The following is a 56613-nucleotide window of genomic DNA, read 5'->3' on the forward strand; positions in this document are numbered from 1 at the left end:
GACCGCGCGAACCGCGGTCTGGCATCCCGCTGACAGGCTCGACATGTGGCTCTGGAGGCATTGATACGCCTCGACGCCACCGGGCGTCACGCTCGCGCAATGCGCCATGAAATCCGAGCGGCATGCGGAGCGGATCGCGCTCTTCTGGGCCTCGGTCTGCGCGAACGCGCTTGTTGCAGTTGCGAAGAGTACTGCGGCGAGCAACGCGTGACGCGTTGATGCATGTCTCAACGTTTTGAACATTTGAGTGAATTCCTGCCCTGTCGGTAACGCCGATGATTTTTGAAATGCCGTACAAACGCAATCGTCGCGAGTGATGCCTCGCGAGCGGTATCTTGGCTGCTTTGGCCACTACCGCAAGTAGATAATGCCCGCGGAATTGCGACGTAACTACGTCGCTAGAGTCTGATCATGCGCTTGCCGCGGTTCTCGCCGGCCAGCAGTCCGATCAGCGCCTTCGGCGTGTTCTGCAATCCGTCGATGATGTCTTCCTGCACCTTCAGCCTGCCGGATTTCACCCAGGCCTGCAGATCAGCGAGGGCGCGCTGGCTCTCCTTCATGTAGTCCATCACGATGAAGCCCTGCATCACGAGCCGCTTCACCACGATCAGGCCGGGCACGCCGCGCGGGCCATGGGCCGAAGGCGTGCCGTCATATTGCGAGATCGCGCCGCAGCAGGCGATGCGGCCGTAATTGTTCATTTGTGGCAGGCAGGCTTCCAGAATGTCGCCCCCGACATTGTCGAAATAGACGTCGATGCCTTTGGGAGCTGCTGCGCGCAGCGCCTTGAACACCGCACCGTCCTTGTAGTCGACGGCCGCATCGAAGCCGAGCTCGGAGGTCAGCCAGTGGCACTTGTCGGCGCCGCCGGCGATGCCGACCACGCGGCATCCCTTGATCTTGGCGATCTGTCCGACGATCGATCCGACCGAGCCCGCGGCGGCCGAAACCACGACCGTCTCGCCCTCCTTGGGCTTGCCGACCTCGAGCAGGCCGAAATAGGCGGTGAGGCCGGCGATGCCGAACACGCTGAGCAGATGCGTCATCGGCTCGAGCTTCGGCATTTTCGTCAATTGCTTTGCCGGTACTGCTGCAAACTCCTGCCAGCCGGTATCGCCGAACACGATGTCGCCGGGCGCAAGCTCGGGCGCCTTCGAGCTGACCACCTCGGCAATGCCGCCGCCGGCCATCACGCTGTTGGCTTCGACCGCCGAACGGTAAGTCGCGCCGTGCATCCAGGCGCGGTTGGCGGCATCGAGCGAGATGTAGCGCACGCGCAACAGGGCTTCGCCGTCCTTCGGTTCCGGCAGTGTGCCATCGACCATCTTGAAGTGCTCGGGGCCGAGCTTTCCGCTCGGCTTCTCCACCAGAAGAATTTGGCGATTGATGCTCCCGGTCATGGCGGTCCCTCTCTGATTGTTTGATGTTTATTGCAGCACTTGCCGCAAACAAAACGTGCAAGCCGCATTCGTTGTGCGCTGCATGCAGGCTAGATCGCTACGTCCCGTTTCGCAACGGGAACATCCGGCAAGCCATCGCACGCAAAGCGTGTTGCGTCGCTGTCATATCTGCGACATCATGAAGCGGTCGGTGTCGTGGGGGTTCTTTCAATGTCGAACAGGTTTACGCAATACATCCTGGCCGCGATGGTGCTCGGCATCATCATGGGCTCGGCGATCTACAATTTCCTGCCCGACACGCGCGGCGACTGGGCCTCCTCCATCAACCTGATCGCCGTGATCTTCCTGCGCCTGATCAAGATGATCATCGCGCCGCTGGTGTTCGCGACCCTGGTCGGCGGCATCGCCCACATGGGGTCGGGCTCCAAGCTGGGCCGCATCTTCGCCAAGACCATGGGCTGGTTCATCAGCGCCTCCTTCGTCTCGCTGCTGCTCGGCCTCGTGATGGTCAATCTGCTTCAGCCCGGCGCGAACTTCCCCGGTACGCTGCCCGCGGCGGGACAATCGACCGGCCTGCCGGTCTCGGCCTTCTCGATCGAAAAATTCCTGACCCATCTGATCCCGACCTCGATCGCGGACGCGATGGCGCAGAACGAGATCCTTCAGATCGTGATCTTCGCCGTATTCTTCTCGGTGGCGATGGGCGCATTGCCCGAGCGCTCCAAGCAGCTCCTGTCGCTGATCGACGATGTCGGCCACATCATGCTGAAGGTGACCGGCTATGTGATGCTGTTTGCGCCGTTCGCGGTCTGGGCCGCCATCACTGCGACGGTCGCCAAGAACGGCCTGCTGGTGCTCTGGAAGCTCATCGTGTTCATGGGCGGCTTCTATCTGTCGCTGTTCATCCTCTGGGGCATCCTGGTGGTCGTCGGCTTCGTCGTGATCGGGCCGCGCTATAGCCATCTGCTGAAGCTGATCCGCGAGCCGCTGATGATCGCGTTCTCCACCGCGAGCTCGGAGGCGGCCTACCCGAAGACGCTCGAAGGCCTCAACCGCTTCGGCGCCTCCTCGCGCATCTCGAGCTTCGTGCTGCCGCTCGGCTATTCGTTCAATCTCGACGGCACGATGATGTATTGCACTTTCGCCAGCGTCTTCATCGCGCAGACCTACCACATCGACATGTCGCTCGGCACGCAGCTCGCGATGCTGGCGACCTTGATGATCACCTCCAAGGGCGTGGCCGGCGTGCCGCGCGCCTCGCTCGTGGTGATCGCCTCGACGCTGTCGCAGTTCGGCATTCCCGAGGCGGGGCTGTTGATGATCATGGGTATCGACACCTTCCTCGACATGGGCCGCAGCGCCACCAACGTGATCGGCAACACGCTGGCGACCTCGGTGGTGGCGAAGTGGGAAGGCGAGCTCGGGCCCGAGCATGCGATGGGGCCGGGCGATGCCGTACCTGAAGACATGGTGCCGGGTGAAGTGCCTGCGATGGCCGGTCATTGACGGGAGTGCGTCATGCGCCCTTTGACGGCGATTTCGAGCGGCCTTTTGCTGGCAGCGTGTCTGCTGGCGTCTGGTGCCTCCGCCCAGATCGGCGGCAACGAAGGGCTTAGCCCGACGCTGTCGGCCATCAAGAAAGCGCACGCCGTGCGGCTCGGCTATCGCGAGAGCTCGCCGCCGTTCTCGTTCCTCGACCCGTCGGGGCGGCCGATTGGTTACAGCCTTGAGCTCTGCGAGGCCATCGTCGAGGAGATCGGCGTCGAGGTCGACGACCCCAATCTCAGAATCGACTACGTCAAGGTCACCTCGGACGATCGCATCGACGCGGTGCTCCAGAACAAGATCGATCTGGAATGCGGCTCGACCACCGCGAATTCCGAGCGTGCCAAGCGCGTCGCGTTTTCGCCGCTGATGTTCGTTGCCGGCACCAAGCTGATGGTGCCGAAGGCCTCCAGCGTCCAGCAGCTGGCGGACCTGAAGGGCAGGACCGTCGTGGTGACGAAGGGCACCACCAACGAGCAGGCGGTCCAGGCGGCCGACAAGAAGCTGTCGCTGGGCCTGAACATTGTCGTCGGCGCCGACCACGAGCAGTCGTACCAGATGCTGGTCGACGGCAAGGCTGACGCGTTTGCGACCGACGACATCCTGCTCTCGGGCCTGATCGTTCGCCACAAGTCGCAGGACAAGTTCCGCGTAACAGGCGATTATCTGTCCTACGATCCCTATGGCATCATGTTCCGCAAGGGCGAGCCGCAGCTCTCCGCCGTGGTCGAGCGTACCTTCCGCAAGCTCGGCTCCAACCACGATCTCGTGCCGCTCTACAACAAATGGTTCATCGCACGCATGCCGACCGGCGAGAAAATGAACGTGCCGATCTCGCTGCAACTGGAAGAAGCGTTCAAGGCGATGGACGATTCCGCTAGCGCGAATAATTAGCTCGCTATCCCGTCATCCCCCCGCAATGGCTTAGCCATTGCGCGGGATGACGGTGATGGGTTGGTGCTCGGGGAAGCATCCCCAAACACCCGATCCAGCGCCGTATCGTACGTCGCCTGCACCAGCTCCGGATGCAGCTTGCTCAGCGCTTCCATCATCACGCCGGAATTGATCTCCAGCACCTTCCACGCGCCATCGACGCGCACCACGTCGATCGACGCGAAGCGGATGCCGATGGCGCGCGCAGCGTCGACCGCGAGCTTCACGCAAGCCGTGCGCACCGCGCCGTCCGCCAGCAACACCGGCTTGGCGCCGGCATCCAGATTATGCCGCCAATCCGAGCCACGCTGCTTGCTGTAGACGATGCGGGGCACATCATCGAGCAGGATCACACGGACCTCGTCCTCGATTGCGACATAAGGCGAGATCACGAGCCCGGTGCTCATCGAAAAGACCTCGTTCGCCGCGTGGTCGAGCTCTGCCGCCGTCGTCACCTTGAACACCGAGCGCCCCGACGTGCCCTCGTTCGGCTTCACCACCACGCCCTGCGGATGGTCGTGAAGCAGCTCGAGCATGGCCTCGCGCCAGCCGAGGCCGACAACCTTCTCGCCCAGCTTCGGGTTGAGGAAGAGGTGATGTGGAATGCAGGGCACGCCTTGCAGCGACAGCGCCTCCGCGGTGGCGGATTTGTCGTTGGCGAGCCGATGCGCGATCGCGCTGTTAAGGCCGATGTCGTAGCCGAAGGCGAAGCGGCGCTGGTCGTCCCGGCGCATCGCGATCAGCCAGCCTCCGGCGCGGACATCGACCTCGATGTCGTGCGCCGCGCAATAGCGCCTGATGGCCTGGACGAAGGTCCGTTCACTGCTTGCCATGTATTTCGATCGTTCCCTGGCGCCAAAAGCCGCAAAAATGCGGGAAATGGCGCCATAGTGGGGTGAAAGTCAGAGCTATTCTTAATGAAATTCTCGCGAGCGCGATGGAAATTAAGTGCTGCTTTCCGGTCCGAAAGGGAAAAGAAATTGCCCCGTGCGCGCGCCGGACAGCAGATCCGTTCATGATGTGATCATTTCCGCCGCAAATGCCTGATTGACCGGCATCAATTGCATCCGGAACGAGGTTGATTATTGGTCTCAATGGCGTAGATCACACACGCGAAATCCTCCGCCATGGCAAATGGTGTCCGCCCGTTTTCAGGGCCGGGCAACGCTTTTGCCCGAAAACCGCAAGACATTCGGAATATCGAAAATCATGAGCGCGTTTTACCGAGAGAAGGTTCTTTCCGTCCAGCACTGGACCGACACACTGTTCAGCTTCCGCGCCACGCGCGACACCGGCTTCCGCTTCCAGAACGGCCAGTTCGCCATGATCGGGCTCGAGGTCGATGGCCGCCCGCTGCTGCGCGCCTACAGCATGGCCAGCGCCAATCACGAGGAAGAGCTCGAGTTCTTCTCGATCAAGGTGCAGGACGGCCCGCTCACCTCGCGCCTGCAGAAGATCAAGGAAGGCGACACCATCCTGGTCGGCCGCAAGGCGACCGGCACGCTGATCACCGACAACCTCATCCCCGGCAAGCGGCTGATGCTGCTCTCGACCGGCACCGGCCTTGCGCCCTTCGCCAGCCTGATCAAGGACCCCGAGGTCTATGAGCAGTTCGAGAGCATCGTGCTCGTGCACGGCTGCCGCCAGGTCTCCGAGCTCGCCTATGGCGAGAAGCTGGTCGCGAATTTGCGCGAGGACGAGCTGTTCGGCGAGCTGCTCGCCGACAAGCTGATCTATTATCCGACCGTGACCCGCGAGCCGTTCCGCAATCGTGGCCGGATCACCGACCTCATCAACTCCGAGCAGATCTTCAACGATATCGGGCAGTCGCCCCTCAACATCGAGACCGACCGCATCATGATGTGCGGCAGCCCGGCGATGCTGGAAGAGCTGAAGGCGATGTTCGAGAGCCGTGACTTCGTCGAAGGAAGCGGCAACAAGCCCGGCCATTTCGTGATCGAGAAGGCGTTCGTCGAGCGTTGATCGGCGCTCGCTCTCGGTGTCGTCCTGGCTTTCACCAGGACGACGGCGATGGCTACAGCCTCCTGGCCGGCCAGCTGCTCCTTCCATCCCCGCCTCTGCTGCAGTGCAATAGCCCAACCTCTCGGTGGATTGATTTTTCTCGGGCGAATTCGCTAGCCTGAAACAAGCGCTGCGTCATATCCGTATGACAGGCGCGGGCGTATCGTTCCGCCTGATGCTGGCGAGAGGGTGGGAATCGTGGCCGACAACAACAAGACGCAGGAATTGCCCAAACGTTTGCCGCTGGCGGAAGAGGGGATCATGGAGACCCTTCTGCTGCCATTCTCGCCGCGCTTCATCGTCCTGACGATCTGCGCCGTCATCACCGCACTCCTGATCGGCATCGCCATCGCCGACCGCAGGATCTTCGACATCCTGCTGGTCCCGATCTGCATCTTCGGCGCGCTGACGCTGCTCGGCGTCCGCGACCTGATGCAGAAGAGCCACGCGGTGCTGCGCAACTACCCGATCTCCGCGCATATCCGTTTCCTCCTGGAGGAAATCCGCCCGGAGATGCGGCAGTACTTCTTCGAGAGCGAGAAGGACGGCATGCCGTTCTCGCGCGACACCCGCGCGGTGGTCTATCAGCGCGCCAAGATGCAACTCGACAAGCGTCCGTTCGGCACCCAGGAGGATGTCTATCGCGAGGGCTATGAGTGGATGCATCACTCGGTTGCGCCGAAGGCGCATGCCGAGGAGAAGTTTCGCGTCACCATCGGCGGGCCGGACTGCGCAAGGCCCTATTCGGCCTCGGTGTTCAACATCTCGGCGATGAGCTTTGGCGCGCTCAGCCCCAACGCCGTGCGCGCACTCAATGCCGGCGCCAGGAAGGGCGCTTTCGCCCATGACACCGGCGAGGGCGGCTTCAGCCCCTATCACGCGGAGATGGGCGGTGACGTCATCTGGGAGATCGGCTCCGGCTATTTCGGCTGCCGCCATCGCGACGGCAGCTTCGATCCGGAGGCGTTCGCGCGGGTTGCGAGCCAGGACCAGATCAAGATGGTCGAGCTCAAGATCAGCCAGGGCGCCAAGCCCGGCCATGGCGGTGTGCTGCCGGCGGCAAAGGTCTCGGAAGAAATTTCCAAGATCCGCGGAGTCGCGATGGGCGAGGATTGCATTTCGCCGGCCTCGCATCGCGCCTTCTCGACTCCCACCGGCATGATGCAGTTCGTCGCCGAGATGCGACGGCTTTCAGGCGGCAAGCCGGCCGGCTTCAAGCTCTGCATCGGCCACCCCTGGGAATTCCTGGCCATATGCAAGGCGATGCTGGAGACCGGCATCTATCCCGATTTCATCGTGGTCGACGGCAATGAAGGCGGCACCGGTGCGGCGCCGCTGGAATTCATGGACCATTTGGGCATGCCGATGCGCGAGGGCGTCAATTTCGTCCACAACGCGCTGATCGGCATCAACGCGCGCGACCGCATCAAGATCGGCGCATCGGGCAAGATCGCGACCGCCTTCGACATGGCCCGCGCGATGGCGATCGGCGCCGACTGGTGCAATTCGGCGCGGGGCTTCATGTTCTCGCTCGGCTGCATCCAGTCGCTGAGCTGCCACACCGACCGCTGTCCGACCGGTGTCGCGACCCAGGATCCGACCCGGGCACGCGCGCTCTACGTGCCGCTCAAGATCGACCGCGTGGCCAACTATCACCACGCCACGCTGCACTCGCTGACCGAGCTGATCGCTGCCGCCGGCCTCGAACATCCGCAGGAGCTGCGCCCGATCCACTTCAGTCAGAGGACGTCGACGACCAAGGTGCAATCCTTTGCCCAGCTCTATCCGGCGCTGCGGCCGGGCGAGCTGCTCGAAGGCACCGAGGATCCGCGGTTCCGCGATGCCTGGCGGCTGGCCCAGGCGGCGTCGTTCCAGCCACTGCCGTGAGGGTTTCCGTGCCATACCAGGGGTGGCGGTGGCCTAAATTTGCTGGCATCGGGGTTGCGTTTTACCCTTGTGTCAGCTTAGGATGTAAAATGTTCCGATGGACGAAGAACGACGCAACAAGGCCAGGCACCGCGTATTGAAGGGGGGAACCATTGAGTTCGGCGGCGGCGCGATCGACTGCACCGTCCGCAATTTCTCCGACACCGGCGCGGCCCTCGACGTCACCAGCCCGGTCGGGATTCCCGAGCGCTTCACCCTGAACATCAAGGCCGAGGGCGCGCATTTGCCCTGCACGGTGGTGTGGCGCAAGGAGAAGCGGATCGGGGTGCGGTTCGGGTGAGGCTTTGCGCTTGCTGCGCGCGGCAAATTACCCCGTCTCCACCTCACCCCGCCGGCTCGCCAGAATCTTGTCGATCCGTCGGCCGTCGAGATCGACCACCTCGATGTGCCAGCCGGCGAAGTCGAAGGCGTCGCCGACATGGGGCAGCACGGTGAATTGCTGCAGCACGAGGCCGGCTACCGTGTTGTAGCGGTGGTGCGGCGGCAGCTCGACGCTCAAGAGCTCGCCGAACTCGTCGACCGGCATCCAGCCCGAGACCAGCAGCGAGCCGTCCGCGCGCCTGACATAGGCCGGCTCCGGTGGGCCTTCCTCGGAATGGAAGGCGCCGACGATCGATTCCAGAATATCAGCCGCCGTCACCACGCCTTCGAAGGCGCCGTATTCGTCATGGACGAGACCGAGATGCACGGGCGCGGCCTTCAAAATCGCGAGCACGTCGCGCGCGTCGGCGGATGCCGGAATGATCGGCGTCTCGCGCACCAGCGCGCGCAGGTCGGGCGTGCGCTCGCGCATATAGGCAACCAGCAGATCCTTGGCCTGGAGCACGCCGATCGGCTTGTCGCGATCGCCGTCGCACACCGGAAAGCGCGAATGCGGGCTCCTGGTGATCAGCGCCTGGATCGCCGCCTGATCATCGTTCAGATCGATCTCGTCGACCTCCGTGCGCGGCGTCATCACCGCGCCGACCGGGCGGTCGCCGAGCCGCATCACGCCCGCGATCATTTCCTTCTCGCCGGGCTCGAGCACGCCGGCGCTTTCGGCCTCGTTGACGAGATGATGGATCTCGTCCTCCGACACTTTCTCTTCCGCCTTGCCGCCACGACCGAGCAGGGTGAGGATCAGCTTGCCGGAGACGTCGAGCAGAAACACCAGCGGCAGCGAGACCCGCGCCAGCACGTGCATCGCGGGCGCAACCTTCACTGCGATGCTCTCGGGGTCGCGCAGCGCCACCTGCTTCGGCACCAGCTCGCCGACGATCAGCGTCGCGTAGGTGATGATGGTGACGACGATGCCGACACCGACAATGTCGGCAATGCCCGAGGACACGCCGAGTTCGACCAGCCATTGCGTCAGCCGCTGCCCGAGCGTCGCGCCGGAGAAGGCGCCGGAGAGCACGCCAACCAGCGTGATGCCGATCTGCACGGTCGAAAGGAACTTGCCGGGATCGGCGGCCAATGTCAGCGCGCGCTCGGCACCGCGTACGCCTTTGGCGGCCAGCACCGACAGCCGCGCCGGGCGCGATGAGACCACGGCCAGCTCCGACATGGAGAGCAGGCCATTGATGACGATCAGGACGACGACGATGATGAGTTCGACGGAGAGCATTGACCTTCCAAGGTAAGGGAGTGTGGCGGCTCGACCGCGCTGATATAGGTATTCTGGGGGAAAATGCCGGCATTCTGTCGCATCAGGCGCCGCCGTTCGCGCGCCCCCCGTCCATCTGACACTCCGCGGAACTACGGAACCGTGCTTAACGGGCTCTTAGCCGCCGCCCGTTAGATTTTCTGACAATTTGCAGAAATCTGTTCGAGGACCTGAGGATGCGGATAGGGAAGCTTTTCGCGCTGTCGATGCTGACGGTGACGGTTTTTGCGGTCATCCTTGGCGCCGAGGTGCTGATACCCCAGGCCCGCATCTTCACCGACCGATCCGACGCGATCAAGCGGGTCGATGCGTTCGGCACGATCCTCATGGTCAGCCAACACGTCGCCGGCCTTCGTGCCCCCTACATCTCTCCCATCTTTCAGGAGGGAGCTGCGACGCAGGCTCAGACCGACGCCACGACCAAGGCTGCGAAAGCGGCCGAAGCCTCCTTCGAGAGCGCAAGGCGCGCCCTTCTGATGCTGGATGACGGGGCTCCGATGGCCGAAAACCTCGACCGCACAGCGCGGCGGCTGAAGGACATCACCACCGCTGCAGACCGCGCGATGAGCGTTCCTCTCGCTGCGCGCGACAGCGCTGCGATCAAGGGCTTCCTTCCCGCCGTTGCCGAGGTCATCGCCGGTATCGAACCGATCATGAACCGGCTGGAGGGAAGGGTCGTGGATGCCGATTCCTCGCTGGCGGCGCTGTTGAGCCTGGCGAGGACGGCGCAGGATCTTCGCGTCTCGGCCGGCAATCGCGCCGCGACGTTGGCCCCGGCGTTGACCGCACATCGACCGCTGGTGACGGCTGAGTTCTCTCTGATGGATCGCATGCAGGGGCGTGTCGAGGCCGATCGCGAGCGGATCGCGGCCGGCATCGACCAGCTCGGCAATCCGCCGCGCATCGCCGCCGCGTTCAAGGCGGCGAGCGAGTCCTATTTTGGAAGAGCTGCGCCAGTAGTTGAAAAGGAGATGCCCGCTGCGCGCGCCGACGGCAAGTACGGCACCACCAACGATGAGTTTGCCAACGTGATCGTGCCCGCCATCCAGATGTTCTTCGGAGTGCGCGACGCCGCCCTGGCGGAAGCGGCCGAGCGCGCCTCGGCTGCCCGCAGCGGTGCGCTGGCGATGCTCGCGCTCGCGGCCGTTGCCGTGCTCGCATTGCTCGGCACGCTGGCCGGTGTGACCATGATGCTGCGTCGCCGCGTTGTGACGCCGCTGGCGAAGCTGGCGGGCGTGATCGGCACGCTCGCCGCCGGACAACACGAGGTCGAGATTCCGACCACCGGCCGCGACGACGAGATTGGTCAGGTCGCCGGCTCGTTGCGGCATTTCAAGGATTCGCTGCTCGCTCAAAAATCTGCAGATGCGGCCGCTGCGGTCGAGGCCGAGGCGAAGCTCAAGCGCAGCCAGCGCATGGACCAGATCGCGCGCGATTTCGAGGCCATGATCGGCGACGTCATCAACACGGTCGCGTCGGCCTCCTCGGAGCTGGAGATTTCAGCGGGAACGCTGACGAGCGCCGCCGATCAATCGGAAAAGGTCACCGCCACCGTCGCGGCGGCCTCCGAGCAGGCCTCCACCAACGTGCAGACCGTTGCGGCAGCCGCGGAGGAGATGGCCTCGTCGGTCGACGAGATCGGCCGGCAGGTTCAGGACTCCGCGCGCGTCGCCGGGGAAGCCGTGCAGCAGGCCGAGCGGACCAACGATCATGTCGGCGAGCTCGCCAAGGCGGCGGGGCGGATCGGTGACGTCGTCGAGCTGATCAGCCAGATCGCGGGCCAGACCAACCTTCTCGCCCTCAACGCCACCATCGAGGCGGCGCGGGCCGGGGAGGCCGGACGCGGCTTCGCGGTGGTCGCCTCCGAGGTCAAGGCGCTGGCCGAACAGACGGCCAAGGCCACCGGCGAGATCAGCCAGCAGATCTCAGGCATCCAGGCCGCGACCGAGGAGTCCGTCGGCGCCATCAAGGCGATCAGCGACACGATTACGAGGATGTCGGAGATCGCATCCGCGATCGCCTCGGCGGTCGAGGAGCAGGGCGCGGCGACACGCGAGATTTCCCGCAACGTGCAGCAGGCTGCGCGCGGCACCCAGCAGGTTTCCGCCAGCATCGTCGACGTGCAGCACGGCGCAAACCAGACCGGATCGGCATCCGCCAACGTCCTCGCGGCAGCCAGATCGCTGTCCGGCGAAAGCACCCGTCTCAAGAGCGAGGTCGGAAAGTTCCTGGACGCGATCCGAGCCGCGTAAGAGGCGTGCTCAGAACTCCCCGTGCAGCCGCCCCGAGAACACCGAGACCGGCCCCCGATCGGCATTGTAGGCGGGATTGACGATGAGCTGGTAGTCGGCGGTGAGCGTCAGCGCCTTGTTCAGCGCATAGGCGTAGTAAATTTCCAGCACGCGCTCGTTCCGGTAGTTGAGCGCGCCGTCGCCGATCAGCGGACCGAGACCGCCGGCGGCGAGGAAGTCACGATGGTCCTGCGAGAGGCCGTTGACGGCGCCGGCGATGGCGACGACGTCGTCGGGCCGGCCCCATTTGGTGCCCTTCACCGAGACGCCGCCGGACAGGCTGCGGTCGATATCGGTGAAGGCCATGATCTCGTTGCGGCCGTCGTTCCAGCTCCAGCGGCCGAACACCCCGATGTCGTCGGTAACAGCCTGTTCGAGGTTGAGCGCATAGCCGTATTTGAGGCGGCCGCGCCGGGTCTGGGTGATGTCGACGCCGAACGCGGGGTTGTCCAGGGTCTCGCGATAGCTGCCCGAGAAGTCGCTGTTGACGAAGCCGAGCGTGCGCAGCTTGCCGGGCTGGCCGAACAGCGAATAGCGCGTCTCAAGCTCCACGACATATTCGCCGCGACGGCCGATGTTCATGTCGAAATTATTCGAGTTGGACACGGCGTCCATCAGGAAGTAGCCCGCGCGCAACGCCCATTGCTTCTGGTTCAATTCGGCGGTGGCGCCATAGCCCAGGCCGAGCTTGTCGGCGGCATAATCGAAAGCGCCGGACGCCCAGATCGACCAGTTCATGAAGTCTTTGCGCGGATCGTGCGCGTAGGCATTGCCATCGAACACGTCGACCACGGAGAATTTGCCGACCTGCAAGGTTAGTCGCGAGATGTCGGCCTTGCCGGCGAGTTGAAGCTGACCGCTGGCAAGCTCTTCCTGCTCGCCGCCGAAGCCGAAGGTCTGGCGCACGAACAGACGCGAGGCATTGAAGTGCGGATAGGGGAAGCCGGATTTCTGCGCTTCGCCGTTGGGAAAGCCCCCCGCGCCCGTGGTGTTGTTGAAGCCGAATCCCTGCAATAGCTCCGGATTGAAATAGACCTCGCCGCCGTCCCACAGCCGTGCATTGAGATAGAGCGAGTTGCTCCATGTCTCCTGCAAATCCGGCGACGTCGTCAGGCTGTTCGGCCCGGTATAGGGCGCGCTGAAGGATGGATGTCCCTGCGGCAGGAAGGTCGACTGGCCGTGGATTTCCCAACGGCTCGATTCGGTGTCGGTAATATCGGATTTCGGATTGTAGCTCGGCATGCCCGGCCAATCGATCTTGCGATTGAGGCCGATCCGCAGGCTCTGGAAATCCATCGACGACGAATATTGCCCGCCTGATGCGAACGTGACGTTGGCGTGCTCGAACTTGCTGTAGAGATATTCGAGCCGCGCGCTCCAGTGCGACGCGAAGGCGTATTCGACGCCGCCGCCCGCGATCCAGCCGAACCGGGTGTTCAGCACCTTCTCTTCATTGCCGCCCGTCGGCGTCGAGAGAAAGCGCTCGCCGGCGAAGGCCGCGCCGCCGGTCGCGTAGAACAGCCAATTGCCAGTGCTGTAACCGAGACGGGCGCGCAGGCTCGCGACATAGTCCCAGCGCTCTTCCGCGCTCGACAGCGCCGTCGCAGCCGACGACACGACATGGTTGGAGGGCAGGTAATTCGGAAAGGAGATGTCGCCCTCCAGGCCGAGCAGCAGGCCAGAATTCAGGCGCCAATTATAGCCGGCTTGCACGCCCCCGGTCGCGCCGGTGAAGACGTTGTTGTCGGTTGCGATCGTGGGATCGGTCAGCGTCGCCGACGAGGTGCCGCGGGTGACGCCGACATGCGCGCCGATATAGAAGCCGGTCCAGTCATAGACAGCCTTCAGCGCTGGCGCCTTCAGGGGCAGGTCAGCCGCACGGCAGGCCGCGGGAAAAGCCAGCACGCCGGCGGTGATGGCCGCCGCCGTCCGCCGCAACTGGTGTCGATGACTTCTCAACGTCAAAACGCACGCTCCCAAGCACGCGCCCAAAGACGCGAATGTAACCCAGTCGCCGCGACATCCCTGCCAATTCGCGGCGATCCTGTCATCAGGGTCTTGGTTGTGCACGCAATCGAACGAGATGAAACTCGTTTCGACGCGATTTCATCCCCCGCCCCGCGCTCACACAGAGCTTATTGCTAATAATTCGCAATAGCAACTCGTCCAAAATGTCGCGGCGGATGGTTCGCATCCTTCTGTGACGGGATTGCAACGCATTCCCGACGCAAAAAAAGGTGACCCGCCCGGGGGGACAACCGGGCGGGTCGGGGGCACGACACGGGGTGGATGAGGCGCCCGTGCCGGACGCAGGATCCACGTAAGATCGGCCTCAGAACCTCAGATCAGTAGCAGGTACGAACGCGGCCGATGTACTGGCCGAAGGCGTTGTACTGGGCCACCCAGCCGCAGCGGTGATAGCCGTAGTAATAGGGCTCGTTGCTGGCGGCGATCGCGGTGCCGACGATGGCGGCGGTGGCGATGCCGGCTCCAACACCCCAGCCCCAGCCGAGCGGCTTGGCTTGAGCGGTCGAGGTCGTGGAAGCGACGCCAGCGGTGATGGTGAGGGTTGCGAGAGCGACGGCGGCAATCCTGGTCTTGATCGACATGTGAAACTCCATCCGGGTTGAGGCGGTCCGTTGTGGTCCGCGTGCCCAATTGGACGGAGGCTTGGCCGATCCGGTTCGAAGATGCTCGGCCCGGCTCGGAAAACCGGCGCTTTCGCGAGTGATTTCAGATGGATGTCGGCTAGCCGAGCGGGCCCTTGGCGAGCCTGCTCACGTCGAATTTATCGACCTCAGCCAGCAGCTCGCAAAAGGCGCGCGCGCCCTGGTCGAGCAGCTGCTCGCCTTTCTCGGGCACCGCCAGCGTGGCGTTGCCGACGGCGCCACTCGCGTTGAGATCCTGCGCCTGCCAGGCAAAGGGCGCGGGCCGCTGGGTCGAGAGCCAGCGATATTGTTGCTCCATCGCGATGCTGCTCGCGGCAAAATCCGCGATCGCGTCAGCACGCACCTGGTCGGGATAGCGCGCCAGCATGATCGAGGTCTCGACCGCGCCACCGTGAATGCCATGGCGCACTTCATCCGATGGGAACAGCTTGTCGGCAGCCGACAGCCGCGACCACGATGTCGTCACCACGAACAGTTTTTGATGCGCGCGAAGATCCTGCGCCACCAGCATCATCGCCGCGCTGTTGCCGCCATGGCTGGTGATGATGACGAGCTTTCTGACGCCACGTCGCGCGATGTCCTCGCCGATCCCGGTCCAGCGCCTCAGCGCCACTTCATTCGGCAGCGTCTGCGTGCCAGGATAGTCGATATGCTCGGTGGAGATGCCGACGCGTTCGATCGGCAGGAACGTCACCGGCAACGTCGCCGGCAGCAGCTCGCGCACGCGCGCCAGATAGGCTTCGGCGATCAGCACGTCGGTCTGGAGAGGCAGATGCGGGCCGTGCTGCTCGGTTGCCGCCAGCGGCAGCACCGCGATCCAACGCGAAATGTCCGCATGGCTCGCATCGGCCCAGCGGATCTCGGTCCAGTCGCGCGAAGGCGTCATCAAGGTTTCTTTGCCCGAATTTGTCACGTAGTTTGGGTTATCAGGGGACGCGGGCCCGGCCGGTTCGCGTCCCCTGATATATTGCGGTTTTATCGCGTTGTTGTCACATCGGCTAGAAGCGATCCACGGAGTGCATTCATGAGCCCATCCCATCTGCGGCGAGCATTGACGGCGGGCTTGCTGGCCTCTGTCTTATCGATCCTGCCGGCGCGCAGCGAGACCCTGGACAAGGTCAGCTTCGGCACCAACTGGGTCGCCGAGGCCGAGCATGGCGGCTTCTTCCAGGCGGTCGCCGACGGCACCTACCAGAAATACGGGCTCGACGTCACCATCGTGCCCGGCGGCCCGAACGAGAACAATCGGATGCTGCTGATCGCCGGCAAGATCGATTTCTTCATGGCGGCGAACACGCTGATGTCGTTCGACGCGGTGGCCAACAACGTCCCCGTCGTTACCATCGCCGCGATGTTCCAGAAGGACCCGCAGGTGCTGCTGTCGCAGCCGGATGCGAAGGTCACCAAGCTCGAGGATCTCAAGCCGCTGACGCTGTTCGTCTCCAAGGAGGGCATGAGCAGCTATTTCCAGTGGCTCAAGTCCGAATACGGGTTCAGCGAGAAGAACGTCCGGCCCTATAATTTCAATCCGCAGCCCTTCATCGCGAACCCCAAGAGTGCCATGCAGGGCTACGTCACTTCCGAGCCCTTCGCCGTCGAGAAGGCTGCTGGCTTCAGGCCCAACGCCATCCTGCTCGCCGATGCCGGCTTCAACACCTATTCGACCTTGATCGAGACCCGGCGCGACATCGTCGAAAAGAAGCCTGACATGGTGCAGCGCTTCGTCGATGCCTCGATCGTCGGCTGGTACAATTACATCTACCGCGACAATTCCGCCGGCAATGCCATGATCAAGAAGCTCAATCCTGAAATGACCGACGATCTGCTGGCCTATTCCGTCGCCAAGATGAAGGAATATGGCATCGTCGATTCCGGCGACGCCCTTAAGAGCGGCATCGGCGCGATGAGCGACGAGCGTTACACCTCATTCTTCAACAAGATGGTGAAGGCCGGCGTGGTGAAGGGCGATCTCGACTTCCGCAAGTCCTACACACTGCGCTTCGTCAACAAGGGCGTCGGCGTCGAGCTGCGCCCGAACAAGCCGTAGCGCAAGCGTTGATGTCGTCAGCCAAACCTTCGTCGACGATCAAGGCCAGCCTGACGGCACTTGCCGTCCACCTGCGCGGCGTGACGAAGGTCTACGACAACGGCGTCATGGCGCTGGGTCCGCTCGATCTCGCGGTGCCCAAAGGCGAGTTCATCTCGCTGCTCGGCCCCTCCGGTTGCGGCAAGTCGACGGCGCTGCGACTGATTGCGGGGCTCAGCCCGGCATCATCGGGCGCGGTGCGGGTGTCGCGCCACGAGGGTGATGTCCAAATTGGACATGGCATCGGCTTCGTGTTCCAGGAGCCGACCCTGATGCCCTGGACCAGCGTGCGCGAGAACGTGCGGCTGCCGCTGAAGCTCGGCGGCATCGCCAAGGCCGAAGGGCGGGCACGCGCCGATGCGGCACTGGCGAGCGTTGGGCTTGCCGATTTCGCCGATGCGTTTCCGCGCGAATTGTCCGGCGGCATGAAGATGCGGGTGTCGCTCGCCCGCGCGCTGGTCACCGATCCTGATATCCTGCTGATGGATGAGCCGTTCGCCGCGCTCGACGAGATCACGCGCTTCCGCCTCAACAACGATCTGCTCGCGCTGTGGCGCAGCCTCGGCAAGACCGTCATCTTCGTCACCCATTCGGTGTTCGAATCCGTCTATCTGTCGCAGCGCGTCGTGGTCATGACGGCGCGGCCCGGCCGCATTCAGGCCGACATCCGCATCGACACCGTCGAGCCGCGCGGCGAGGAGTTCCGGACGTCCACCGCGTACTCTGACTATTGCCGGCGCGTCTCGGCCGCGCTCGCGCCGTCCTATTCAGGGCGGTCGACACTATGAACGCGCAAGCTGCCGTCGCCGCAAAGCCGTCGGGCGCGCAAAGCGCGGTGCGCTTCGTGCTGCCCGTCATCGTGTTTGCGGCCGGCCTTGCCGCCTGGGAACTCGTGGTTCGCATCAAGGAGATTCCGCCTTATGTGCTACCGGCGCCGTCGGCGATAGTCCTGACGCTGATCAAGGACTGGGCGGTGTTGTCACGATCGCTCGCCACCACGCTGCTGACGACGCTTGAAGGGTTCGTCGCCGCTGGGATCGGCGGTATCGCGCTGGCGCTGTTGTTCAACCAGTCGAAATGGGTGGAATATTCGCTGTTCCCCTATGCCGTCGTGCTGCAGGTGACGCCCGTCATCGCGATCGCGCCATTGCTGCTGATCTATCTGGAGCAGCAGACCGCCGTTGTCGTCTGCGCCTTCATCGTCGCCTTTTTTCCGGTGCTGTCCAACACCACGCTCGGGCTCAATTCGGTCGACCGCAATCTCGCCGGGCTGTTCCAGCTCTATGGCGCCTCGAAGCCGCAGACCCTGCGCTTCCTGAAGCTGCCTGCGGCGCTGCCCCATATCCTCGGCGGCCTGCGCATCGCCGGCGGCCTGTCGCTGATCGGCGCCGTCGTCGCCGAGATCGCGGCGGGAACGGCGGGGGCCGGCTCGGGCCTTGCCTACAGGATCGCGGAATCGGGCTATCGCTTGAACATACCCCGCATGTTCGCGGCGCTGCTGTTGTTGTCGCTGGCCGGGATTGTCATCTATGGGGTGCTGGCGCTAGTTTCCCACCTCGTCTTACGGCGCTGGCATGAGAGCGCGCTTGGAAAGGAAACCTGATGTCTACCGGTTCGATTTCGTCCGACAAGATCGACCTTCTGATCTATGGGCCGGCGCGGCCGATCCTCGAGAACGGGTTTTCCGATCATTTCGTCGTGCACAAGGCCGAGACGCGCGGTGACCTCGAGCGGCTGACGCCGGCGATCCGCGACAAGATCCGCGGCGTCGCGGTGACCTATCACACCGTCCGCGCCGACAAGGATTCGCTGTCGCAATTGCCCAAGATCGAGATGGTGGCGAGCTTCGGCGTTGGCTACGACCATATCGACGCGAAATACGCCGCCGAGCACAACATCATCGTCACCAACACGCCTGACGTGCTGACCGAGGAGGTCGCCGACGTCGCGATGGGCCTTCTGATCGCTACGTTGCGCGAATTCATCAAGGCCGATCGCTATGTGCGCTCGGGCCTTTGGCAGACGCAGAACTATCCGCTCAGCGTCGGCTCGCTGCGCGACCGCAAGGTGGGCATCGTCGGCATGGGCCGGATCGGCCAGGCCATCGCGCGCCGGCTCGATGCCTCGCTGGTGCCTGTTGTCTATCACTCGCGCAATCCGTCCAAGGACGTCTCCTACAAGCACTACCCTGATCTGATCGAGATGGCCAAGGCGGTGGACACGCTTGTCGTGATCGTGCCCGGCGGCGCCTCGACCGAAAAGATGATCAATGCCGAGGTGCTGAAGGCGCTCGGCCCGCGCGGCGTGCTGGTCAACGTCGCCCGCGGTTCTGTCGTCGACGAGCAGGCGCTGGTCCAGGCGCTGAAGTCAGGCACCATCCTCGCTGCCGGGCTCGACGTGTTCGCGGCCGAGCCGAACGTGCCTGATGAACTCAAGGCCATGCAGAACGTCGTGCTGCTGCCGCATATCGGTTCGGCCTCGGTGGTGACGCGCAACGCCATGGACCAGCTCGTGGTCGACAACCTCAAATCATGGTTCTCCGGCAAGCCGCCGCTGACGCCGGTTGCCGAGACGCCGTTCAAGGGGCGCTGATGCAAGTTGTTCGGGCCGTTGCATTCGCCGTCGCGGCCCTGTTGGCCGCGACCGGCGTCGCACATGCGCAGGATACGACAACCCTGAAGAAGGAGATGGTCGGGCAGTGGGAGCTCTCCACCACCGAACGCAGCAAGACCTGCGTCGTCACGATGAAGGGCGATGCCGCCGCGCAAGGCTTCAGGCTCGAGCTGGAGCCGGCCTGCAAGGCCGCGCTGCCCTTCACCAAGGATATCGTCGCCTGGAGCATCAAGGGCCTCGATATCGTCCGCCTGCAGGATGCGTCAGGTGAATCCGTGATCGACTTCACCGAGGTCGAGGCCGGCATCTTCGAGGGCCTGCGCCAGGGCGAGGGCGTCTACATCCTGCAAGATCTCGCCGCCGCCCGCTCGATGGCCAAGTCGATGGACCAGATGATCGGCGACTGGGCGATGGTCCGGGGCAATGGCCAGCCGATCTGCGGGATAACGCTGACCAACACGGAGGCCGATCAGGACAATTTCCAGGTCTTCCTCAAGCCGAAATGCGATGCGGCCATCGCCCAGTTCAACCCGACGCAATGGCGGCTCGAGCGCGGGCAGATCATCCTGATGTCCAAATCGGGCGAGGTCTGGCAGTTCGAGGCCGACGACAATGCGCAATGGCGGCGGGTTCCAGACACGGCCGATCCCCTGATCATGCTGCGCCAATAGGCGCGGTCCGTTAACTTTTCTGCCCCGCAATTTTCCACTGGTCCAATTTTTTCCGAGGCCATGTCGACCCGGCCCCGGCCGGATCGTCATCTGGGTAGCGAGCTGATCGCGCGGCCGAACCGGCCGCGTCTCGCTTTACCAGGAGTTTTGCATGCGCTTCATGTACATCGTCACCTCCAGCCAGCCCATGAAAGGCCCCAGCCCCGCGCTGATGGAGGCCATGCAGAAAATATCCGAGCGGGAAATCAAGGCCGGCCGGATGCTCGACAATGGCGGCTTGATGCCGCTTGCATCAGGCGCCCGTGTGCGCATCGTCGACGGCGAGCTCAGCGTGATCGACGGTCCCTTCATCGAGGCCAAGGAAGTGGTCGGCGGCTACGCCATTTTCGAGCTGCGCGACAAGGCGGAGGCCCTGGCCATGGCCAAGGAATTCATGCAGCTCCACCTCGATCACATGCCGGGCTGGGACGGGACCTGCGAATTGCGGGCGTTCGCCACGCCTGATGTCGACGGCGCCTGCGAGGTGAACGCGAAGGCGGCTGCCCACGCCTGATGGACAGCATCGCGCGTCATGGTTGGCGGCGATGACGGCCGCCGACATCGATCAAGCCGTCCGTGCCACGATTCTCGCAACCTGGCGCGTGGCGCAGCCGCGGCTGATCGCGACGCTGTCGCGGATGCTGCGCGACGTGCCGCTTGCGGAAGAGCTGACCCAGGACGCGCTGGTGGCGGCGCTGGAGGCGTGGCCCATCACGGGCGTCCCGGACAATGCCGGCGCCTGGCTGATGACAGCAGCGAAGCGCCGTGCGCTCGATCATTTGCGTCGCGGCAGGATGCTGAGCGACAAGCACGCCATGCTGGCGCGGGACATGTTGCAGGAGCAGGACATCGTGCCCGATTTCGATGCCGCGCTCGACGACGACATCGGCGATGAATTGCTGCGGCTGATCTTCACGGCCTGTCATCCGATCCTGTCGCGCGAGGCGCGCGCGGCGCTGGCGCTGCGCATGATCTGCGGCCTCACCACTTCCGAGATCGCGCGCGCCTACCTCGTGCCCGAGGCGACCATCTCCCAGCGCATCGTTCGCGCCAAGCGGACCCTGTCGAATTCCGGTCTCGCTTATGAGACGCCATCCGGCGAGGCTCTGTCGGAGCGTCTCGCTTCGGTGCTCGAGGTCGTCTATCTGATCTTCAACGAGGGCTATCTCGCGGCGCGCGGCGAGCAATGGCTGCGTCCGCAGCTCTGCGACGAGGCGCTGCGCATCGGGCGCGTGCTCGCGGGTCTTGCACCCGACGAGCCGGAAGTGCACGGCCTCGTCGCCTTGATGGATTTGAATGCCTCGCGAGCCCGTGCCCGCACCGACGCGAGCGGCGATCCTGTTCTGCTGATGGATCAGGATCGCGCGCTCTGGGACTGGTTGCAGATCCGCCGCGGCCTGCGTTCGCTCGAACGCGCCGGCGAGCTCGGCGGCAGCGGCGGATTCTACGCGCTCCAGGCCGCGATCGCGGCGTGCCACGCCAGGGCGGAGACGGCGGAAGCGACCAACTGGCAGCGCATCGTGCAGCTTTACGCCGAGCTGGCACGGCTGGTGCGCTCGCCGATCATCGAGCTCAACCGTGNGGGCCGCAAGCCGGCCTCGACGTGCTGGATGCGGTCGCCGGCGACCCGGCGCTGGCGAGCTATCATCATCTGCCGGCGGTATGCGGCGACCTGCTGCAAAAGCTTGGACGGCTCGCAGAAGCGCGGCAGGCTTTTGCAGCCGCCGCGCATCTTGCGACCAACGGACGCGAGCGCGCGCTGATGCAGCGCCGCGCCGCGGCGCTCGGCGATCAGTCTCTCTAGAGCATGATCCGCGCAAGCGTGTGATCGCCAGGCGCCCCCCCGGGAACCGGTCGGTCGGCAGTCTGTTAGCAATGGAGACCGTCGGCTCAGGGAATCCTGCAATGGCCAAGCGCGTCCTTGCGATCGGCATCGAACCCGGCAGTGCGGATTACAGCACCTTTCCGCAGCTCACGCCGGCGCTCGTGCGCGACTATATCGAGGCGCAGCTCCTGCGCCTGCGCGGCCTCGGCTACGAGGTCACGAGCTGCCTGATCGATCTCGACGCGACCGCTGAAGCTGCCGTGACGGCGGCGCTGCGCGAGGAGCACTTCGACTGCGTCGTCATCGGCGCGGGCCTGCGCGAGCCGAAGGAGCGGCTGCTGCTGTTCGAGAAAGTGCTCAACCTGGTCCATCACCTGGCGCCGCAGGCTGCCATCTGCTTCAACACGACGCCCGCCGACACGGTGGAGGCCGTGCAGCGCTGGCTCGATCCTTAGCCGTCGCAATCGCCCCTTTCCGGCAGAGCCGGACGCGATCGTGCTCTCTTTCACCCTGGACAAAGGGTCGTCGATCTGAGGGGACCAATGGTCATCCATGGGCGTCGCGACAGGGGGCGCTTGGCGCAAGCGGCGGGGCGTGCCGGGTCCAAACAATATTCTGGCCCGGCATCGTCCCAGCCGTTATGACTGGCCAACAGATGGAGGATTCGGGATGCTTCGACGCCTTGGAATTGCGGTGTGTTTCTCGGTTGCCTTTGCCATCCCGGCCCATGATGCGCTGGCGCAGGACGCCGTCGGCGGCGCCATCATCGGCGGCGTGGGCGGAGCGATCTTGGGCGGCGCGCTTGGCGGTGGCCGCGGCGCGGCCATCGGTGCCGTCGTCGGCGCCGGCACGGGCGCTGCGATCGCCGCCGAAGGCGAACGCCGCCGCTCCGGCTATTATGCCTATCAGCGGCTGCTACATGCAGCGCCCCGACGGCCGCTACGTCCCGGTCGATCCGCGATACTGCTACTGAACCGGTCGGCACTGGCGCTTTCGTCTAGGACCTGCCCGGCGCTTCCGGCATGATCTGGCGCAGCGGCTCCGGCGAGATCGAGATCTGGCCGGTGAACGGACGGTCGTGCGCTGCGATCAGCAGCACCGAAGTCGCGACGCCGGTCGCGAACAGGCCCATCGCGATCGCCGATCCCAGGCGGTTGTCGCAATGCACGAAACCGATCACCAGCAATTCGCACAGAGCCTGGAGATAAAGGCACCACCATTTCACCGCATTCACCGAAGCGAGACTGACGACGATGCGCTGCCTGCGCGCGTCCAGCGCCTGCTCCAGCGCAGCGAGGATCTCGCGCTGCGTGGTCTCCTGCGCGCGACCTTGCGGCGCCATCGTGACGACCATCTGCAGGGCCTCGGCGAGCGGCGCCGGCGTCGCCTTCAGCGAGGCTTCCTGGTGCGCCATCATCGGCCATTCCTGCGCGACGGCCTGTTCGACATAGTCGTGCACCAGTCCGCGTAGTTTCGCGTCCTGCTCCGCCGGCAGGCCGGCCGCAAGCAGTATGGCGCTTCGAAGCGCGCTGGCCTCGCGGCTCACCGCGGCGCCGCCGCGATCGCTGTCACCCCAGACCTGCGCCGCGGTGAAGGCGACGAACAGGCCGAAGATGATGCCGAGCACCGGCAGCATGCCGGGCGAGATCGCCTTCAGCGATGCCGCGCGCTCCTTCGTCGCAACCAGCGCGACCGCGACGAACGCCATTGCTGCCAGAAGATAGGTGAAGCTGAAGATCACCAGCGCCATCAAGGGCACCGGCAAATTGTGTAGCCAATCGCTCATGCCGTTCCTGCTACGCGATTCGTGGGCGAAAATCAGCCGCAACCCCTCGCGGCCTGGCGTGTCCCGCTTACGCCGGATGATAATGTGATCGTGCACTCGCTGCGCGGATGCGGCGATTGACAGTCGGGGCCTCGGTAGAAGAAGATTTATCCTGCAATCAGTCGGCGAGGCTCCATGCGAAAGCTACGATTTGCCGTTTCGGGCGCGGCGCTTGCTATGTTCGGGCTCGCGGCTTCGATCTGCAGCCATTCGGTCTATGCGCAGGACGAAGCCGCAATCATCTGGCCGACACGGCAATGGCAAACGTCTACGCCGGAAGAGCAGGGCATGGATTCGGCGGCGCTTGCCAAATTGCTTGATTTCGGCGCAACCCGCAGCCTCGACAGCCTCCTGTTGGTCCGGCACGGACGAATCGTGCTGGACGCCTATTACGCCCCGTATGCCGCCGACATTCCGCACCGGATAAACTCCGCTACCAAGGCGGTGGTCGGCACCCTGGTTGCGATCGCCCGCAAGGACGGCCTCTTGGACAGCTTCGACCATCCGATGCTGGATTTTTTTGGCGATCGCGCCATCGCGAATGCTGATGACAGAAAGAAAGCCATAACGATTCAGAACCTGCTCGACATGACCTCCGGCCTCGACTGGAAGGAGCCGCTGGACGGGCGCCCCGATACGATGATCGAGATGAGCCGTGAGCAGGACTGGACCCAATTCGTCCTTGATCGCGCAATGTCGAGCACGCCGGGCGACATCTTCAATTACAACAGCGGGGGTACGCATGTACTGTCCGCCATCATTGCCAAGCTCGCGGGGATGAACACCGCAGACTATGCCAAGGCAAAGCTGTTCGGCCCACTCGGGATCAGCGTCTCGAACTGGTGGCGCGATCCCCAGGGCATTCCGATCGGCGGATTCGGTCTGGCATTACTGCCCCGCGACATGGCCAAGATCGGCTATCTTTATTTGCGCAACGGCCAGTGGGAGAACAAGTCGCTGCTTCCGCCCGGCTGGATCGACAAGGTCAACCATGCAACCGTGAACATGAATATGCCCCGGGCACCGGACCTGCGGTACTCCAACTTGTTCTGGGCGCTTCCCGAAAAGAATGTCTACATCGCGGACGGATATCATTGCCAGCTCATCATGGTCTTGCCGCGGCTGGACATCGTTGCGGTCACGACCGCCAGAGACTTTTGTCCGTTGGGCAGGCTGGCAGATTTGATTGCCGGTGCGGTGAAATCCGAAGCGGCATTGCCTCCGGACGCCGCCGGCGCAAATCTGCTCGCGGAGAAGATTCGCGAGCTATCGACCGAAACGGCGACGGAGGTCGGGGCTACGCCCGAGATCGCATCGGCAATATCGGGAAAGACCTACAAATTTCCGGCGAATGCGCTGGGTGTGAAATCGCTATCGCTGACCCTCATCGATCCAAATCCGCACTATGATCTCCAGGCATACGCGCGGGATCGAGGTCGACAGTTGCTCCAGTTTAGCGATCCGATTGGACTTGATGGTCTGTATCGCAAGGGACAGCTGACCGCCTCCGGAGTATTTGCGACCAAGGGGAAGTGGTTGAACGACAAGACGTTTGAGATCGAGCGCCAGGCGGTCGGAATGGATGAACTACAGAAATGGACCTTGTCGTTCGACGGTGACAGGCTCATTCTGCACGCCAAGGATCGGGAAGGCCGCGACGTTTCGGTCGACAGTGAGCCCGGCGGATAGTGAAGCCGTCGCGGTCCCGCAACGGGGCCTCAGATCAGCCGCATGCCCTTCAAGCTCGCATGCCCGTTCTTGCCGACGATGATGTGGTCGTGCACCGCAATCCCCAGCGGCTTGGCGATATCGATGATCGCCTTGGTCATCTGGATATCGGCCTGCGAGGGCGAAGGATCGCCCGAGGGGTGGTTGTGCACGAGGATCAGCGCTGTCGCCGACAGCTCCAGCGCGCGCTTGATCACCTCGCGCGGATAGACCGGAGTGTGGTCGACGGTGCCGGTCTGCTGCACCTCGTCGGCGATCAGCTGGTTGCGTTTGTCGAGGAACAGCAGGCGAAACTGCTCCTTGTCGGCGAAGGCCATGCTGGTGCGGCAATAGGCGATCACCTCGTTCCAGGACGACAGCGCGTTGCGACTGTTGACCTCGCCCTTGGCGACGCGATGCGCCGCCGCCGCGATCAGCTTGAGCTGGTTGACCGCGGCCTCCCCGACGCCGTCGACCTCGCGCAGGCGCGCCACCGGGGCATGCACCACCTCGGCGAATGAGCCGAAGGTCTTGATCAGCGTCTTCGCCAGCGGTTTGGTGTCGCGGCGCGGCAGCGCCGGAAACAGCGCCATCTCAAGCAGCTCATAGTCGCTGAGCGCGTCCGCGCCGGCGCTGTAAAAGCGCTCGCGCAGCCGCTCGCGATGGCCGAGATAATGCGGCGTGTCCTCTAGGTTGGTTTTGTCGGCATCGGTCTTGGCGGGCATCGCCCGCCAGCATTGCCGCGGATTGTCGCTTTTGCAACCGCCAATTGCGATGAAGCAGAGTGCGCTCGCAAAATCGCCGGAAGGGCGGGCTGGACCTTCAACTGTGCCCAAGTCCAGAGCTTTTTCGTCGATCCCGTCGCGAAGGCTGACCGTCGTCGTGTTCACCAACACCGCGCCGGAGGGCGGATTGAGCAAAAAAAGTTCGCGCCGACCGTTTCCTTTTCACGTCCCCGTTCGTCTCAGCGATGTGAACCCACCGAGCGGCCAGCACAGTCTTGGAAGGAGAACATCGATGCCAGAGAACAAACCCGCGCCGTCGCGACGCGCCATCGTTGCCACCGGGCTCGGGGCCGGCGCCCTGCTCGCCGCCCAGATCGTCCCGTCCCACAGCCAGACCAGGAGTTCGAACATGGAAGCCACCATCCGCACCGGCAGCGACATCACCACCCTCGTCAACGTCTTCACGGTCGAGCCTGGTAACCAGCAAAAGCTGGTCGAGCTCCTGAAAGAGGGCACCGAGAACTTCTTCAGCAAGCAGCCCGGATTCATCTCGTCCAGCGTCCACGCCGGCAAGGAGGGCGGCCGCGCCGTCAACTACTCGCAATGGCGGAACGCCCAGGACATCGAGAATTTCCGCAAGGATCCGAAATTTGCGCCTTACATCCAGCGCCTGGCCGCGATCGCCAAGGCCGAGACCATCCTGTGCGAAGTCGTCGAGGTCAATCATGCCTGACCCGTGTGTGGCGCTGCGATCTCGATTGACGTATCACGGATTCGGATGACGGGAGGTCAGGCTTGGCGGACGATGTGACCGGCAATGGCACGGGGGCGGTCCGGCAGACCGCCCTTCAGGCCCTCGAACGCCTTGCCGTGGAGATGCGGCCGCTTCTGCATCGCTACTGCGCGCGCATGACAGGCTCGGTCATCGACGGCGAGGACGTGGTTCAGGACGCGTTGCTCAAAGCCTTCGAGGCCGCACCGCGGACCGAGCCGCTGGACAATCCGGAGGGCTGGCTGTTCCGCATCGCCCATAACGCGGCGCTGGATTTCCTGCGCCGGCGCGCCCGCACCAACGCTGCTCACGCCGATGACGATCTGGACATGATCCCCGCTTTGACCAGCCCCGTGACCGAGCGCGAGAGCGTCACCGCGAGCCTCGGGACCTTCATGCGCCTGCCGGTGACGCAGCGCAGCGCGGTGATCCTGCGCGACGTGCTCGGCTATTCCGTCGATGAGGTCTGCAACATCATGTGCGGCAGCGTCGCGGCGACCAAGGGCGCGCTGCAACGCGGCCGCGTTCGCCTGCGCGAGCTCGCGGCGGAGCCCGACGACGTCAGCCCTCCTGAACTGGAGGCCGGGGAGCGCGCCCGCCTGATGCATTATGTCGAGCGCTTCAACGCGCGCGATTTCGAGTCCCTGCGCGACATGCTGGCCGACGACGTGCGGCTTGAGATGGTCAACCGGACGCGCCGGGCCGGCCGCCGCGATGTCAGCGAGTATTTCCACCGCTATGCCGAGACCAGCCCCTGGCATTGCGTCCCGGGCTTCGTCGACCGCCGCCCCGCGATCATCATGTTCGACCCGCAGGATCCGTCAGGTCCGCCGCGCTACTTCGTTCTGCTCGACTGGGAGAACGGCAACATCGTCAACATCAGGGATTTTCTGTTCGCGACTTACGCGATCGAGGGCGCCGAGCTGATCACGCTGGACCGATGAGTTGAGGTGCAAGCAGATCAGCCGATCTGCTTCTCGCCGTGCCGCTCCGACAGCGTGAAGATCTCGACGCCGGTGGCGGTGACGCCGACTGAGTGCTCGAACTGCGCCGACAGCGAGCGATCGCGGGTCACAGCGGTCCAGCCGTCGGACAGGATCTTCACATGCGGCTTGCCGAGATTGATCATCGGCTCGATGGTGAAGAACATGCCGGGCTTGAGCTGCACGCCCTCGCCCGGACGGCCGATATGGATGATGTTCGGCTCGTCGTGGAACATGCGGCCCAAACCGTGGCCGCAGAAATCGCGCACCACGCTCATGCCCTGCGGCTCGACAAAACTCTGGATGGCGTGGCCGATGTCGCCGGTGGTGGCGCCGGGCTTCACCGCGGCGATGCCGCGCATCATCGCCTCATAGGTCACCTCGATCAGCCGCTCGGCCTTGCGCGCGATCGGGCCGACCGCATACATCCGGCTGGAATCGCCATACCAGCCGTCGACGATGAAGGTGACGTCGATATTGACGATGTCGCCTTCCTTCAGCGGACGGTCGCCGGGCATGCCGTGGCAGACCACGTGGTTGAGCGAGGTGCAGGTCGAGTAGCGATAGCCGCGATACATCAGCGTCGCCGGATAGGCGCCATGGCTGAAGGCGAACTCGCGGACGAATTCGTCGATGCGATCGGTCGCCACGCCCGGGCCGACGATGTCGGTGAGCTCGTCGAGGCACTTCGCCACCAGAGCCCCCGCCTTGCGCATGCCGGCAAAGGCGTTCGGCCCATGCAGCTTGATCTGTCCGGTCTTGCGCAGCGAGGTATCGGTGGCTTCGACGTAGCTCATGCGGGCGCTATCTTCTGGAATATGGCGGAAGGGCTTGATTTGAGGCCCTAATTTAATGATTGCGGGATTTCGTGCAAGCTTGGCCAGAGCGTTTTCGAGCGAAGTGGGGACCGGTTCGCGTGAAGAAAACGCGCCAAAACGAGAATTCCGCCGGCCATGCGGCCGAAAGCGGTCTCAATTCGGGACTTCTACGGTGGTTTCCACCGGCAGCGCCCCGCCGCGGACGCGGATTTCGCGGACGGGGTAGGGAACCCGGATGCCCTCGCGCTTGAAGGCGTCCCACAGCGCCAGCATCACGTCGCTCTTGACGGCATCCATGCCGTCGGGATCCGCGAGCCAGAGCGTCAGCGAGAACTTCATGCCGGCCTCCGCGAACTCGGTCAGCAGGCAGTTCGGCGGCTTGCCCTTTTGTGCGCGCGGATGGGCCGAGGCGGTCTCGATCGCCAGCTTGCAGACCAGCTTCGGATCGGCGTCGTAATTGGTGCCGAAGGTGATCTTCACCAGCGTGTTCTTGTCGGTGTAGGTCCAGTTGACGACCTTCTGCGTCACCAGATCCTCGTTCGGGACCAGGAATTCGCGGCCGTCCCCGGCGGCCACGGAAATATAGCGCGTCTTCATCGCGCTGATGCGCCCGGTATTGTCGCCGATGGTGACGAGGTCGCCAGGCTTCACCGATTTGTCGGCGAGCAGGATGATGCCGGAGATGAAGTTGGCGACGATCTTCTGCAGGCCGATACCGATACCGACGCCGACCGCGCCGGAGAACACCGCAAGCGCCGAGAGGTCGATGCCGACGGTGCCGAGCGCGATCACGATCGCGACCGCAAGCAGCCCGATGCGGATGATCTTGATCAGCAGCACCTGGACCGACGGCGTCAGATCGGTCGTCGAGTTGATCTTGCTCTCGGCGAAATTGCTGGCGATGTTGGTGAGCCAGAGCGCGAGGATCAGCAGTGCGCCGGCCTTGAGCAGCAGCAGCGGTGTCAGCCTGAGACCGCCGAGCACGATGGCGTAGGAATCGAGCAGGTCGACCGTGGCCTCGAGCTGGCCGAGGATGGACAGCGCCGCGACGAACCAGGCCGCAACCGACACCAGCTTGACGAAGAAGGCATTGCGCAGCACCGAGGTCAGCAGCCGGATCACCAGCCAGGCGAGCCCGAGCTTGGCGGCGACCATCAGGAGATAGCTGCGGCTCGGCCAGGTCGCGTGATACATCACCACACGGAAGATGATCACCAGCAGGGTGAACGCCGCCGTCGAGGCGCTCGCGATCATCACACGGGCGAAGTGCCGGAGCGGCAGCGGCCAGCGCATCGCCACCGAGCTCATGTCGACGCGGTTGTGAACGCCGGTATCCGCCGCATAGGCGATGCCGGCCGCCGTCAGGATCAGACCGAACTGCAGGTAGAACCAGGGCGAAGAGATCTCCGCTCCGACGCTGCGCGCAGTCGTCTGCACGAACTCCATGAGGTCTTTGAGGTCCATGTCCATCAGGCGGTCTCGTCGGGAAGCAGGCGGAAGGATTTGATTCGAAGGCGGCGCAGCGGCCGGACCATCGATACACCGGCATGTGAAGCGCGTTAAGGCCGCAAAATAAGGGCAGATTGCCGCGAGCGGGCGAAAATGGGTTGGCGCAGGAGTGTGGCGACGATAAGGATGCAATTCCAGCGATTTGTACCCGGAAGGTGGATGGCTTCCCTCGACTCTTTCAGCATCGCCATTCTGCTCGGCGCCGTCCTCGTCATGGCCGGCATCCTGTCGAGCCTGCTGGCGCTGCGCTTCGGCGCGCCGCTGCTGCTGGTCTTTCTCGCGATCGGCATGCTGGCGGGCGATGCAGGCCCCGGCCAGCTCCAGTTCAACGATGTCGGCACCACCTATCTGGTCGGCTCGGTGGCGCTGGCGCTGATCCTGTTCGACGGCGGTCTGAAGACGCGCTTTGCCAGCATCCGCACCGTGCTCGCGCCCTCCGTGGTGCTCGCCACCGTCGGCGTGCTGCTGACCGCGCTGATCACGGCGCCGTTCGCGAAATTCGCGCTCGACCTCAACTGGACGGAGTCGCTGCTGGTCGGGGCGGTGGTGGCCTCCACCGACGCGGCCGCGGTGTTCCTCCTGGTGCACACCCAGGGCCTGCGGCTGCGCCCGCGCGTCGGTGCGACGCTGGAAGCGGAATCCGGCACCAACGATCCCTTCGCGATCTTCCTGACCCTGATGCTGGTCGAATACATCTCGCTGGGCTCGAGCACGCCGGGCCATGTGGTGATGGAGTTCGTCCAGGAGGCGTTGCTCGGCGCCGTCGTCGGCGTGATCGGCGGGCGCCTCGTCGTCATCGGGCTCAACAAGGTCGCGCTGCCGCAGGGCCTGCACGCGCCGTTCGTGACCACCGCCGCGCTCGTGATCTTCGGCGGCTCGCAGATCATGCACGCCTCGGGCTTCCTTGCCGTCTATCTCGCCGGCATCATCATCGGCAATCGGCCGACGCGCGCGCATAATTCGGTGGTGGCGTTTCTGGATGCCGCGACCTGGCTGGCGCAGATCGTGATGTTCGTGCTGCTGGGCCTGCTGGTCTCGCCGAGCCGGCTGGGCTCCAGCGTGCTGCCGGCGATCGCCGTCGCGCTGGTGCTGATGCTGGTGGCGCGGCCGATCGCGGTGTTCGTGTGCCTGGCGCCATTCCGCTTCAACTGGCGCGAAAAGATCTTCATCGCCTGGACCGGCCTGCGCGGCGCGGTCGCGATCTTCCTGGCGTCGATCCCGATGCTGGTCGGCCTGTCAAAAGCCTATCTCTATTTCGACGTCGCCTTCGTCGTGGTGATCATTTCGCTGCTGCTGCAAGGCTGGACCTTGGCACCGGCCGCGCGAAAACTGCACGTGGCACTGCCGCGCACCGAGCGCGGGCCGCGCCGCATCGAGCTGGATCTGCCCGGCCAGCTCGAGCAGCAGCTCGTCGGCTATCCGGTGCGGCCCAAAAGCCTTTACTTCCGCCGCGGCCTGATCCCGTCCTGGTCGAAGCCGACGCTGGTGATCCGCAACGAGCACATCCTGACTCCCGTGGAGGCCGATCCGGTCGCGCCCGGCGACTACATCTACCTGCTGGCGCCGCCGGAGAAGGCCGAGGCGCTCGATCGCTTCTTCGTCGACATGCAGCCGAGCACGGCGCCCGATCCGCATCTGCTCGGCGACTTCATGGTGTCGGGCGAGCACACGCTTGCCGAGCTCGCCGAGATCTACGGCGTCAAGGTGACCGAGGACGAGGGCAAGCTCACGCTCGCCGATTATTTCGACGTCCATCTCGACCGCGCGCCGAAGGAGGGCGCCGAGCTCGCGCTTGATACCATCGTGCTCGTCGCACGCAGCATTTCCGGTGGCCGCGTCAATGTCGTCGGCCTGCGCCTACCGGAAGACGACGAGACGCCGGTACCGCTGACGCGGCGGCAAGCGCTGCGGAAGAGGCTCGCGGAGATTTGGTCGTCGGTGGCGGGGGTGTGACCCTGCCGTAGGGTGGGCAAAGCGAAGCGTGCCCACGCATTTTGCGTGATCGAGAGAGGTGGTGGGCACGGCGCAAGGGCGCCTTTGCCCACCCTACGAAAGTGGCTACAGGATCATGTCAGCACCTTCACGCCGCCGAACGAGGTCACGCGGCCCTGTCTCAGCATCACGATCTGCGTCGCGAGCTGGCGCAGCTCGGCGACGTCATGGCTGACATAGACCATGGGGACATTGGCTTCGTCCCGCAGCCGCACCAGATAGGGCAGAATCTCGAGCTTGCGGGCCTCGTCGAGCGCGCCGAGCGGCTCGTCGAGCAGCAGCAAACGCGGCTTGGACAACAGCGCGCGGCCGAGCGCGACGCGCTGGCGCTCGCCCCCCGACAGCTTTCCGGGACGCCGATCAAGCAGCGCGCCGAGGTCGAGCAGCTCGACGACGCGCGTGCGCTGTGCCGGATCGGCCGCAAGACGGTTCATCCGCCTTCCATAGTCGAGATTTTGCGCGACGTTGAGATGCGGAAACAGCCGTGCATCCTGAAAGACGTAGCCGATGCGACGGCGCCAGGTCGGCACATGAATGCCTGATGCGGTGTCGTCGACCGTCTCGCCGTCGATGACGATGGTGCCGCGGTCGGGCCGCAGCAGCCCCGCGATCATGTTGATCAGCGAGGTCTTGCCGGCGCCGGACGCGCCGAACAGGCCGGTGACGCGGCCCTCGCTGGCGAAGGTCGCGTGCAGCGAAAATTCGCCCAGCTGTTTTTCGACGTCGACGCGCAGCATGGTCAATTCCCGTGCAGGCGCGCGGTGGCGCGGCGGGCGAACCATTCGGCTGATATGAGCGCGCCGAGCGCGAGCACGATCGAGACGATGACGAGCCTGCCTGCAGCCGCGTCGCCATCGGGCGTCTGGATCAGCGAATAGATCGCCGACGAGATCGTCTGGGTTTCGCCGGGAATGTTGGAGACGAAGGTGATGGTGGCGCCGAACTCGCCGATCGCCTTGGCAAAGCCCAGCACCATGCCGGCGAGCACGCCGGGCAGCGCCAAGGGCAGCGTCACCGTGAAGAATACCTTGAACGGCGCGGCGCCCAGCGTCTCGGCGGCCTGCTCGAGCTTGCGGTCGATCGCCTCGATCGACAGCCGCATCGGCCGCACCAGCAGCGGGAACGACATCACGCCGCAGGCGAGCGCAGCTCCGGTCCAGCGGAACGCGAAGACAATGCCGAGATGATCGGCGAGGAAGCTGCCGACGAGGCCGCGGCGGCCGAAGGTGAGCAGCAGCAAATAGCCGGTGACGACAGGCGGCAGCACCAGAGGCAGATGCACGACCGCATCGAGCACGGACTTGCCCCAGAAATCGCGGCGGGCGAGCAGCCACGCCAGCGCAATGCCGAATGGCGTTGCCACCAGCGTCGCGATGATGGCGACCCTGAGCGAGAGCAGGATCGCCGTCCATTCAGCGGGGGAGATGTCGAGCATCAAGTGCTTGAAATCAGGTCGTCGGGCTGATCAGGAACTTAAAGCCGTATTTTTCCAGAATGGTCTTGGCCGCATTGGTCCGCAGGAAGGCGAGATAGTCGTTGGTCTCGGGCTTGGCGGTGGTGGTTGCCGCGACCGGATAGATGATCGCGGGATGCGAATCCGCCGGGAAGGTGCCGACGATCTTCACGCCGGGCTCGACCTTGGCGTCGGTGGAATAGACGATGCCGAGATTGGCCTCGCCGCGGGCCACCAGCGTCAGCGCGGCGCGCACGCTCTCGGCCATCGCGAATTTCGGTTCGGCAGCCTGCCAGGCGCCCAGCTTCTCCAGTGCGGCCTTGGCGTATTTGCCTGCTGGCACGGACTTGACGTCGCCGGTCGCGATCCTGCCGTCGCCGGCGAGTTTTGCGAGATCAAAACCTTGCGCGATCGTGACGTTGTCGATCCTGGCATCCTTTGGTGCGATCAGCACGATGCTGTTGCCGAGCAGGTTGACTCTGGAAGGCGCGTCGATGGTCTTCTTAGAGACCGCGTAGTCCATCCAGTCGGTATCAGCGGAGACGAACACGTCGGCCGGCGCGCCCTGCTCGATCTGTTTTGCCAGCACCGAGCTCGCAGCATAGCTGACGCTGAATTTGATGCCTGTCTTGGCGGTGTAGGCGGCATCGACCTCGTCGAGCGCGTTCTTCATCGAGGCTGCGGCGAAAACCGTGATGGTCTTGTCCTCGGCGCTGGCAGGCGCGAGGCCAGCGAGCATGACGAAGGCAATGAAAAGTCCGGCGATACGATACATCGATGGCGCTCCGTGCGAGCCCGCGCGCGCAAACGCACGCGCAAATCTGGCGGTGGGTGGTTGGATCGCGACGGCGGAAGCGCTGTTCCACGTCCCCCCGCGACGGCTTACGGCCGGCGGGGATATCGCGGATGCGAAGATAGCAGGCTAAGGCCGGAGGTCAAAGGTCCCGCTTATTGCGCTGGCAGGATGGAAATGGACAGGGAATTGTCCTTGGCGCCGCTGATCTGGAGCACGAAGGGCTTGTCCGAGAGTTCGTATTTCATGGCCTTGCGGATGCCGTCACAATCGGTCGCGCCGCTGAAGGCCACGGGTTTCAGGACATGCCCCTCCTGGACCAGATCGACCCAGACGCCGGAGGACAGACTGATCGTGTAGAGACCGGCCTTGGCCGCCTTGATGCTGATGAAGCCGGCAAAGGTGCCGTCCTTCGGCGCGCGCTCGGGCGGCGACGGCAGCTTTGCTTCGTTAGGTGCGACCAGCCCCAGCGTGATCGCCGAGGAGGGCACCGCAGCCTGCTCGGCCCCCGAGGCCAGCTTGGCACGGTCAGGTGCAGTCAGCGCGGCACGGTCGCGCTCGATCGGCCATTTGAACTTGTCGCAGCCGCTGGGCTCCTCCGCGGCAAAGGCAGAGGTCGCGCTGATCGAGAGCACGGCAAGAAGGGCGAGGACGCGCATGTCAATTCTCATCGTTGGCCACGCGTTAGCGCGGCGTGCGGTCAGGTTTTGTCGGAGGCGGGATGCGCATCCCGAAATGCCGCAGGCTTACGGCCGTGGGGCAGGGCGGATATTAGTGTATTTGGGGAGTGCGTACCAACCAACTCATCGTCATCCCGAACAAGCGCAGCTCGTAGCCCGGATGGAGCGCCAGCGTAATCCGGGTCCCTCGCGCAGAGTGATTGGCTTTCCCGGATTGCGCTTCGCTCCATCCGGGCTACGAGCAGCCGCGCCCCTACGGCTTCGCGTCCGGCGCCCGCAGCACGGCTTTGCAGGCCGCCGGCATCTGCGCCAAGGTCATCGGCGGCTTTGGTTTCGGCGGCTCAGGCGGCGGCTTGGGATGCAGCACGCCCTCGCTGAACCAATAGGCGAGATCGGAGGGCTTGCAGCCCTCGTCCTCGGATTGCGACGGCTGGCCCTTGCAGTCGCTGGCGCCGGCCGGGCAGCGCATGCGGATGTGGAAGTGATAGTCATGGCCCCACCACGGCCGGATCTTCGACAGCCAGGAGCGGTCGCCCTTGGCCTCACGACACAGCGCCTTCTTGATCGCGGGATTGACGAAGATGCGCTGCACCGCCGGCTCCTGCGCCGCATCGCGCAGCACCAGCACATGGCCTGATGTGAAGACTTTGGGATCGATGTCGAGGCGATCCTCGCGCACCATCATCACCGCCGACATCTCCTCGCGCTCCTCGCGCGAGAGCCGGTGGTCCGGCATCGGCGTCAGCCAGATGTCGGCGTCCAGCCCGATCTGATGGCTGGCATGGCCTGACAGCGCCGGCCCGCCGCGCGGCTGGCCGATATCGCCGACCAGGATGCCCGGCCAGCCCGCGTCCTTGTGCGCCTTGGCCGAAAGGCGCTTGATCAGCGCGATCATGTCGGGGTGGCCGTAGTTGCGATTGCGCGACAGCCGCATGACCTGCCAGGTGTCGCCGTTGAGCGGCATCTGCTCGGCACCGCCGATGCAGCCCTTCACATAGGAGCCGATCACGTGCGCCGGCCCTTTCGAGGGCACCAGTTTTCGCGCGAACAGCTCCTTGGCGCCGATCTTGGGATCATTGGGATTGGCGAGCGGCGGCAGCGGCTTCGGGTTCACGCTGCCCTTGTCCTGGGCCAGCGCGCCGCCAGCGGCCAGGACTTTCATGACGACGAGCGTCATCGCAAGCAGGAGAGGAATGATGCGGCGGCGACTCATCTTGACACTCTTATAGCCCATCGCGGAGCCGATGCCGCGCGCGGCGATGCGCCCAGCACGACATTTAATTTTCCGCCGATCATCCGCATGCCGGTCATTCTTAACGGGGCGATAACTCTATCCTGCATTGACCAAAATTCGTGCGCGGAACGAGATGCGCGTGTCGCCTGCATGCAAGCGGCGTCTGTTCCGGAATTGATTCATGGAGACTGCGCGTTTTTGCGCCTTCTCTCTCGCCGATCGCGACGCGGAAGCAGGTTCGACGCGCCTGGCGAGGTTTCTCGCGCCTCGCAAACGGGCAAATGGTCCGAGGCTCGGCCGGCTTGTCGGTGCCGCCGCTGGCCGGGATTACTTTTCTTTCAGACACTTGGAGCAAGAGTTGCGGCCGCTGGGCGCGGTTAAGGCGTGTGAAGTTGAGTTTGGGGTCCAAAAAAGCAAAAAAGCGAAAGCAGGGCGTGCGTGCGGGACGACGTCAGCGCAAGCCGCGCTTTGCGCGCGCGACTAGTCCGCTGATCGAACGCGATCTGCTCATGCAGAGCCGCGCGGAAGCTGAAGCCGCCATCGCGGACGCCCGCAGGTCGCACGACCGGCTGCGCCAAGCCGTCGATCTCCTGCCGCAAGGCATCGTGATCCTCGATCCCGAAGGCCGCTACGTTCTCTGGAACAAGCAGTACGCCGAGATCTACAGCAAGACCGCCGATCTGTTCCAGGAAGGCGCGCGTCTGGAGGACACGCTGCGCGTCGGCGTCGCCCGCGGCGACTATCCGGAAGCGGCCGGCCACGAGGAGGAGTGGATCGCCGCGCGGCTGAAGAAGCTCTACGAGCCCGGCAAGCGTCATGAGCAGACGTTGTCCGACGGCCGCGTCATCCTGATCGAGGAACGCCGCACCGATGACGGCGGCGTGGTCGGCCTGCGCGTCGACATCACCGAATTGAAGCAGCGCGAGGCCTCGTTCCGCCTGCTGTTCGACGGCAACCCCGTCCCCATGATCGTCTGCGCGTTGGACGACGAGCGCATCCTCGGCGTCAATGACGCCGCGATCGCGCATTACGGCTACAGCCGCGCCGAGTTCGAGCGGCTGAAGATCCGCTCGCTGCAGGCCTTCGACAGCGAGCCGCCCTGGACCACCGACCGCTCCAGCGACGAGCAGGCCGCGCGCATCTGGAAGCACGTCAAGGCCGACGGTGCGCTGATCGACCTTGCGATCTATTCCCGCGAATTGACCTATGCCGACCGGCCCGCGGTGCTGCTGGCGCTGATGGACATCACCGAGCGCAAGCGCGCCGAGGCGCGGCTTGCCTTCATGGCCCAGCATGACGCCCTGACCGGACTGCCGAACCGCAATCGGCTGCGCCAGATCATGGACGAGATGCTGCTGCACACCCGCCGCAGCTCCGAGAAGGTCGCGGTGCTGATGCTCGGGCTCGACAATTTCAAGGCGGTCAACGACACGCTGGGGCACGCGATCGGCGACAAGCTGTTGCGCGGCGTCGCCAAGCGGCTGCGCTCGACCTTGCGCGAGGAAGACGCGCTGGCACGGCTCAATTCCGACGAGTTCGCGATCGTGCAGAGCGGCCTGGCGCGGCCCGAGGACGCGGTGGGCCTTGCCAAGCGGCTGCTCGAGGCCATCGCCGATCCCTATCTGCTCGACGGCCATTCCGTGGTGATCGGCGCCTCCATCGGCATCGCGATGGCGCCCGGCGACGGCGAGGAGTCCGAAAAGCTGCTCAAGAGCGCCGGCATGGCGCTGTCGCGCGCCAAGCAGGATGCGCGCGGCAGCTTCGCCTTCTTCGAGGCCGCGCTCGATGCCAGGGCGCAGAGCCGCCGCAAGATCGAGGTCGAGTTGCGCGATGCCATCCAGAACGACGTGCTGCGCCCCTATTATCAGCCGCTGATCGACCTATCGAGCGGCCGCATCACCGGCTTCGAGGCTTTGGTGCGCTGGCCGCATGCCGAGCGCGGCATGGTCTCGCCGGCCGAGTTCATTCCGGTTGCCGAAGAGACGGGGCTGATCAATCCGCTCGGCGGCCTGATGCTGCGGCGCGCCTGCCTCGATGCCGCAACCTGGCCGGACGACGTCCGCGTCGCCGTCAATTTGTCGCCGTTGCAGTTTCGCAGCGGCAATCTGCTGTCGGTGGTGACGGACGCGCTGAAGCATTCCGGCCTGCCGCCGCGCCGGCTCGAGCTCGAGATCACCGAGACACTGCTGCTGGAGAAGAGCGCGCAGGTGCTGGCGACGCTGCATGCGCTGCGTGCGCTCGGCGTGCGCATCTCGATGGACGATTTCGGCACCGGCTATTCCAGCCTCAGCTATTTGCGCAGCTTCCCGTTCGACAAGATCAAGATCGACCAGTCCTTCGTGCGCGATCTCGGTGCCAATCGCGAGGCACAGGCGATCATCCGCTCCATCGTCAGTCTCGGCAAAGGCCTTGGTGTCACCATCACCGCCGAAGGCGTCGAGACCGAGGCCGAGCTGAGCTGCCTCCGCGCCGAGGGTTGCGACGAGGGCCAGGGTTTTCTGTTCAGCAAGGCCCGGCCGAACGTCGAGATCATCAGCCTGCTCGCGGCGCAGCGCGGCATCGACGGCGGGGACGCGCTGGTGGCGTAGCGCTTGAAGGCGGGCTATCCCGGCCTCATGGGGCGGCTGTGCCCGAGCCGCGGCATAGGCGATCACCAATCCGGCTGCGCTCGCGATCCAGAATGCCATCGATCTGTGTCCAATGTCCGCGACAGTATGTTATCGCCGACTTCGCCTGACCGCCATCATCCCCTCGCGCTGTACGGCGCTCGGCCGGGTCGCTTATGCAAGGCGTGCATAATCATATTTCGACCTGACATTGGATTTTCGTCAGGTGGGCCGGCACCTTCGCGGAAAGAGCCGAATTCCGTCCGGGGGAACGCAACATGTCCGACAATAGGCAGGCAGAACATTTGTCCGATGCTGGGCTGACCCGTCGCCGCCTGGTGTCGCTCGCGGCGACGACCACAGGCGCGATCGGTTCGACGATGCTAGATCTGCCCGCCTTCGCCGAGGAGAAGACAGAAGTGGCCACCGATCAGATCGAAAAACTGCTGCCGGGCTTTCGCCGCAGCCGCATCAGGACGTCGGGCGCGGAGATCAACACCTTCGTGAAGGGCGAGGGCGCGCCGCTGTTGCTGCTGCACGGCCATCCGCAAACACTGGTGTGCTGGCACAAGGTCGCGCCAAAACTCGCCGAGCGTTTCACGGTCGTGCTCACCGATATCAGGGGGTACGGCGATTCCAGCAAGCCCCACGGCGGCAAGGACAGCATCGCCTATTCCAAGCGCGAGATGGCGCGCGACCAGGTCGAGGTGATGCGCGCGCTCGGCTTCGAGCGCTTCTTTGCCGCCGGTCACGACCGCGGCGGACGTGTCCTGCACCGCCTGCTGCTGGATCATCCCGCCGCCGTGATCAGGGCCGCCGTGCTCGACATCGCGCCGACCGCGACGATGTACGCCAGGGCGAACAAGGAGTTCGCCATGCGCTACATGTGGTGGTTCTTCCTGAGCCAGCCGGCGCCGCTGCCGGAAACCCTGATCGGCAACAATCTCGACTTCTATCTGCAGGCGCACATCAACAAGCAGAACAAGACGCCGGGCGCGATCGATCCGCTCGCCCTCGCGGAATACCGCCGCTGCTATACGGCCGAGACGCTGCACGCCGTCTGCGAGGATTACCGCGCCGCCGCCGGCATCGATTTGGTCCACGATGCGGCCGATGCAGACAAGCGGATCGCGTGCCCGTTGCTCGCGCTGTGGGGCGAAAAGGGCGTCGTCGGATCGACCTACGACGTGCGCCAGACCTGGCGCGAAAAGGCCGTGGATATCAGCGGCGAAAGCCTGCCTTGCGGACACTATCTGCCCGAGGAGGCGCCGGAGCTGGTGATCGAAAAGCTGCGCAACTTCTTCACTTGATCCCGCCCACATTGAACCTGCCCGGCCTCCAGGCGCACCAAAGCCACTGAAGTCCCTGACATCAGCGGCAAGGAACGTGCGATGAAGGCCCTGAAAGCATCGATCTGTGTTGCGATGACCGCGCTCGCGCTGAGCTTGTCGCTGGCCACGCCGTCTCATGCGAGCGAGGATGAGGCCGGCATGCTCACCCGGCAGATGAAAGAGCTTTATCGGGCCGGCAAATACACCGAGGCGCTGCCGCTCGCCCAGCAGGCGCTGGCCCTGCGCGAGAAGGAATTCGGCGCCGACGATGCCCACGTCGCGATGCCGCTGAATGACCTCGGCACCATTCATTACAATCTCGGTCAATATCCGGTCGCCGAGCTCCTGTACAAGCGCTCGCTGGCGATCCGGGAGAAGACGCTCGGCCATGACGATCCAGAGGTCGCGATGGTGCTGAACAATCTCGGCGAGCTCTACCGCGTGGAAGAGCGCTACGCCGATGCGGAGCCGCTGCTGAAGCGGTCGCTCGCGATCGGCGAGAAGGCGCGCGGTCCCAACGATCCCTCCATCGTGCTGGCGTTGAGCAACCTCGCCGCCGTCTACAGCAATCAGCACCGCTACGACCAGGCCGTGCCGCTGTTCAAGCGCGGGCTCGCCGTGCTCGAGAAGGCGCACGGTCCGGACGATCCCGAAGCCACGGTGCTGATGAGCAATCTCGCCGACGCCTATATCCACCGGCATCGCTATGCCGAGGCCGAGCGGCTGCTCAAGCGCGCGATGGCGGTAACGGAGAAGGCGTATGGGCCCGATCACCCCGATATCGCGCAGGCGCAGAACAATCTGGCCGCACTCTACGGGCGCCAGGGTCGTCTGGCCGACGCCGAGCGGCTGTACAAGCAATCGGTCGCCACCATGGAGAAGACGCTCGGCCCCAACCATCCTGACATTGCCGACGTGCTGGAGAATTTGGCCGATCTCTACAAGGATGAGGGCCGCTACGCCGACGCGCAGCAAGTCATCAAGCGGTCGACGGCCATTCGCGGCAAGACAGGGGCGATCTGAACAGGCCCGCGCGAAGCGCCTTTGCTGTGAGGATCATCGCGGATCGCGTTGAGAGGTTGCCGTGCCGATGCTTGCAAGACTGCTCGGACTTGTCCTCGCCCTGTCGTGGCTCGGATTGTCTGCCGCAACGGCCGCCGGCGGTCCGTCGAAGGACATCCTGCGCGGCGCATGGACGCTCGAGATGGACCGCTACGACCGGCCATGGCTCAGCTTTAACGACATCAACCACAAGACAGTGTTTCGCTTCGGCTGCGGGACGCATTACGAGCTCGATGCGGTCTATCCGGGGCAGGCACCGAAGCAGGATCACACCGAGGCCACGATCACGATCGGCAACGGCAAGACGCAGATGGATTTTGCCGGCTTCACCTACGCCGCCCCCGAAAACTTCCCGCCTGATACATCGTGGTTCAACCAGGCGGACCTCGGCCATCCCGACCTCGGCGAGGACAAATGGGGCGAGCTGGAAACTCAATTCCTGGATCTCTTAAGGTCCGGCCAGCCGCTGACGGTTTCGGCCGAGGGCAAGAGCTACGTGCTGCCGCCAGTCAAGGCGTCGCGCTGGCGCGCGCGCTTTCAGAAGGTCTGCTGACGCGCCGGCCGCAAGCAGGCCGGTCGTCCCCGGCGGCAGCTTTCCATTTTTTATCGCATTGACGGCGCGACCATGTCGGCATGGGCGGGTCTCGACCGTCCTTGGGTGGACACGCCGCGGAAGTGCTGTCAACCAATCCCGCACAGGGGCCGCGATGTCGTCACCTCGCGCCGTCAAATATCGAACTGGAGCAATAACCCATGAGAATCACCGTCGAAACCAGCGTCGCCGCCCCCATCGATCAGGTCTGGCGTGCCTACACGACGCCTGCCGACATCGTGAAGTGGAACGCCGCGTCGGACGATTGGCATACGACCAGGGCGACGGTCGATTTGCGCGAAGGCGGCCTGTTCTCGTCCCGCATGGAGGCCAAGGACGGCAGCATGGGTTTTGACTTCGCCGGCACCTACACGAAGATCCTCGAGCACAAGCGGATCGAATATGCCTTCGGCGATCGCAAGGCCGAGGTCGATTTCGTACCGGGCCCCGAAGGCGTTGTCGTCCGCGTCACCTTCGATGGCGAAACCACCCATTCGGTCGAGCAGCAGCAAGCCGGCTGGCAGGCGATCCTCGACAACTTTGCACGATATGTCGAGGCGAAGCAGAAGGCGTCGTAAGGCGCCGGGTTAACAAAACAGAGGCTGCCGAGCGGGGCTCAGCAGCCTCTTTCCGTATCAGGTGACAGGGCGATAGCGTCAGCGACGGGTCGGATCTTTGGCTCTGCCTGGACGAAGGGCCTGGGGACCTCCTCCCTGACCGCCATTGCTGCCGCCCACGGATCCGCTCGCACCCGTGTTTCCGGTGCCAGCGCTGCCGCCCATGCCGGTTGTGCCGCCGCTCGATCCGGTCCCCGCCGCGGAGCCGGCTGCTCCGGTCCCCACACCGGCACCGCCTGTTCCGGCACCAGCGCCAGCACCTGCTCCGCCACCCGCTCCGCCAGCGCCGCTGCCGCCTGCCTGCGCGTGGGCGAAACCGATCGACGCTCCGGCAAGCAGCGCGCACATGGTCAGCGAGAAGATTGTCTTTCGCATCGTTCAACTCCGTTTGAGGTTGTGTCGGTCAACCGAAGCCGCGTGAGGACGTTCCTAAACCGATGGTGATCCCTCGTGACGGATGAGGCACGATGTCGTGCGCTGCAGGATTGGTGCTTGCCCTTTCGGGGAACAATTCGTAAGCCATGCTCAGCCGACCGGCGACGTTGCCAGGGTCCAGCATTTTGCGGCGCGGTTCGGCTGACAAGATGGAGGATCTCATGCGAATCGCCATTCTGGTTGTTGTCATGCTGGTGGGGCTTTCTTCCGCAGCGCGCGCTGACCGCGATTATCCCTGGTGCGTCATGGGCGGAGAACTCGGCTATTCCGGCGACTGCATGTATGAGACGCGAGAGCAGTGCCTGGCCTCGGCATCCGGACGCTGGAACCTCTATTGCGATATCAACCCGCGGGTGAGGTTCAGGCAGCCGGCGCCGCCTCCGCCTCCGCGTCGGATGCATAGATCACAGTAAGTCCGGCAAGCGCTCGGCAGTCCCCTGCTGCAAGCCGGATTCGAAAATCCCCGGAGTCACATGATGCGTGCGGTTCTCCCTCTCCTCGCCTGGATCGCAATGTCTGCGTCCACGCCGGCCTCGGCTCAACGATTCAACGGCAATTATCCGGTGTGCCTGCAGACATGGGAATGGGGCGGCGCCACCTATATTTCATGCCAGTATAGTTCGTGGGACGAGTGCAGGGCGGCGGGTGCCGGCCTTTCCGCCATGTGCTTGACGAACCCTTATGTGCAGCAGCCGTCTCAGCCGGTGCGCCTTCCGCGTCACCGATAGGCGCGATGGCGGCGGCATCAGCGCGTAGCGCTCAACTGATCTCGCGAGTTCTCGAACATCACAGCCAATTGTCCTCGACAAAGCACCAGATCAATCCGCAGGTCAGTGCCAGGCCTGCCAGAAGCTTGTGCGGACTGATGATCAGGATGCCGGGCAGTGGCACCGCTCCATAGGACAAGAGCAGCCAGATCGCGATCGTCGCCAGGGGCACCACCACGATCCCCTCGACTCTCCGAAATCCAAGCAGGCGATCGGGGAGCCAGAACACGGCAATGATCGCGAGCCCTATCGCTCCGATCACGATGACGAGGTAGAGGCCGTATGCAACGGCCATGGCGAGCGTATGCATGCGTCGATCCCGATGAAGATCGCGGGATCTGATCGTGATGGCGCACCTGTTAACGATGCGTGCATACCGGCCCCTGCAATGGGCCTTGCCCTGGCCTGTGCTCGGCCGCGGAAGCGGCCTGTTGGCTGTCGTATCAACACCGGGGAGACGGATCTCTCGGAAGCAGATCGGATACGGCTGGCGAGGCCGAACGTCGCGCACGAGCCATCGCCGACCAATGGAACTCATTAGGCAAGCTCAGGGGGCTTTGAACCTCCCCGTCGCCACATCGACCTATCTCTTGGGTGACCCGTGTCCGTGTGAGCGGGTCTCGTTGCTGTTCGTCTTCGACGATGGCGATTCCTCGACTTCGCCGTCCGACGAACTCCAGGGAGGAACGGATGAGCAAAGTCGTCATCTGCGGCGGGGGCGTGATCGGATTGTGCGCAGCGGCGATGCTTGGTCGCGACGGCCACCGCGTCACAGTCCTGGAGGCTGATCCGGCAGATCGGCCCACGGCGTCCGCGATTGGATGGGACTCGTGGGAGCGCCCGGGAGTTGCCCAATTCAGGCAACCTCACAACCTCAGCGCGCGGTTTCGGATGATCAGCGATCAGGAACTGCCTGGCTTGACGGATGATTTGCTTGGCGCCGGCTGCGTTTGGGTGGACTATCTCGACAGCCGCTCGCTTCCCCCGACCCTGACAGACAAAGCACCGCGTCCCGGTGACGAGGCGTTGCGTTTCGTCACGGGGCGGAGGCCGACCGTTGAATGGGCCGTCGCCGCCATGGCGCAAGCCGCACCCAACGTGACTGTCCGCCGCGGCGTCAAGCTTCGCGAATTGATCACGGGCGCAGCGGCTGTCCCTGCTGTGCCGCACGTGACCGGGGTCCGCACGACGTCGGGCGAGGAGATTCGCGCTGATCTCGTCATAGACGCCATGGGGCGGCGAAGCCCGGCCTGCGAATGGATTCTCGGCGCGGGAGGCCGCGCTCCGATCGAGGAAGCCGAAGACAGCAACTTCGCCTATTTTACCCGATATTTCTCCGGGCCTCGGCGCCCGCGCAGGATGGGACGCGCGCTCACGCCGATGGGCTTGTTCTCGATCCTGACCCTGGACGGGGACAACGACACCTGGTCGGTCACCTTGTATACCTCGTCAAGGAACAAGGCGATGCGGGCCTTGCGCGATACGGCCACGTTCCATCGTGTGGTTTCGGCATGCTCGCGGCAAGCCCATTGGCTCGACGGAGAGCCGATCACATCAGTCCTTCTGATGGCAGGAATCATCGATCGTTACCGGCGGTTTGTCGTCGATGGCCAGCCGGTGATCACGGGATTCGCCGCGGTCGGCGATGCCTGGGCGTGTACCAACCCGTCCGCCGGACGCGGCCTGAGCGTCGGTCTTCTGCACGCACAGGTGCTCCGCGACGTCGCTCGTCGTCACGTCGACGATCCCTTAGCGTTCTGTCTGGAATACGACGCCGAGACCGAGCGCCGGGTCGGTCCGTTTTATCGAAACCAGATCGCTGCGGACCGCGCGCGGATCGCCGAGATGAACGCGCTGGAGGCGGGCCTGCCGATGCCGCCACCCAACCCGATCATGGCAAAGCTTCTCCTTGCCTCATCCGAAGACGCCGACGTGCTCCGTGGCATGATCGAAATCGCGCTGTGTGTTGCGCTGCCTCAGGAGGTCATGGCCAGACCGCCGATCGCCGCAAAACTGGCTTCGATGGACGGCTATTCGCTCCCGCCGGACCCGAACATCATCGACCGTGATCGGATGGCGGCGCTGCTGGACGGCTGATCCCTGCGACGAAAGGGCGGTCATGTTCGCCGAGCGTTCGTTGCGTCCGGCATTGTTCTCTCGTGAGACCAGGCCAGACCGGCAACGCGGCGAAATCCGATCGCTTCCCAGAACCGCGCCGCGGTCTGATTGCCGGCATGGACGGTCACGGTCGAAACGCTGCCAGAGGCGTTTTGCAACAGCGCGCTGGCAATGGCTTGGGCAATCGTGCGGCGCCTGAACTCACGATGCCCGTAGAAGCGTCGCATTCGCCATTTCGGTTGTCCCGCCAGGGCAGGTTCGTCGGTCATTGCCCCGATCCCGGCGAGTCTGTTGTCGAGATAGCAGGCGTAGATTGCATGAAAAATGGCAGGAGTTTCTGTTAGCTCCGCGGCCAGCCGGGTCTTGTGCTGATGGCCATCCGCTATTGCGTCCGCCTCCAGCTCGGCGAAGCCGGTCGGCAATTGATCAGCCACTCGTTCAAGTGAAATGTCCGCCACTTCTGGAGTCCCATCAGACGCCGTTAGAGCCGCTCCCGACCTGAAGCGCGATGACAATTCAACCGAATCTCATCGCGCCTTAGAGTTCAACTTCAATTCGCTCCTCATCGTCTCCGAGTGGTTCAAACCGGCTCTTGAGAGCGTCGAAGGTGTGTCGGACGATATGCAGGCTGCCGTCGAGATAGAGGTTGAGCCGCTCGACACGTCGCCAGGCTTCGTCGTCCGGACACTCTAAACGATAGAGCCGCGCGCTGGCCCCCAAGGCCACGGCGGTCGCCCTGGTCTGACTCCGCTGGGTTCGCGACCAGAAGCCGAGATCGAGCACCACGTCGAGCCCAAGCTCCACGCATCTTGTCCAGTGCGTCTCAATCAACTTGGAGACACGGTCGTGGAATTCCTGAAACTGATCAACGGGAGGATCGTCGCCATAGAGACGCGCCATCCATTCGCCGTGACTGAAGCGGATGGCGGGCAACTTTCGCTCCAGCCTCCGCGCGAAGGTGGTTTTCCCGGCACCGATGTATCCGTGGATCAGGTGAGCGGTTGGCATATTGCTGTTCCGACAGGTCGGCTTATTCGGATGGGGCGGATGACACTACATCGGTGCCGGGAAAACCAAGGGCAATATATCTACTTAAGGTAGCAGAAGCGGGCGAGCATTTCTGCATCGAGATGACGACGCGGGCGGACGCAGCCGATACGTCCGTCGTGACATTCGTCACTACGGCGCTTCACGCCGAGACGGCGGCGGATTTTGCGATCGGGTGAGGGGGTCTGTTTGGCTTGGTGATCCGGATCCGAGGCCCGGGGCAAGATCCGGCAGGGTGCTAATCCGGAGTCGAAACGGAAGCCGGTACCGGCGAGACTTGCGACGATTGTTCGCGCTGCTGCTGCTGCTGGACCACTTCTTCGGGCCAACCATGGGCACGCAGCCGATCGGCATTGATCTTGCCGAGGCTCGTCTCGGGGTCATGCACGATCACATTGTCCGCAATTCGCATGGCGGTCTCCGTCTATCAATTGATCCTACTCGAAAATGGTTAAGAATCCAAGATCGGCCGGGCCGGCCGTCCAAGGGAGTTTCCGCTTCACGGCACCGTGGGAACTACGGGGTCGGCCTGATCTCCGACCTTGCCGATGATCCGAAGCATGTCGAAAACGCATTGTTGGGCCAGGATTTGAGCGTCTTGCCCGATCTCTTTGGCGATTTCTCCCTTCGGGTCATCGTCGTTGGGGGCGCATTCGCTAATTCTCGATGCCGCACTGTCCGATCCAAGCGTAATGACGGCGAGCACGGCGCCCGGCTCGGTGTCGAGCTCGTCGCCCTTCGCATTGCGACCTCCCTGGTGGAAGACCGGCAGTGCCAGCACCCAATGCGAATTGAGCGCCCCCGACGAGGCGGGTCTGATCAGGGATTTGCTGTTCGGATCGTTCTTCCAGGCGATAATCTGCCTCTGCAGAAAGGCGGCTCCGGCCACGCCGCCCCCGAGAGGCACCTGGTAATTTCCATCAGGTATTGGGCCCTGCGTCAAAGCGGGCCGCAGGCAGAGATCGGCGGGTTCGTACAACATCAGGAAGACGGTTTGCTTCTCCGTGTCGTCGTACTCGAAATGAAAGCGCTTCATGAGGCTTCTTGCGAGCCGGTCGAAACGTTCCCGGCACTTCTCGACGATGTCGTCGTCGCAACTTGGGTCGACAAGGCGCGCGAGCATTTTTCGGTAAGCCGTCGAGCGGTCGCAAACCTTCTGTGGTGCACGCGGATCGGGCACGCGCCATTGTAGGCTATAGGAGCACCCGGGGATCGGATGATCGATTTCCACTTCCCATGCTCGATCTCGAGCGTCGTAGGTCAGCTCTCGCATTTCCTCTTTTGCGAGATCGTCGTCGGAGATGAGTTGAGGCCGGGGCTGATTGCGTCGGGGACGTTGCTCGGGAAGGTAACGCAAAGGAAAGTCCGGCATCGCCGGATGCCGCCGGCAGCGCGGCCTCGGTGCGATGCCTTCGAAATTCGGAGGAAACGTCACCCGTATCGTCAGTTTCTCGATCGGATAGCTGATGTGTGATCCAACCTCCTCGTAACCGTAGTCGGGATCTCCCGCGCCACCCCGACCGTGCGAGCGTTGCTCGATCTCCCACTGGCTCATCGCCATGCTGTTGGCGGCCGCCTCGCGGATCGCAAAGGTGAACGGCTGTTGGCCGGCTGCCAGCGGCTCGTGGAAGTTCAACCAGTAGAAGCTATCCGCAGGGGACCTGGGGTCGTTTAAACGATACAGGTTGCCGGCATCGTCACGCACGCACAGGGCGGCCCGATCGCTCCCTTCCTCCAATTCAACGTCCAGACGGGTATCGTGAGGAGCGAGATCGACGTTGGAGACAAGGCCGGTCAAGGTCCGATCCTTGTCCATCACTCTCAAATGCGACGTCGTGTCGAGGCTGCGCAAATGACCGACCTCGTCGATCACGACATCCGAGATCAGGTGCTTCGCCTTGATGCCGGTTCGATCCAGGGCTCGTGCGAAGGCGCGCCGCTTGAGTATCTCGATCGGTTCGCGATAATTCCGCTCGTCCTGCAAATTGCCCTGCCAGAATGTCCGTACCCTCAACCGACCGTTGGGTTCTGTCCCGATATCGCGGAGTGTGTTGTCTGATGGATCTTCATCGCGCTTCGCGGTGCTGCCGCCGGCAAGCACCAAAATCGGATAGCGCTCCGGACGATCGGCGCCCAACTCAACTCTTGCGAATTGTGGCCGGTGCTTGTGGCCGTGCAGAACAAGGTCGTACTTCAAGCGCTGCAGCTCATGCACGAGATCGCCGCTGTTCTTGAGGATCAGGAAGGGCTCGAGCCTGGCCTCTTGCTCCGCATCATCGAGAGATTTGTCGCGAACTGCGATCGGCATCGGGTGGTGGTGCAGGACGGCAACCCGGAGCAGGATTCCGCCATTTTCGGTCTCTGCCGGTGCCCTCGCGCAGCACGGGCAGGCTGGAAGCAGGTTCGAGGGCTTGATTCTCTCGATCTGGTTTCGTCCGATCGTTCCGGTCGCAAAGACAAACTGCCGTAACGACGGATTGTTGGAATCGAGGCAGGTGATGAGTGTCCGGTCATGGATGCTGCGGGTCGGCCATCTTCTGCCGGCCCTCCGATAGTCGCAGCTTTGCAGCCGTCCATCGCATTTGTCGGTTCGCGTCGCAAGCGAAAGCCAGTTGCTTGGCCGCATCCGGCGAAACCGCGGAAATTTCGTCCAGCGCAGCGTTTCCTCATTCAGGCCAAATGGAAAGCCCAGATCCGATTGGAGTCTGTTTCTAAGATCCGTCGTGTCGCGGAACATGACGCGATCGAACCATTTCGCACTGCCGGGATGCAGGATATTGCCGAGGTCAAGCAGATCGTGGTTTCCCGGCACCACGAAGAATTCGGTGCCTTCGCCGCATCGCTTGCACAAATCCTGAAGCTCGCTCTTGGCGGCGAGCAGCAGCAGCGGATCGGGGTCGTCGGTGAAATCTCCCGAGGCTATGATTGTCTTTGGATGGAATGCGGCGATCTCATCCTTGATCCGGTTCCAGACGTCGACGACAAAGGACCTGCCAAAATGGATGTCGGAAATATGGGCGATGCGGGCCATCAATGATCCTCCCCGCCACCAAGTGTAATGCGCCACTATAGGCAGGGGACGAAACACTCGTAAAGGTAGAATTTTGGCGCGCGGCCAGGGACGGCAACCTCGTAGGCTGTGGAGTCCGCAACGTCCTTTGCGGGTATTCGGCCGATGAGCGTAAATAAGACGGGGATGGTTCGATGGGACATCGTCGTCTGCCGGCTGCACCACGGCCATGATGCCAGCATACGCCTGTTTTGCCCGACGGAGCAAGTGTAATTCGAAAAAATCGAAATTGCCCAGCGCCGCCAACGCGTCGGCTACTTTGCATGGGGTTGTTTTCGAAATTTGCTTCGTCCGGCTCGGAGAACCGGGGCCGGATCCCGGCCCGCCTCAGCTATCCACCTTCAGCGCGGCAATGAAAGCTTCCTGCGGGATGTCGACCTTGCCGAACTGCCGCATCTTCTTCTTGCCTTCCTTCTGCTTCTCCAGAAGCTTGCGCTTGCGCGTGATGTCGCCGCCGTAGCATTTCGCGGTGACGTCCTTGCGCAGCGCGCGCACGGTCTCGCGCGCGATCACCTTGCCGCCGATCGCCGCCTGGATCGGGATCTGGAACATGTGCGGCGGGATCAGCTCCTTCATCTTCTCGACCATGGCGCGGCCGCGCCCCTCCGCGCGGGTGCGGTGCACCAGCATCGAGAGCGCGTCGACCGGCTCGGCGTTGACCAGGATCTGCATCTTGACGAGATCGGCCGGCTTGTAATCGGTGAGATGATAGTCGAACGAGGCGTAGCCCTTCGACACCGACTTGAGGCGGTCGTAGAAGTCGAACACCACCTCGTTGAGCGGCAGATCGTATTTCACCATGGCGCGGGAGCCGACATAGGTCAGCTCCTTCTGCGCGCCGCGGCGATCCTGGCACAGCTTGAGGACGCTGCCGAGATATTCGTCGGGGGTCATGATCGTCGCCTCGATCCAGGGCTCCTGGATCTCCTCGATCTTGACGACGTCGGGCATGTCGACGGGATTGTGGATCTCGAGCTCGGTGCCGTCGGTCAGCTTCATCTTGTAGATGACGCTCGGCGCGGTCGCGATCAGATTGAGGTCGAACTCGCGCGACAGCCGCTCCTGGATGATCTCGAGGTGGAGCAGACCGAGGAAGCCGCAGCGGAAGCCGAAGCCGAGAGCGGCCGAAGTCTCCATCTCGAAGGAGAAGCTGGCGTCGTTCAGCCGCAGCTTGCCCATCGCGGCGCGGAGCGTCTCGAAGTCGTCGGCGTCGACAGGGAACAGGCCGCAGAACACGACGGGGATCGCCGGCTTGAAGCCCGGCAGCATCTCGGTGACAGGCTTGCGGTCGTCGGTGATGGTGTCGCCGACGCGGGTGTCCGCGACTTCCTTGATCGCGGCGGTGATGAAACCGATCTCGCCGGGGCCGAGCTCGTCGACCTGCTGCATCTTCGGCGTGAAGAAGCCGACGCGCTCGACGTCGTAGGCCGCGCCCGTGCCCATCATGCGGACGCGCTGGCCCTTCTTCATCGTGCCGTCGACGATGCGCACCAGAACGACGACGCCGAGATAGACGTCGTACCAGCTGTCGACCAGCAGCGCCTTCAACGTCGCATCGCGATCGCCCTTCGGCGGCGGCAGGCGGGTGACGATGGCCTCGAGCACATCGGGGATGCCGAGGCCGGTCTTGGCCGAGATCATCACCGCGTCCGACGCATCGATGCCGATGACGTCCTCGATCTGCTGCTTGACCTTCTCGGGCTCGGCCGCGGGAAGGTCGACCTTGTTCAGGACCGGAACGATCTCGTGATTGTTGTCGAGCGCCTGGTAGACGTTGGCGAGCGTCTGCGCCTCGACGCCCTGGCTGGCGTCCACCACCAGCAGGGAACCTTCGCACGCCGCCAGCGACCGCGACACCTCGTAGGCGAAGTCGACATGGCCGGGCGTGTCCATCAGGTTGAAGATGTAATCCTTGCCGTCCTTGGCGCGGTAGGCGAGGCGCACCGTCTGCGCCTTGATGGTGATGCCGCGCTCGCGCTCGATGTCCATGGAATCGAGCACCTGCTCCTTGCCCGCCATTTCGCGGTCGGAGAGGCCGCCGGTCATCTGGATCAGGCGGTCGGCCAGCGTCGATTTGCCATGGTCGATATGGGCGACGATGGAGAAATTGCGGATGTTGGAAATGGGGACGGTCGTCATGGGCGCGGGATACCACTCACATCCCCGTGCGGCAACCATATTGCTGTATTTTCAGGGCGTTTCTTCACGCCAAGCTGATTCCACGATGGTCCAAAACGCGCTACGCAAGCGCCCATGTCCACCACCTCGATCCCCTCCGCCCGACCGCGCGTAAAAGCCCGGGTCAGCTTTGACCGTTTCCGGGCCTGGCTGGTTGCCTACGCCATCGCCCCCTCCGCCCGGCTCTGGCTGGTGATCCAGCTGGCCATCCTCCATGCGGTGATCTGGACCTTCATCCTGATCAATCTCAAGGCAGCGCAGGACGTTCACATGGACGTCGCAGAAGCCTGGGGCTGGGGCCAGAAATTCCTGTGGGGCTATGGCAAGCATCCGCCGCTGTCGGGCTGGATCGCCGGGCTCTGGTTCAAGGTCTTTCCCGCAACGGACTGGGCGACCTATGCGCTTGCGATGGCGACCGTCAGCGTCGGCATGGTGATCTGCTGGCTGCTGAGCTTGCGTGTGGTCGATCCGCGCCGCGCCTTCCTGGTCGTGGTGATGGTCGCGCTCTACCCGATCTTCAATTTCAAGGGTTTCAAGTACAACCCCGATCTTTTGCAGCTGGTGACGCTGCCGCTCGTCGTGCTCGCTTATCTCAACGCGTTCGAGAAGCGGAGCTGGCAGTCCGGAGTCTGGCTCGGGCTTGCCGGCGCGCTGGCGCTGATGACCAAATACTGGGTGCTGACCATGATCGGCGCCATCGGCCTTGCCGCGCTGATCCATCCGGAACGGATGCGGTTCCTGCTGTCGCCGGCGCCCTGGGTCGCGGTCGCGACGATGGCCGTCGCGATGATCCCGCACATCATCTGGCTGGCGGATTCGCATTTCGTGCCGCTGACCTATGCCGGCGATACCTACAGCATCGAGGACGCCGGTCTCGTGCATCAGCTCGTGCTCGGTTACGTCCTGCACAATGCCGCGCTGCTGGCTCTCCCCGTCGCGCTTGCCGGACTTGCGATGGCGCTGGTACCGCCATGGTGGACCCTGCTGTTGCGCGCACCCTTGCGCATCGTCACGCGGGCCTGGGCGCGCGGCGTCAATCCCGGCGTCGATGTTTCCCAGGCGCGCAATATCTGGATCATCCAGATCATCGTCGCGGCCGGCCCGCCGCTCGGCGCGCTCGCCTTCAGCATCTATATGAAGACCGACTGGGGCATCTCGCTGTTCTTCCTGGTGCCATTGGCGCTCGTCGCGATTCCTGCGCTGCGGGTGCAGAGCGCCGTGCTGTTCAACATCGTGGCGATCTGGCTCGTGCTCAGCCTCGTGACCCTCGTCGCCTCGCCCTGGATCGCAGCGCGCGAGATGGCGGCGAACAAGGACAACACGGCGACCTACGGCGCGCGCTCCGAGCTCGCGCGCGAGCTGACGCAAGCCTGGCATTCCCGCTTCGCCTCGCGCTGGGCGGTCGTCGCCGGCACGATGGAGTCGATCCAGCCGATGGTGTTCTACAGCCCCGACCATCCGGTCGCGTTCATCCCGAACGAGGCCTGGAGCTCCGGACTGTCGTCACTCGACGACGTCAAGAGATACGGCTTCATCGGCGTGTTCGATCCGACCGACGGGCGTCTGCCCGCCTTCGAGAAATGGGTGTCGGAGATCGCGCCGAACGCCGAGCGGATCGTGATGACCACGCGCCGCTTCACCCATGGCAAGGCGGGCCCGGCGATGACGTGGAACATCTACATTGCCCCGCCGGCGAAGTGATCGCGACGCCTACACGCCCTCCTCGTTGAATTTGCTTTCAACGAGTTCAGTGATTGCCGCAAGCGCAGCTTCCGCATCAGTGCCGGCTGCCGCGACCGTGATCGTGGTCCCCGGTCCTGCGGCAAGCATCATCAGGCCCATGATCGAGGTGCCGCCGACGGTCTCGCCGCCGCGCGTCACCCACACCTGCGCGTTGAAGCGCTCCACCGCCTGGACGAATTTCGCCGAGGCGCGGGCGTGCAGGCCGCGCTTGTTGATGATCAGGAGCTCTTTGGAGATCGCGCCGGCGGGCGCGCCCGCCCCGGCTTGTGGCGCGTCGTCGCTCATTTGCCGGCGAGCACGCGGCTGGCGATGGTGACGTATTTACGGCCGGCTTCCTGAGCCATCGCGATCGCGTCCGGCAGCGGGCGCTCCTCACGTACCTTGGCGAGCTTCACCAGCATGGGCAGGTTGATACCCGCGAGCACTTCGACCTTGGGCCGGCTCATGCAGGAAATCGCAAGGTTCGACGGCGTGCCGCCGAACATGTCGGTGAGGATCGCAACACCGTCGCCTGAATCGACGCGGTTAACCGCCTCGATGATGTCGCTTCGGCAGAGATCGGAATCGTCTTCAGCGCCGATCGTAATCGCTTCGATTTGCTTTTGTGGACCCATCACATGCTCAAGCGCCGCCTTGAATTCGTCGGCAAGGCGCCCGTGGGTCACAAGTACTAGACCAATCATCGGAAAACTCCCGCGGGCGCTTTTGGTGCGCCGCACGAACGCGCCACTTTGACCATCCAGAGCCCCCGCGCAAGAGGGGATGTTGCGTATCTCCCTGAATCTAGACGGATGGATGAGGGGAGCTGCGCCGGTCTACTCGGTCGCGAGTGTGGGGTTCATATGGTTACCATTTCCCTTCAAACAATCGGCTGAAGCGTTAGTCGAAGGTTAACTCTTGGTAGTAGTCACGGCCGCAACAACCAAGGGAAGGGGCGAATAGCCGCGGCCAACAGGGATTCGCGGTATTTCGACACCGAAAATTGTGGTTTTCAGCGATTCCGGCGGCGGCAGTCGCTCGGCGTCTTCGGCGTCCAGATCGACCACGAGGCCGACCGTCGCATGCTCCACGAAGTCGCAGCGGCGGATTCCGAGCCCGCGAATCTCGATCAGGCCAGCCAGGACACGGACGGGGCGCACTTCAATTTCCTGGCCAACTGTCGCCAGATGGACACGGTCGTCGCCGACCAGGACGGAGCTTTCGACCACCCCCGAACGGCCCGCCATGATCAAATCGAAGGCAAGGCGCGATTTGCCGGCGCCGGACGGCCCGCGGATCAGCACCGCCCACGACCCGACCTTGACCGCGGAGGCGTGAACGCTCGGCCCGCCGTTGTTCAACCTGCCTTCGTTCAAACTGCCTTCGTTCAGGCTGCCTTGGCTCATAGCGCCGGCAGCCTCACCACGAAGCGCGCGCCGGCAACCGTCGGTGCGCCGTCTTCGTCGGCGGGGCCGGCGCGGTTCTCGGCCCAGATCCGCCCGCCATGGGCGTCGACGATCTGCTTGGAGATCGAGAGGCCGAGGCCGGAATTCTGGCCGAAGCCCTGGTGCGGCCGGTCGGTGTAGAAGCGCTCGAAGATGCGCTCCAGCGCGTCGTCGCGGATGCCGGGGCCGTCGTCGTCGACCACGATCTCGATTTCGCCGCGGACCCGGCGGCAGGTCAGGCGCACCTTGCTGCCGGCTTCCGAAAAGGATTGCGCATTGGAGAGCAGGTTGGAGATCACCTGACCGAGCCGCGAATCATGGCCGCTGACAGCGAACGTATCGGTCGGGCTGCGGCCCTCGAAGCGCGCCTCGACGGCGACGTCGTGGCCGAGTTTTGTTTCATTGGCGACCGCCACCAGCGTGCCGAGCAGCCGCTTGAGATCGACCGGGATCGCATCCTGGCGCTGCAATTCGGCATCGAGCCGGCTTGCGTCCGAGATGTCAGAGATCAGCCGGTCGAGCCGCTTGACGTCGTGCTCGATCACTTCGAGCAGGCGGGCGCGGCTGTTCTCATTGCGCGCCAGCGGCATGGTCTCGACCGCGGAGCGCAGCGAGGTCAGCGGGTTCTTCAGTTCATGGGCGACGTCGGCGGCGAACATCTCGATCGCCTCGATCCGCTTGTAGAGCGCGCTGGTCATGTCGCGCAGCGCCCCGGAGAGATGGCCGATCTCGTCGCGGCGGCGGGTGAAGTCGGGAATCTCGACGCGGGTCTTGATGCGGCGCCGGACGCGTTCGGCACTGTCCGCGAGCCGGCGCACCGGGCCCGCGATCGTGCTCGCCAGCAGCAGCGACAGCATGATCATCACCGCTGCGGCGACGCCGCCGACCTTGAGGATCGCGAGGCGCTCGGCCGTGACCATCCGGTCGATTTCGTCGCCCTGGGTCGACAGCATGAGCGCGCCGCGAATGGCGCGCGAGCGCTGCACCGGGACGGCAACCGAGACGATCACCTCGCCGCGCGAATTGACCCGCACCATCGAGCGCTTCTGGCCCTGGAGCGCACCGGCAACTTCGACATAGCCATTGCCGTTTTCGCGTCCGAGCTCGCGATAGAGCGGCAAGTCGCCGCGGTTCAGCCAGGTGCGCACCGCGGCCTTGACGCGCTCGATCACGCCTGGTTTTTCCGACAGGGGCGGCAGCGGAAAGCCCCGAACGACATCGAGATCACGGCTGTCGAGCAGCACGCTTCCGTTGGGATCGAAGATCCGCGCGCGGGTCTTGGTTGGCGAGATCAGCGTGCTCAACACCGGCGCCACGCGCTCGGGGTTGATCGGAAAATCCAGCGAATCATCCACTCCGCCGTAGCTCTCGCCCAGCTTCAGGTCGAGCAGCCGCTCGGGATCGACGGTGATCGCGTTGGTCTGCACCGTTGCGGATGCCCCGATG

The 56613-nt window shown here is 64.0% G+C and carries 51 protein-coding genes and 3 pseudogenes (1 of these 54 cut by a window edge); 28 read left to right on the forward strand and 26 right to left on the reverse strand.

Annotation, left to right across the window (positions count from 1 at the left end; genetic code table 11):
- Window positions 1-243, reverse strand: a 243-nt coding sequence (locus tag AOQ71_RS47490) for a cysteine rich repeat-containing protein (protein WP_245316805.1), incomplete at its 3' end; no start/stop codon positions are given.
- 155 nt (window positions 244-398) lie between these two features.
- Window positions 399-1400, reverse strand: coding sequence for an NADP-dependent oxidoreductase (locus AOQ71_RS08410; RefSeq protein ID WP_057744388.1), 1002 nt, complete (start codon window positions 1398-1400; stop codon window positions 399-401).
- 210 nt (window positions 1401-1610) lie between these two features.
- Between AOQ71_RS08410 and AOQ71_RS08415 the strand changes: the two genes are divergently transcribed.
- Together AOQ71_RS08415 and AOQ71_RS08420 are read left to right on the forward strand one after the other, a co-directional pair.
- Window positions 1611-2906: a dicarboxylate/amino acid:cation symporter gene (locus AOQ71_RS08415; RefSeq protein ID WP_057744391.1), complete on the forward strand. Its 1296-nt coding sequence runs from the start codon at window positions 1611-1613 to the stop codon at window positions 2904-2906.
- 12 nt (window positions 2907-2918) lie between these two features.
- Window positions 2919-3839 (forward strand): amino acid ABC transporter substrate-binding protein, encoded by a 921-nt coding sequence (locus tag AOQ71_RS08420; protein ID WP_057744394.1) that lies wholly within the window; start codon window positions 2919-2921, stop codon window positions 3837-3839.
- On the opposite strand, the gene AOQ71_RS08425 is transcribed toward AOQ71_RS08420, so the two are convergent.
- Entirely contained in the window at window positions 3836-4711 is an 876-nt protein-coding gene (locus tag AOQ71_RS08425) for an ATP-grasp domain-containing protein (RefSeq protein WP_083514051.1), read from the reverse strand. The genes AOQ71_RS08420 and AOQ71_RS08425 overlap by 4 nt on opposite strands.
- Before the next feature lie 376 nt (window positions 4712-5087).
- Between AOQ71_RS08425 and AOQ71_RS08430 the strand changes: the two genes are divergently transcribed.
- From AOQ71_RS08430 to AOQ71_RS08440, 3 genes are all read left to right on the forward strand, one after another.
- Window positions 5088-5861: a ferredoxin--NADP reductase gene (locus AOQ71_RS08430; protein WP_057744545.1), complete on the forward strand. Its 774-nt coding sequence runs from the start codon at window positions 5088-5090 to the stop codon at window positions 5859-5861.
- A 237-nt stretch (window positions 5862-6098) separates the two neighbouring features.
- A complete protein-coding gene (locus AOQ71_RS08435; protein ID WP_430648612.1) occupies window positions 6099-7787 on the forward strand; it encodes an FMN-binding glutamate synthase family protein in 1689 nt (562 codons plus the stop codon).
- A 97-nt stretch (window positions 7788-7884) separates the two neighbouring features.
- Window positions 7885-8127, forward strand: a complete 243-nt coding sequence (locus AOQ71_RS08440; RefSeq protein ID WP_057744397.1) for a PilZ domain-containing protein — start codon at window positions 7885-7887, stop codon at window positions 8125-8127.
- Window positions 8128-8154: 27 nt separating this feature from the next.
- On the opposite strand, the gene AOQ71_RS08445 is transcribed toward AOQ71_RS08440, so the two are convergent.
- Window positions 8155-9453, reverse strand: coding sequence for a hemolysin family protein (locus AOQ71_RS08445; protein WP_057744400.1), 1299 nt, complete (start codon window positions 9451-9453; stop codon window positions 8155-8157).
- Window positions 9454-9668: 215 nt separating this feature from the next.
- On the opposite strand from AOQ71_RS08445, the gene AOQ71_RS08450 reads away from it, so the two are divergent.
- A complete protein-coding gene (locus tag AOQ71_RS08450) occupies window positions 9669-11744 on the forward strand; it encodes a methyl-accepting chemotaxis protein (protein WP_057744405.1) in 2076 nt (691 codons plus the stop codon).
- A gap of 9 nt (window positions 11745-11753) precedes the next feature.
- Here the strand turns inward: AOQ71_RS08450 and AOQ71_RS08455 are convergent, their stop codons facing one another.
- The 3 genes from AOQ71_RS08455 to AOQ71_RS08465 all read right to left on the reverse strand — a co-directional run bounded on the left by AOQ71_RS08455 (window position 11754) and on the right by AOQ71_RS08465 (window position 15338).
- The gene (locus AOQ71_RS08455; protein WP_057744409.1) at window positions 11754-13742 is read right to left on the reverse strand and encodes a carbohydrate porin; all 1989 of its coding nucleotides are present in this window, start codon (window positions 13740-13742) and stop codon (window positions 11754-11756) included.
- 386 nt (window positions 13743-14128) lie between these two features.
- Window positions 14129-14392: a hypothetical protein gene (locus AOQ71_RS08460; protein ID WP_057744551.1), complete on the reverse strand. Its 264-nt coding sequence runs from the start codon at window positions 14390-14392 to the stop codon at window positions 14129-14131.
- Between the two features lie 139 nt (window positions 14393-14531).
- Window positions 14532-15338, reverse strand: a complete 807-nt coding sequence (locus AOQ71_RS08465) for a creatininase family protein (protein ID WP_057744412.1) — start codon at window positions 15336-15338, stop codon at window positions 14532-14534.
- Between the two features lie 138 nt (window positions 15339-15476).
- On the opposite strand from AOQ71_RS08465, the gene AOQ71_RS08470 reads away from it, so the two are divergent.
- The 9 genes and pseudogenes from AOQ71_RS08470 (at window position 15477) to AOQ71_RS08510 (ending at window position 22659) form a co-directional block, all read left to right on the forward strand.
- Entirely contained in the window at window positions 15477-16499 is a 1023-nt protein-coding gene (locus tag AOQ71_RS08470) for an ABC transporter substrate-binding protein (RefSeq protein WP_057744415.1), read from the forward strand.
- Window positions 16500-16510: 11 nt separating this feature from the next.
- Window positions 16511-17326 carry an ABC transporter ATP-binding protein gene (locus AOQ71_RS08475; RefSeq protein ID WP_057744418.1) on the forward strand — a complete coding sequence of 272 codons (816 nt, stop codon included), beginning with the start codon at window positions 16511-16513 and terminating at the stop codon, window positions 17324-17326.
- Window positions 17323-18141 (forward strand): ABC transporter permease, encoded by an 819-nt coding sequence (locus tag AOQ71_RS08480; protein WP_057744421.1) that lies wholly within the window; start codon window positions 17323-17325, stop codon window positions 18139-18141. Before AOQ71_RS08475 ends, AOQ71_RS08480 begins: the two co-directional genes overlap by 4 nt.
- Entirely contained in the window at window positions 18141-19130 is a 990-nt protein-coding gene (locus AOQ71_RS08485) for a 2-hydroxyacid dehydrogenase (protein WP_057744424.1), read from the forward strand. Before AOQ71_RS08480 ends, AOQ71_RS08485 begins: the two co-directional genes overlap by 1 nt.
- Entirely contained in the window at window positions 19130-19822 is a 693-nt protein-coding gene (locus AOQ71_RS08490; RefSeq protein ID WP_057744426.1) for an AprI/Inh family metalloprotease inhibitor, read from the forward strand. Before AOQ71_RS08485 ends, AOQ71_RS08490 begins: the two co-directional genes overlap by 1 nt.
- Window positions 19823-19973: 151 nt before the next feature.
- Window positions 19974-20375 carry a YciI family protein gene (locus AOQ71_RS08495; RefSeq protein ID WP_057744429.1) on the forward strand — a complete coding sequence of 134 codons (402 nt, stop codon included), beginning with the start codon at window positions 19974-19976 and terminating at the stop codon, window positions 20373-20375.
- Between the two features lie 106 nt (window positions 20376-20481).
- Window positions 20482-21442 (forward strand): annotated as a pseudogene (locus AOQ71_RS08500) (RNA polymerase sigma factor); the annotation flags it as partial.
- Between the two features lie 324 nt (window positions 21443-21766).
- Entirely contained in the window at window positions 21767-22141 is a 375-nt protein-coding gene (locus AOQ71_RS08505) for a hypothetical protein (protein ID WP_057744433.1), read from the forward strand.
- 214 nt (window positions 22142-22355) lie between these two features.
- A pseudogene (locus tag AOQ71_RS08510) lies at window positions 22356-22659 on the forward strand (YMGG-like glycine zipper-containing protein).
- A gap of 24 nt (window positions 22660-22683) precedes the next feature.
- Here the strand turns inward: AOQ71_RS08510 and AOQ71_RS08515 are convergent.
- Window positions 22684-23472 (reverse strand): bestrophin-like domain, encoded by a 789-nt coding sequence (locus AOQ71_RS08515; protein ID WP_057744436.1) that lies wholly within the window; start codon window positions 23470-23472, stop codon window positions 22684-22686.
- Window positions 23473-23688: 216 nt separating this feature from the next.
- Between AOQ71_RS08515 and AOQ71_RS08520 the strand changes: the two genes are divergently transcribed.
- Complete coding sequence (locus AOQ71_RS08520; RefSeq protein WP_245316806.1) at window positions 23689-25200, forward strand: serine hydrolase domain-containing protein; 1512 nt, start codon at window positions 23689-23691, stop codon at window positions 25198-25200.
- A gap of 29 nt (window positions 25201-25229) precedes the next feature.
- Here the strand turns inward: AOQ71_RS08520 and radC are convergent, their stop codons facing one another.
- Window positions 25230-25943, reverse strand: coding sequence for a RadC family protein (radC, locus tag AOQ71_RS08525; RefSeq protein WP_057744554.1), 714 nt, complete (start codon window positions 25941-25943; stop codon window positions 25230-25232).
- A gap of 292 nt (window positions 25944-26235) precedes the next feature.
- On the opposite strand from radC, the gene AOQ71_RS45890 reads away from it, so the two are divergent.
- Together AOQ71_RS45890 and AOQ71_RS08535 are read left to right on the forward strand one after the other, a co-directional pair.
- Window positions 26236-26676, forward strand: coding sequence for an antibiotic biosynthesis monooxygenase family protein (locus AOQ71_RS45890; protein WP_057744442.1), 441 nt, complete (start codon window positions 26236-26238; stop codon window positions 26674-26676).
- Between the two features lie 62 nt (window positions 26677-26738).
- Window positions 26739-27659 carry a sigma-70 family RNA polymerase sigma factor gene (locus AOQ71_RS08535; RefSeq protein WP_283809585.1) on the forward strand — a complete coding sequence of 307 codons (921 nt, stop codon included), beginning with the start codon at window positions 26739-26741 and terminating at the stop codon, window positions 27657-27659.
- 17 nt (window positions 27660-27676) lie between these two features.
- Here the strand turns inward: AOQ71_RS08535 and map are convergent, their stop codons facing one another.
- Window positions 27677-28495, reverse strand: coding sequence for a type I methionyl aminopeptidase (gene map / locus AOQ71_RS08540; protein ID WP_057744446.1), 819 nt, complete (start codon window positions 28493-28495; stop codon window positions 27677-27679).
- A 174-nt stretch (window positions 28496-28669) separates the two neighbouring features.
- Complete coding sequence (locus AOQ71_RS08545; protein ID WP_057744450.1) at window positions 28670-29986, reverse strand: mechanosensitive ion channel family protein; 1317 nt, start codon at window positions 29984-29986, stop codon at window positions 28670-28672.
- A 198-nt stretch (window positions 29987-30184) separates the two neighbouring features.
- Between AOQ71_RS08545 and AOQ71_RS08550 the strand changes: the two genes are divergently transcribed.
- Window positions 30185-31978, forward strand: a complete 1794-nt coding sequence (locus AOQ71_RS08550) for a potassium/proton antiporter (protein ID WP_057744453.1) — start codon at window positions 30185-30187, stop codon at window positions 31976-31978.
- A 113-nt stretch (window positions 31979-32091) separates the two neighbouring features.
- Here the strand turns inward: AOQ71_RS08550 and modC are convergent, their stop codons facing one another.
- The 5 genes from modC to mepA form a co-directional block, all read right to left on the reverse strand.
- Entirely contained in the window at window positions 32092-32754 is a 663-nt protein-coding gene (gene modC, locus AOQ71_RS08555; RefSeq protein ID WP_057744456.1) for a molybdenum ABC transporter ATP-binding protein, read from the reverse strand.
- Between the two features lie 2 nt (window positions 32755-32756).
- Window positions 32757-33452, reverse strand: a complete 696-nt coding sequence (modB, locus tag AOQ71_RS08560; protein WP_057744459.1) for a molybdate ABC transporter permease subunit — start codon at window positions 33450-33452, stop codon at window positions 32757-32759.
- 13 nt (window positions 33453-33465) lie between these two features.
- On the reverse strand, window positions 33466-34245 hold the full coding sequence (modA, locus tag AOQ71_RS08565; RefSeq protein WP_057744462.1) for a molybdate ABC transporter substrate-binding protein: 780 nt from the start codon (window positions 34243-34245) through the stop codon (window positions 33466-33468).
- A gap of 173 nt (window positions 34246-34418) precedes the next feature.
- The gene (locus AOQ71_RS08570; RefSeq protein WP_057744466.1) at window positions 34419-34922 is read right to left on the reverse strand and encodes a hypothetical protein; all 504 of its coding nucleotides are present in this window, start codon (window positions 34920-34922) and stop codon (window positions 34419-34421) included.
- A gap of 274 nt (window positions 34923-35196) precedes the next feature.
- Window positions 35197-36156 (reverse strand): penicillin-insensitive murein endopeptidase, encoded by a 960-nt coding sequence (gene mepA / locus AOQ71_RS08575; protein ID WP_057744560.1) that lies wholly within the window; start codon window positions 36154-36156, stop codon window positions 35197-35199.
- A 530-nt stretch (window positions 36157-36686) separates the two neighbouring features.
- On the opposite strand from mepA, the gene AOQ71_RS08580 reads away from it, so the two are divergent.
- The 7 genes from AOQ71_RS08580 to AOQ71_RS42900 all read left to right on the forward strand — a co-directional run bounded on the left by AOQ71_RS08580 (window position 36687) and on the right by AOQ71_RS42900 (window position 43548).
- A complete protein-coding gene (locus AOQ71_RS08580) occupies window positions 36687-38765 on the forward strand; it encodes a putative bifunctional diguanylate cyclase/phosphodiesterase (protein ID WP_245316809.1) in 2079 nt (692 codons plus the stop codon).
- Between the two features lie 296 nt (window positions 38766-39061).
- On the forward strand, window positions 39062-40093 hold the full coding sequence (locus tag AOQ71_RS08585) for an alpha/beta fold hydrolase (RefSeq protein WP_347336688.1): 1032 nt from the start codon (window positions 39062-39064) through the stop codon (window positions 40091-40093).
- Between the two features lie 81 nt (window positions 40094-40174).
- On the forward strand, window positions 40175-41137 hold the full coding sequence (locus tag AOQ71_RS08590) for a tetratricopeptide repeat protein (RefSeq protein ID WP_057744472.1): 963 nt from the start codon (window positions 40175-40177) through the stop codon (window positions 41135-41137).
- A gap of 67 nt (window positions 41138-41204) precedes the next feature.
- The gene (locus AOQ71_RS08595) at window positions 41205-41729 is read left to right on the forward strand and encodes a hypothetical protein (protein WP_057744475.1); all 525 of its coding nucleotides are present in this window, start codon (window positions 41205-41207) and stop codon (window positions 41727-41729) included.
- A gap of 200 nt (window positions 41730-41929) precedes the next feature.
- The gene (locus AOQ71_RS08600; RefSeq protein WP_057744479.1) at window positions 41930-42346 is read left to right on the forward strand and encodes an SRPBCC family protein; all 417 of its coding nucleotides are present in this window, start codon (window positions 41930-41932) and stop codon (window positions 42344-42346) included.
- A 635-nt stretch (window positions 42347-42981) separates the two neighbouring features.
- Window positions 42982-43233: a DUF3551 domain-containing protein gene (locus AOQ71_RS08605; RefSeq protein ID WP_063958215.1), complete on the forward strand. Its 252-nt coding sequence runs from the start codon at window positions 42982-42984 to the stop codon at window positions 43231-43233.
- Between the two features lie 63 nt (window positions 43234-43296).
- Window positions 43297-43548 (forward strand): DUF3551 domain-containing protein, encoded by a 252-nt coding sequence (locus tag AOQ71_RS42900; RefSeq protein WP_083514062.1) that lies wholly within the window; start codon window positions 43297-43299, stop codon window positions 43546-43548.
- 58 nt (window positions 43549-43606) lie between these two features.
- Here AOQ71_RS42900 and AOQ71_RS08610 read toward each other — a convergent pair whose 3' ends face one another.
- On the reverse strand, window positions 43607-43897 hold the full coding sequence (locus AOQ71_RS08610; protein ID WP_057744482.1) for a hypothetical protein: 291 nt from the start codon (window positions 43895-43897) through the stop codon (window positions 43607-43609).
- A 380-nt stretch (window positions 43898-44277) separates the two neighbouring features.
- Here AOQ71_RS08610 and AOQ71_RS08615 point away from each other — a divergent pair, with 380 nt between their 5' ends.
- Window positions 44278-45684, forward strand: coding sequence for an FAD-dependent oxidoreductase (locus AOQ71_RS08615; protein WP_162268337.1), 1407 nt, complete (start codon window positions 44278-44280; stop codon window positions 45682-45684).
- A gap of 20 nt (window positions 45685-45704) precedes the next feature.
- On the opposite strand, the gene AOQ71_RS08620 is transcribed toward AOQ71_RS08615, so the two are convergent.
- The 5 genes and pseudogenes from AOQ71_RS08620 to lepA all read right to left on the reverse strand — a co-directional run bounded on the left by AOQ71_RS08620 (window position 45705) and on the right by lepA (window position 51961).
- Window positions 45705-46163: a GNAT family N-acetyltransferase gene (locus AOQ71_RS08620; protein WP_245316807.1), complete on the reverse strand. Its 459-nt coding sequence runs from the start codon at window positions 46161-46163 to the stop codon at window positions 45705-45707.
- A gap of 79 nt (window positions 46164-46242) precedes the next feature.
- A pseudogene (locus tag AOQ71_RS08625) lies at window positions 46243-46725 on the reverse strand (P-loop nucleotide/nucleoside kinase family protein); the annotation flags it as partial.
- A 265-nt stretch (window positions 46726-46990) separates the two neighbouring features.
- Window positions 46991-47164, reverse strand: coding sequence for a hypothetical protein (locus AOQ71_RS44920; RefSeq protein WP_157083436.1), 174 nt, complete (start codon window positions 47162-47164; stop codon window positions 46991-46993).
- Between the two features lie 87 nt (window positions 47165-47251).
- Complete coding sequence (locus AOQ71_RS08630; protein ID WP_057744492.1) at window positions 47252-49783, reverse strand: metallophosphoesterase family protein; 2532 nt, start codon at window positions 49781-49783, stop codon at window positions 47252-47254.
- A gap of 366 nt (window positions 49784-50149) precedes the next feature.
- Window positions 50150-51961: a translation elongation factor 4 gene (gene lepA, locus AOQ71_RS08635; protein WP_057744496.1), complete on the reverse strand. Its 1812-nt coding sequence runs from the start codon at window positions 51959-51961 to the stop codon at window positions 50150-50152.
- Between the two features lie 114 nt (window positions 51962-52075).
- Here lepA and AOQ71_RS08640 point away from each other — a divergent pair, with 114 nt between their 5' ends.
- A complete protein-coding gene (locus AOQ71_RS08640) occupies window positions 52076-53701 on the forward strand; it encodes a glycosyltransferase family 39 protein (protein ID WP_057744501.1) in 1626 nt (541 codons plus the stop codon).
- 9 nt (window positions 53702-53710) lie between these two features.
- Here the strand turns inward: AOQ71_RS08640 and AOQ71_RS08645 are convergent, their stop codons facing one another.
- From AOQ71_RS08645 to AOQ71_RS08660, 4 genes are all read right to left on the reverse strand, one after another.
- Window positions 53711-54028: an HPr family phosphocarrier protein gene (locus AOQ71_RS08645; protein WP_057744504.1), complete on the reverse strand. Its 318-nt coding sequence runs from the start codon at window positions 54026-54028 to the stop codon at window positions 53711-53713.
- Window positions 54025-54426, reverse strand: coding sequence for a PTS sugar transporter subunit IIA (locus AOQ71_RS08650; protein WP_007597752.1), 402 nt, complete (start codon window positions 54424-54426; stop codon window positions 54025-54027). Before AOQ71_RS08650 ends, AOQ71_RS08645 begins: the two co-directional genes overlap by 4 nt.
- 207 nt (window positions 54427-54633) lie before the next feature.
- Window positions 54634-55128: an HPr kinase/phosphorylase gene (locus tag AOQ71_RS08655; RefSeq protein WP_245316808.1), complete on the reverse strand. Its 495-nt coding sequence runs from the start codon at window positions 55126-55128 to the stop codon at window positions 54634-54636.
- Window positions 55125-56613 carry the 3' portion of a sensor histidine kinase gene (locus AOQ71_RS08660; protein ID WP_057744507.1) on the reverse strand. Its footprint extends 302 nt past the window's final position, so 1489 of the gene's 1791 nt are visible here — the last part of the coding sequence; its start codon lies off the right edge, out of view; the stop codon is at window positions 55125-55127. The genes AOQ71_RS08655 and AOQ71_RS08660 overlap by 4 nt, the downstream gene beginning before the upstream one ends.

The sequence above is a fragment of the Bradyrhizobium manausense genome (assembly GCF_001440035.1).
GTDB lineage: Bacteria > Pseudomonadota > Alphaproteobacteria > Rhizobiales > Xanthobacteraceae > Bradyrhizobium > Bradyrhizobium manausense.

Coding starts and splice junctions, on each gene's coding strand:
- AOQ71_RS08410 (WP_057744388.1), bottom strand. CDS start 1,400: ATGACCGGGAGCATCAATCGCCAAATTCTTCTGGTGGAGAAGCCGAGC.
- AOQ71_RS08415 (WP_057744391.1), top strand. CDS start 1,611: ATGTCGAACAGGTTTACGCAATACATCCTGGCCGCGATGGTGCTCGGC.
- AOQ71_RS08420 (WP_057744394.1), top strand. CDS start 2,919: ATGCGCCCTTTGACGGCGATTTCGAGCGGCCTTTTGCTGGCAGCGTGT.
- AOQ71_RS08425 (WP_083514051.1), bottom strand. CDS start 4,711: ATGGCAAGCAGTGAACGGACCTTCGTCCAGGCCATCAGGCGCTATTGC.
- AOQ71_RS08430 (WP_057744545.1), top strand. CDS start 5,088: ATGAGCGCGTTTTACCGAGAGAAGGTTCTTTCCGTCCAGCACTGGACC.
- AOQ71_RS08440 (WP_057744397.1), top strand. CDS start 7,885: ATGGACGAAGAACGACGCAACAAGGCCAGGCACCGCGTATTGAAGGGG.
- AOQ71_RS08445 (WP_057744400.1), bottom strand. CDS start 9,453: ATGCTCTCCGTCGAACTCATCATCGTCGTCGTCCTGATCGTCATCAAT.
- AOQ71_RS08450 (WP_057744405.1), top strand. CDS start 9,669: ATGCGGATAGGGAAGCTTTTCGCGCTGTCGATGCTGACGGTGACGGTT.
- AOQ71_RS08460 (WP_057744551.1), bottom strand. CDS start 14,392: ATGTCGATCAAGACCAGGATTGCCGCCGTCGCTCTCGCAACCCTCACC.
- AOQ71_RS08465 (WP_057744412.1), bottom strand. CDS start 15,338: ATGACGCCTTCGCGCGACTGGACCGAGATCCGCTGGGCCGATGCGAGC.
- AOQ71_RS08470 (WP_057744415.1), top strand. CDS start 15,477: ATGAGCCCATCCCATCTGCGGCGAGCATTGACGGCGGGCTTGCTGGCC.
- AOQ71_RS08475 (WP_057744418.1), top strand. CDS start 16,511: ATGTCGTCAGCCAAACCTTCGTCGACGATCAAGGCCAGCCTGACGGCA.
- AOQ71_RS08480 (WP_057744421.1), top strand. CDS start 17,323: ATGAACGCGCAAGCTGCCGTCGCCGCAAAGCCGTCGGGCGCGCAAAGC.
- AOQ71_RS08485 (WP_057744424.1), top strand. CDS start 18,141: ATGTCTACCGGTTCGATTTCGTCCGACAAGATCGACCTTCTGATCTAT.
- AOQ71_RS08490 (WP_057744426.1), top strand. CDS start 19,130: ATGCAAGTTGTTCGGGCCGTTGCATTCGCCGTCGCGGCCCTGTTGGCC.
- AOQ71_RS08495 (WP_057744429.1), top strand. CDS start 19,974: ATGCGCTTCATGTACATCGTCACCTCCAGCCAGCCCATGAAAGGCCCC.
- AOQ71_RS08505 (WP_057744433.1), top strand. CDS start 21,767: ATGGCCAAGCGCGTCCTTGCGATCGGCATCGAACCCGGCAGTGCGGAT.
- AOQ71_RS08515 (WP_057744436.1), bottom strand. CDS start 23,472: ATGAGCGATTGGCTACACAATTTGCCGGTGCCCTTGATGGCGCTGGTG.
- AOQ71_RS08520 (WP_245316806.1), top strand. CDS start 23,689: ATGTTCGGGCTCGCGGCTTCGATCTGCAGCCATTCGGTCTATGCGCAG.
- radC (WP_057744554.1), bottom strand. CDS start 25,943: ATGCCCGCCAAGACCGATGCCGACAAAACCAACCTAGAGGACACGCCG.
- AOQ71_RS45890 (WP_057744442.1), top strand. CDS start 26,236: ATGCCAGAGAACAAACCCGCGCCGTCGCGACGCGCCATCGTTGCCACC.
- map (WP_057744446.1), bottom strand. CDS start 28,495: ATGAGCTACGTCGAAGCCACCGATACCTCGCTGCGCAAGACCGGACAG.
- AOQ71_RS08545 (WP_057744450.1), bottom strand. CDS start 29,986: ATGGACATGGACCTCAAAGACCTCATGGAGTTCGTGCAGACGACTGCG.
- AOQ71_RS08550 (WP_057744453.1), top strand. CDS start 30,185: ATGGCTTCCCTCGACTCTTTCAGCATCGCCATTCTGCTCGGCGCCGTC.
- modC (WP_057744456.1), bottom strand. CDS start 32,754: ATGCTGCGCGTCGACGTCGAAAAACAGCTGGGCGAATTTTCGCTGCAC.
- modB (WP_057744459.1), bottom strand. CDS start 33,452: ATGCTCGACATCTCCCCCGCTGAATGGACGGCGATCCTGCTCTCGCTC.
- modA (WP_057744462.1), bottom strand. CDS start 34,245: ATGTATCGTATCGCCGGACTTTTCATTGCCTTCGTCATGCTCGCTGGC.
- AOQ71_RS08570 (WP_057744466.1), bottom strand. CDS start 34,922: ATGCGCGTCCTCGCCCTTCTTGCCGTGCTCTCGATCAGCGCGACCTCT.
- mepA (WP_057744560.1), bottom strand. CDS start 36,156: ATGAGTCGCCGCCGCATCATTCCTCTCCTGCTTGCGATGACGCTCGTC.
- AOQ71_RS08580 (WP_245316809.1), top strand. CDS start 36,687: ATGCAGAGCCGCGCGGAAGCTGAAGCCGCCATCGCGGACGCCCGCAGG.
- AOQ71_RS08585 (WP_347336688.1), top strand. CDS start 39,062: ATGTCCGACAATAGGCAGGCAGAACATTTGTCCGATGCTGGGCTGACC.
- AOQ71_RS08590 (WP_057744472.1), top strand. CDS start 40,175: ATGAAGGCCCTGAAAGCATCGATCTGTGTTGCGATGACCGCGCTCGCG.
- AOQ71_RS08595 (WP_057744475.1), top strand. CDS start 41,205: ATGCTTGCAAGACTGCTCGGACTTGTCCTCGCCCTGTCGTGGCTCGGA.
- AOQ71_RS08600 (WP_057744479.1), top strand. CDS start 41,930: ATGAGAATCACCGTCGAAACCAGCGTCGCCGCCCCCATCGATCAGGTC.
- AOQ71_RS08605 (WP_063958215.1), top strand. CDS start 42,982: ATGCGAATCGCCATTCTGGTTGTTGTCATGCTGGTGGGGCTTTCTTCC.
- AOQ71_RS42900 (WP_083514062.1), top strand. CDS start 43,297: ATGCGTGCGGTTCTCCCTCTCCTCGCCTGGATCGCAATGTCTGCGTCC.
- AOQ71_RS08610 (WP_057744482.1), bottom strand. CDS start 43,897: ATGCATACGCTCGCCATGGCCGTTGCATACGGCCTCTACCTCGTCATC.
- AOQ71_RS08615 (WP_162268337.1), top strand. CDS start 44,278: ATGAGCAAAGTCGTCATCTGCGGCGGGGGCGTGATCGGATTGTGCGCA.
- AOQ71_RS44920 (WP_157083436.1), bottom strand. CDS start 47,164: ATGCGAATTGCGGACAATGTGATCGTGCATGACCCCGAGACGAGCCTC.
- AOQ71_RS08630 (WP_057744492.1), bottom strand. CDS start 49,783: ATGGCCCGCATCGCCCATATTTCCGACATCCATTTTGGCAGGTCCTTT.
- lepA (WP_057744496.1), bottom strand. CDS start 51,961: ATGACGACCGTCCCCATTTCCAACATCCGCAATTTCTCCATCGTCGCC.
- AOQ71_RS08640 (WP_057744501.1), top strand. CDS start 52,076: ATGTCCACCACCTCGATCCCCTCCGCCCGACCGCGCGTAAAAGCCCGG.
- AOQ71_RS08645 (WP_057744504.1), bottom strand. CDS start 54,028: ATGAGCGACGACGCGCCACAAGCCGGGGCGGGCGCGCCCGCCGGCGCG.
- AOQ71_RS08650 (WP_007597752.1), bottom strand. CDS start 54,426: ATGATTGGTCTAGTACTTGTGACCCACGGGCGCCTTGCCGACGAATTC.
- AOQ71_RS08655 (WP_245316808.1), bottom strand. CDS start 55,128: ATGAGCCAAGGCAGCCTGAACGAAGGCAGTTTGAACGAAGGCAGGTTG.